Annotated in this window: 59 protein-coding genes and 1 riboswitch (2 of these 60 running past the window's edge); of the genes, 33 read left to right on the forward strand and 26 right to left on the reverse strand. The window is 67.4% G+C overall.

The window, feature by feature from the left end; genetic code table 11:
• Window positions 1–252, reverse strand: the 5' end (the start) of a protein-coding gene (locus Q9R30_RS03510) for an Lrp/AsnC family transcriptional regulator (RefSeq protein WP_311216793.1). Its footprint begins 780 nt before the window's first position; 252 of the gene's 1032 nt are visible here — the first part of the coding sequence; the start codon lies at window positions 250–252; its stop codon lies beyond the left edge, outside the window.
• Between the two features lie 138 nt (window positions 253–390).
• Here Q9R30_RS03510 and Q9R30_RS03515 point away from each other — a divergent pair, with 138 nt between their 5' ends.
• Both Q9R30_RS03515 and Q9R30_RS03520 read left to right on the forward strand, forming a co-directional pair.
• Window positions 391–1626 carry a M20 family metallopeptidase gene (locus Q9R30_RS03515; protein ID WP_311216794.1) on the forward strand — a complete coding sequence of 412 codons (1236 nt, stop codon included), beginning with the start codon at window positions 391–393 and terminating at the stop codon, window positions 1624–1626.
• 53 nt (window positions 1627–1679) lie between these two features.
• Complete coding sequence (locus Q9R30_RS03520) at window positions 1680–2969, forward strand: MFS transporter (protein ID WP_311216795.1); 1290 nt, start codon at window positions 1680–1682, stop codon at window positions 2967–2969.
• Window positions 2970–3076: 107 nt separating this feature from the next.
• Here Q9R30_RS03520 and Q9R30_RS03525 read toward each other — a convergent pair whose 3' ends face one another.
• Window positions 3077–3475 (reverse strand): cupin domain-containing protein, encoded by a 399-nt coding sequence (locus tag Q9R30_RS03525; RefSeq protein ID WP_104999236.1) that lies wholly within the window; start codon window positions 3473–3475, stop codon window positions 3077–3079.
• Window positions 3476–3820: 345 nt separating this feature from the next.
• On the opposite strand from Q9R30_RS03525, the gene Q9R30_RS03530 reads away from it, so the two are divergent.
• The 7 genes from Q9R30_RS03530 to bcp all read left to right on the forward strand — a co-directional run bounded on the left by Q9R30_RS03530 (window position 3821) and on the right by bcp (window position 11357).
• Window positions 3821–4621: a hydroxypyruvate isomerase family protein gene (locus Q9R30_RS03530; protein WP_104999237.1), complete on the forward strand. Its 801-nt coding sequence runs from the start codon at window positions 3821–3823 to the stop codon at window positions 4619–4621.
• A gap of 144 nt (window positions 4622–4765) precedes the next feature.
• Window positions 4766–5644: a 2-hydroxy-3-oxopropionate reductase gene (locus Q9R30_RS03535; protein ID WP_311216796.1), complete on the forward strand. Its 879-nt coding sequence runs from the start codon at window positions 4766–4768 to the stop codon at window positions 5642–5644.
• A 127-nt stretch (window positions 5645–5771) separates the two neighbouring features.
• Entirely contained in the window at window positions 5772–7562 is a 1791-nt protein-coding gene (gene gcl / locus Q9R30_RS03540) for a glyoxylate carboligase (protein WP_311216797.1), read from the forward strand.
• Window positions 7563–7564: 2 nt separating this feature from the next.
• Window positions 7565–8773: a glycerate kinase gene (locus tag Q9R30_RS03545; protein ID WP_311216798.1), complete on the forward strand. Its 1209-nt coding sequence runs from the start codon at window positions 7565–7567 to the stop codon at window positions 8771–8773.
• Window positions 8766–10109 (forward strand): allantoinase AllB, encoded by a 1344-nt coding sequence (allB, locus tag Q9R30_RS03550; RefSeq protein WP_104999241.1) that lies wholly within the window; start codon window positions 8766–8768, stop codon window positions 10107–10109. Before Q9R30_RS03545 ends, allB begins: the two co-directional genes overlap by 8 nt.
• 9 nt (window positions 10110–10118) lie before the next feature.
• Window positions 10119–10796, forward strand: coding sequence for a helix-turn-helix domain-containing protein (locus tag Q9R30_RS03555; protein ID WP_311216799.1), 678 nt, complete (start codon window positions 10119–10121; stop codon window positions 10794–10796).
• Window positions 10797–10877: 81 nt separating this feature from the next.
• A complete protein-coding gene (gene bcp, locus Q9R30_RS03560) occupies window positions 10878–11357 on the forward strand; it encodes a thioredoxin-dependent thiol peroxidase (RefSeq protein WP_104999243.1) in 480 nt (159 codons plus the stop codon).
• A 165-nt stretch (window positions 11358–11522) separates the two neighbouring features.
• Here bcp and Q9R30_RS03565 read toward each other — a convergent pair whose 3' ends face one another.
• The gene (locus Q9R30_RS03565; RefSeq protein ID WP_311216800.1) at window positions 11523–13019 is read right to left on the reverse strand and encodes an MFS transporter; all 1497 of its coding nucleotides are present in this window, start codon (window positions 13017–13019) and stop codon (window positions 11523–11525) included.
• A gap of 47 nt (window positions 13020–13066) precedes the next feature.
• Window positions 13067–13270: a hypothetical protein gene (locus tag Q9R30_RS03570; RefSeq protein WP_104999875.1), complete on the reverse strand. Its 204-nt coding sequence runs from the start codon at window positions 13268–13270 to the stop codon at window positions 13067–13069.
• Window positions 13271–13416: 146 nt separating this feature from the next.
• Between Q9R30_RS03570 and Q9R30_RS03575 the strand changes: the two genes are divergently transcribed.
• The gene (locus tag Q9R30_RS03575; RefSeq protein ID WP_104999244.1) at window positions 13417–13995 is read left to right on the forward strand and encodes a GNAT family N-acetyltransferase; all 579 of its coding nucleotides are present in this window, start codon (window positions 13417–13419) and stop codon (window positions 13993–13995) included.
• 191 nt (window positions 13996–14186) lie between these two features.
• On the opposite strand, the gene Q9R30_RS03580 is transcribed toward Q9R30_RS03575, so the two are convergent.
• The gene (locus Q9R30_RS03580) at window positions 14187–14513 is read right to left on the reverse strand and encodes a hypothetical protein (protein ID WP_311216801.1); all 327 of its coding nucleotides are present in this window, start codon (window positions 14511–14513) and stop codon (window positions 14187–14189) included.
• A gap of 329 nt (window positions 14514–14842) precedes the next feature.
• Between Q9R30_RS03580 and uraD the strand changes: the two genes are divergently transcribed.
• From uraD to Q9R30_RS03610, 6 genes are all read left to right on the forward strand, one after another.
• The gene (gene uraD, locus Q9R30_RS03585) at window positions 14843–15340 is read left to right on the forward strand and encodes a 2-oxo-4-hydroxy-4-carboxy-5-ureidoimidazoline decarboxylase (protein WP_311216802.1); all 498 of its coding nucleotides are present in this window, start codon (window positions 14843–14845) and stop codon (window positions 15338–15340) included.
• On the forward strand, window positions 15337–15675 hold the full coding sequence (uraH, locus tag Q9R30_RS03590) for a hydroxyisourate hydrolase (protein ID WP_104999246.1): 339 nt from the start codon (window positions 15337–15339) through the stop codon (window positions 15673–15675). Before uraD ends, uraH begins: the two co-directional genes overlap by 4 nt.
• 26 nt (window positions 15676–15701) lie before the next feature.
• Window positions 15702–16016 (forward strand): hypothetical protein, encoded by a 315-nt coding sequence (locus Q9R30_RS03595; protein ID WP_104999247.1) that lies wholly within the window; start codon window positions 15702–15704, stop codon window positions 16014–16016.
• Between the two features lie 75 nt (window positions 16017–16091).
• Window positions 16092–17762, forward strand: coding sequence for an amidophosphoribosyltransferase (gene purF / locus Q9R30_RS03600; protein WP_311216803.1), 1671 nt, complete (start codon window positions 16092–16094; stop codon window positions 17760–17762).
• On the forward strand, window positions 17759–18919 hold the full coding sequence (purM, locus tag Q9R30_RS03605; RefSeq protein WP_311216804.1) for a phosphoribosylformylglycinamidine cyclo-ligase: 1161 nt from the start codon (window positions 17759–17761) through the stop codon (window positions 18917–18919). The genes purF and purM overlap by 4 nt, the downstream gene beginning before the upstream one ends.
• A 416-nt stretch (window positions 18920–19335) precedes the next feature.
• Window positions 19336–19641: a hypothetical protein gene (locus Q9R30_RS03610; protein WP_104999250.1), complete on the forward strand. Its 306-nt coding sequence runs from the start codon at window positions 19336–19338 to the stop codon at window positions 19639–19641.
• A 535-nt stretch (window positions 19642–20176) separates the two neighbouring features.
• On the opposite strand, the gene Q9R30_RS03615 is transcribed toward Q9R30_RS03610, so the two are convergent.
• Window positions 20177–20410, reverse strand: a complete 234-nt coding sequence (locus tag Q9R30_RS03615; protein WP_009359485.1) for a DUF3073 domain-containing protein — start codon at window positions 20408–20410, stop codon at window positions 20177–20179.
• Between the two features lie 274 nt (window positions 20411–20684).
• Here Q9R30_RS03615 and Q9R30_RS03620 point away from each other — a divergent pair, with 274 nt between their 5' ends.
• Window positions 20685–21350, forward strand: a complete 666-nt coding sequence (locus tag Q9R30_RS03620) for a septum formation family protein (RefSeq protein WP_311216805.1) — start codon at window positions 20685–20687, stop codon at window positions 21348–21350.
• 47 nt (window positions 21351–21397) lie between these two features.
• Here the strand turns inward: Q9R30_RS03620 and clpB are convergent, their stop codons facing one another.
• The gene (clpB, locus tag Q9R30_RS03625) at window positions 21398–24043 is read right to left on the reverse strand and encodes an ATP-dependent chaperone ClpB (protein ID WP_104999255.1); all 2646 of its coding nucleotides are present in this window, start codon (window positions 24041–24043) and stop codon (window positions 21398–21400) included.
• Window positions 24044–24278: 235 nt separating this feature from the next.
• On the opposite strand from clpB, the gene Q9R30_RS03630 reads away from it, so the two are divergent.
• Window positions 24279–24614 (forward strand): hypothetical protein, encoded by a 336-nt coding sequence (locus tag Q9R30_RS03630; protein ID WP_311216806.1) that lies wholly within the window; start codon window positions 24279–24281, stop codon window positions 24612–24614.
• A gap of 17 nt (window positions 24615–24631) precedes the next feature.
• On the opposite strand, the gene Q9R30_RS03635 is transcribed toward Q9R30_RS03630, so the two are convergent.
• The 4 genes from Q9R30_RS03635 to Q9R30_RS03650 form a co-directional block, all read right to left on the reverse strand.
• A complete protein-coding gene (locus Q9R30_RS03635) occupies window positions 24632–25681 on the reverse strand; it encodes an ATP-binding cassette domain-containing protein (RefSeq protein ID WP_311216807.1) in 1050 nt (349 codons plus the stop codon).
• Window positions 25678–26466 (reverse strand): ABC transporter permease, encoded by a 789-nt coding sequence (locus tag Q9R30_RS03640; RefSeq protein ID WP_311216846.1) that lies wholly within the window; start codon window positions 26464–26466, stop codon window positions 25678–25680. Before Q9R30_RS03640 ends, Q9R30_RS03635 begins: the two co-directional genes overlap by 4 nt.
• An 82-nt stretch (window positions 26467–26548) precedes the next feature.
• On the reverse strand, window positions 26549–27361 hold the full coding sequence (modA, locus tag Q9R30_RS03645) for a molybdate ABC transporter substrate-binding protein (RefSeq protein ID WP_396136690.1): 813 nt from the start codon (window positions 27359–27361) through the stop codon (window positions 26549–26551).
• 2 nt (window positions 27362–27363) lie between these two features.
• Window positions 27364–27774: a molybdopterin-binding protein gene (locus Q9R30_RS03650; protein ID WP_104999258.1), complete on the reverse strand. Its 411-nt coding sequence runs from the start codon at window positions 27772–27774 to the stop codon at window positions 27364–27366.
• Window positions 27775–27892: 118 nt separating this feature from the next.
• On the opposite strand from Q9R30_RS03650, the gene Q9R30_RS03655 reads away from it, so the two are divergent.
• Both Q9R30_RS03655 and Q9R30_RS03660 read left to right on the forward strand, forming a co-directional pair.
• A complete protein-coding gene (locus tag Q9R30_RS03655; protein WP_104999259.1) occupies window positions 27893–28762 on the forward strand; it encodes a DUF4031 domain-containing protein in 870 nt (289 codons plus the stop codon).
• The gene (locus Q9R30_RS03660) at window positions 28759–29568 is read left to right on the forward strand and encodes a 2-phosphosulfolactate phosphatase (RefSeq protein WP_104999260.1); all 810 of its coding nucleotides are present in this window, start codon (window positions 28759–28761) and stop codon (window positions 29566–29568) included. Before Q9R30_RS03655 ends, Q9R30_RS03660 begins: the two co-directional genes overlap by 4 nt.
• A 34-nt stretch (window positions 29569–29602) precedes the next feature.
• Here the strand turns inward: Q9R30_RS03660 and Q9R30_RS03665 are convergent, their stop codons facing one another.
• Both Q9R30_RS03665 and Q9R30_RS03670 read right to left on the reverse strand, forming a co-directional pair.
• Window positions 29603–30004 (reverse strand): YccF domain-containing protein, encoded by a 402-nt coding sequence (locus tag Q9R30_RS03665; RefSeq protein WP_104999261.1) that lies wholly within the window; start codon window positions 30002–30004, stop codon window positions 29603–29605.
• 70 nt (window positions 30005–30074) lie between these two features.
• Window positions 30075–30689, reverse strand: coding sequence for a phosphoribosylanthranilate isomerase (locus Q9R30_RS03670; RefSeq protein WP_104999262.1), 615 nt, complete (start codon window positions 30687–30689; stop codon window positions 30075–30077).
• A gap of 103 nt (window positions 30690–30792) precedes the next feature.
• Between Q9R30_RS03670 and Q9R30_RS03675 the strand changes: the two genes are divergently transcribed.
• Window positions 30793–31368, forward strand: coding sequence for a HutD family protein (locus Q9R30_RS03675; protein WP_311216809.1), 576 nt, complete (start codon window positions 30793–30795; stop codon window positions 31366–31368).
• Here the strand turns inward: Q9R30_RS03675 and Q9R30_RS03680 are convergent.
• From Q9R30_RS03680 to Q9R30_RS03705, 6 genes are read right to left on the reverse strand one after another with little or no spacing between them, the layout of a single operon-like run.
• Window positions 31358–32662: a Gfo/Idh/MocA family oxidoreductase gene (locus Q9R30_RS03680; protein ID WP_311216810.1), complete on the reverse strand. Its 1305-nt coding sequence runs from the start codon at window positions 32660–32662 to the stop codon at window positions 31358–31360. The two genes, Q9R30_RS03675 and Q9R30_RS03680, sit on opposite strands and share 11 nt — an antisense overlap.
• Window positions 32663–32665: 3 nt before the next feature.
• The gene (locus Q9R30_RS03685; protein ID WP_311216811.1) at window positions 32666–34021 is read right to left on the reverse strand and encodes an MGH1-like glycoside hydrolase domain-containing protein; all 1356 of its coding nucleotides are present in this window, start codon (window positions 34019–34021) and stop codon (window positions 32666–32668) included.
• Window positions 34018–35106, reverse strand: a complete 1089-nt coding sequence (locus tag Q9R30_RS03690; protein WP_104999265.1) for an ABC transporter ATP-binding protein — start codon at window positions 35104–35106, stop codon at window positions 34018–34020. The genes Q9R30_RS03685 and Q9R30_RS03690 overlap by 4 nt, the downstream gene beginning before the upstream one ends.
• A 22-nt stretch (window positions 35107–35128) precedes the next feature.
• Complete coding sequence (locus Q9R30_RS03695) at window positions 35129–36013, reverse strand: carbohydrate ABC transporter permease (RefSeq protein WP_104999266.1); 885 nt, start codon at window positions 36011–36013, stop codon at window positions 35129–35131.
• Window positions 36010–36924, reverse strand: coding sequence for a carbohydrate ABC transporter permease (locus tag Q9R30_RS03700; RefSeq protein WP_199775285.1), 915 nt, complete (start codon window positions 36922–36924; stop codon window positions 36010–36012). Before Q9R30_RS03700 ends, Q9R30_RS03695 begins: the two co-directional genes overlap by 4 nt.
• A complete protein-coding gene (locus Q9R30_RS03705; protein ID WP_104999268.1) occupies window positions 36924–38252 on the reverse strand; it encodes an ABC transporter substrate-binding protein in 1329 nt (442 codons plus the stop codon). Before Q9R30_RS03705 ends, Q9R30_RS03700 begins: the two co-directional genes overlap by 1 nt.
• Window positions 38253–38374: 122 nt before the next feature.
• Here Q9R30_RS03705 and Q9R30_RS03710 point away from each other — a divergent pair, with 122 nt between their 5' ends.
• The 7 genes from Q9R30_RS03710 to Q9R30_RS03740 all read left to right on the forward strand — a co-directional run bounded on the left by Q9R30_RS03710 (window position 38375) and on the right by Q9R30_RS03740 (window position 43584).
• A complete protein-coding gene (locus Q9R30_RS03710) occupies window positions 38375–39556 on the forward strand; it encodes an ROK family protein (protein WP_311216812.1) in 1182 nt (393 codons plus the stop codon).
• Window positions 39557–39611: 55 nt separating this feature from the next.
• Entirely contained in the window at window positions 39612–40142 is a 531-nt protein-coding gene (locus Q9R30_RS03715; RefSeq protein WP_104999270.1) for a ferritin, read from the forward strand.
• Window positions 40143–40292: 150 nt separating this feature from the next.
• A riboswitch (guanidine-III (ykkC-III) riboswitch) is annotated at window positions 40293–40358 on the forward strand.
• 9 nt (window positions 40359–40367) lie between these two features.
• Window positions 40368–40691 (forward strand): multidrug efflux SMR transporter, encoded by a 324-nt coding sequence (locus tag Q9R30_RS03720; protein WP_104999271.1) that lies wholly within the window; start codon window positions 40368–40370, stop codon window positions 40689–40691.
• Window positions 40691–41029, forward strand: a complete 339-nt coding sequence (locus tag Q9R30_RS03725; protein ID WP_311216847.1) for an SMR family transporter — start codon at window positions 40691–40693, stop codon at window positions 41027–41029. The genes Q9R30_RS03720 and Q9R30_RS03725 overlap by 1 nt, the downstream gene beginning before the upstream one ends.
• Window positions 41030–41242: 213 nt before the next feature.
• Window positions 41243–41869 carry a nucleoside/nucleotide kinase family protein gene (locus tag Q9R30_RS03730; RefSeq protein ID WP_104999273.1) on the forward strand — a complete coding sequence of 209 codons (627 nt, stop codon included), beginning with the start codon at window positions 41243–41245 and terminating at the stop codon, window positions 41867–41869.
• A 61-nt stretch (window positions 41870–41930) separates the two neighbouring features.
• The gene (locus tag Q9R30_RS03735; RefSeq protein WP_104999274.1) at window positions 41931–42923 is read left to right on the forward strand and encodes an aldo/keto reductase; all 993 of its coding nucleotides are present in this window, start codon (window positions 41931–41933) and stop codon (window positions 42921–42923) included.
• 10 nt (window positions 42924–42933) lie between these two features.
• Entirely contained in the window at window positions 42934–43584 is a 651-nt protein-coding gene (locus tag Q9R30_RS03740; RefSeq protein WP_311216813.1) for an MBL fold metallo-hydrolase, read from the forward strand.
• Between the two features lie 88 nt (window positions 43585–43672).
• On the opposite strand, the gene Q9R30_RS03745 is transcribed toward Q9R30_RS03740, so the two are convergent.
• Entirely contained in the window at window positions 43673–45580 is a 1908-nt protein-coding gene (locus tag Q9R30_RS03745) for a DEAD/DEAH box helicase (RefSeq protein WP_311216814.1), read from the reverse strand.
• Window positions 45581–45969: 389 nt separating this feature from the next.
• Between Q9R30_RS03745 and Q9R30_RS03750 the strand changes: the two genes are divergently transcribed.
• Complete coding sequence (locus Q9R30_RS03750; protein WP_311216815.1) at window positions 45970–46746, forward strand: class I SAM-dependent methyltransferase; 777 nt, start codon at window positions 45970–45972, stop codon at window positions 46744–46746.
• A gap of 50 nt (window positions 46747–46796) precedes the next feature.
• Here the strand turns inward: Q9R30_RS03750 and Q9R30_RS03755 are convergent, their stop codons facing one another.
• On the reverse strand, window positions 46797–48191 hold the full coding sequence (locus tag Q9R30_RS03755; protein WP_311216816.1) for an MFS transporter: 1395 nt from the start codon (window positions 48189–48191) through the stop codon (window positions 46797–46799).
• A gap of 11 nt (window positions 48192–48202) precedes the next feature.
• On the reverse strand, window positions 48203–49522 hold the full coding sequence (locus Q9R30_RS03760; RefSeq protein ID WP_199775286.1) for an MFS transporter: 1320 nt from the start codon (window positions 49520–49522) through the stop codon (window positions 48203–48205).
• A gap of 292 nt (window positions 49523–49814) precedes the next feature.
• Here Q9R30_RS03760 and Q9R30_RS03765 point away from each other — a divergent pair, with 292 nt between their 5' ends.
• From Q9R30_RS03765 to Q9R30_RS03775, 3 genes are all read left to right on the forward strand, one after another.
• The gene (locus tag Q9R30_RS03765) at window positions 49815–50084 is read left to right on the forward strand and encodes a hypothetical protein (RefSeq protein ID WP_311216817.1); all 270 of its coding nucleotides are present in this window, start codon (window positions 49815–49817) and stop codon (window positions 50082–50084) included.
• A gap of 36 nt (window positions 50085–50120) precedes the next feature.
• Window positions 50121–51044, forward strand: a complete 924-nt coding sequence (trmB, locus tag Q9R30_RS03770) for a tRNA (guanosine(46)-N7)-methyltransferase TrmB (protein ID WP_104999280.1) — start codon at window positions 50121–50123, stop codon at window positions 51042–51044.
• 142 nt (window positions 51045–51186) lie between these two features.
• The gene (locus Q9R30_RS03775) at window positions 51187–52035 is read left to right on the forward strand and encodes a DUF1206 domain-containing protein (protein ID WP_104999281.1); all 849 of its coding nucleotides are present in this window, start codon (window positions 51187–51189) and stop codon (window positions 52033–52035) included.
• Between the two features lie 35 nt (window positions 52036–52070).
• On the opposite strand, the gene Q9R30_RS03780 is transcribed toward Q9R30_RS03775, so the two are convergent.
• Window positions 52071–52733, reverse strand: a complete 663-nt coding sequence (locus Q9R30_RS03780) for a zf-HC2 domain-containing protein (protein ID WP_311216818.1) — start codon at window positions 52731–52733, stop codon at window positions 52071–52073.
• The gene (locus tag Q9R30_RS03785; RefSeq protein ID WP_311216819.1) at window positions 52730–53230 is read right to left on the reverse strand and encodes a sigma-70 family RNA polymerase sigma factor; all 501 of its coding nucleotides are present in this window, start codon (window positions 53228–53230) and stop codon (window positions 52730–52732) included. The genes Q9R30_RS03780 and Q9R30_RS03785 overlap by 4 nt, the downstream gene beginning before the upstream one ends.
• A gap of 169 nt (window positions 53231–53399) precedes the next feature.
• On the opposite strand from Q9R30_RS03785, the gene Q9R30_RS03790 reads away from it, so the two are divergent.
• Window positions 53400–53930 (forward strand): hypothetical protein, encoded by a 531-nt coding sequence (locus Q9R30_RS03790; protein ID WP_311216820.1) that lies wholly within the window; start codon window positions 53400–53402, stop codon window positions 53928–53930.
• A gap of 9 nt (window positions 53931–53939) precedes the next feature.
• Here the strand turns inward: Q9R30_RS03790 and Q9R30_RS03795 are convergent, their stop codons facing one another.
• Entirely contained in the window at window positions 53940–54662 is a 723-nt protein-coding gene (locus Q9R30_RS03795; protein ID WP_104999285.1) for a hypothetical protein, read from the reverse strand.
• Window positions 54655–54760, reverse strand: partial view of an RNA polymerase sigma factor gene (locus Q9R30_RS03800; protein ID WP_104999286.1) — the final stretch only. Its footprint extends 473 nt past the window's final position; only the last 106 of its 579 coding nucleotides appear in the window; its start codon lies beyond the right edge, outside the window; its stop codon occupies window positions 54655–54657. Before Q9R30_RS03800 ends, Q9R30_RS03795 begins: the two co-directional genes overlap by 8 nt.

Genomic DNA, 54760 nt, shown 5'->3' on the forward strand with positions numbered 1-54760 from the left:
CGCCAGTTGCGCCGTGACGCTGTCGCGTTGGTGCATCTCGCAGTCCACCGCAACAAACGCCAGGAGCATCTGCTGGGGATCCCCCACCAGGTGGGCAGTGACCCACGCTGCCCCGCTTGATGCCAGCCGCTCCCACCGGGCCGCAAGCGTGGTGGCGTGGACGCCCAGCACCTTTGACGCATCCGCCCAGCCGAGCCGCGGAGAGGACTGCAGTACCTGGATGAGTGCCAGGTCGTCTTCGCTGAGTTCCATGGGCAGCCCCTTCATTTGCCTGCACGAATCCTGTGCATAGACCACGCCCACAGAATAATTCCAGCGCTTTCAAAGAATGTGAAGTGGGCCACTCCAGAATAGTCCACAGACCCGGAACGCCAATGCGAGGAGTGACAAGTGCCCGTAACCGAAGATGCGCAGGAACTGCAGGGGGACCTCATCCGCCTCCGCCACGACCTGCACAGGCACCCGGAAATCGGGCTCCACCTTCCGCGGACCCAGGAGAAGGTCCTCCAGGCGCTGGACGGACTTCCTTTCGAGATCACCCTGGGCAAGGACACCACCTCCGTCACCGCGGTGCTCCGCGGCGGCGGCAGCATCGATGCGTCGGGAAGCAGCACAACGGACCGGCCCGCGGTCCTCCTCCGCGCGGACATGGACGGCCTCCCGGTGCAGGAAAAGACCGGCGTCGAATTCTCATCCCGGGCGGACGGCGCCATGCACGCCTGCGGCCACGACCTGCATACCTCCATGCTCGCCGGAGCCGCCACGCTCCTCGCCGAGCGGCAGCACCAGCTCCAGGGCGACGTCGTCCTCATGTTCCAGCCCGGCGAAGAAGGCTGCGACGGAGCCAGCTACATGATCCGCGAAGGCGTCCTGGACGCCGCCGGCACCCGCGTCCAGGCGGCCTACGGGATGCACGTGTTTTCCTCCTTGGAGCCCCACGGCACCTTTTGCACAAAGCCCGGCGTGATGCTCAGCGCCTCGGACGGGCTTGAGGTCACGGTGCTCGGCGCCGGCGGCCACGGCTCGGCCCCGCACTCCGCGAAGGATCCCGTCACCGTGGCGGCCGAAATGGTCACGGCCCTCCAGGTCATGGTGACCCGGCAGTTCAACATGTTCGATCCCGTGGTGCTCTCGGTGGGGGTGCTCCATGCCGGCACCAAGCGGAACGTCATTCCCGAAACGGCGCGCATCGAGGCGACGGTCCGGACCTTCTCCGAGGAATCCCGCCTGAAGATGAAGGAGGCCGTGCCGCGCCTGCTGCAAGGAATCGCTGCCGCGCACGGGGTGGAAGTCCACGTCGACTACCAGGAGGAATACCCCCTCACCATCACCAACGAGGACGAGACCCACACGGCGGAAAAAGTCATTGCAGGGCTCTTCGGCGAGCGCCGCCTCTCCCGCTGGGCCACTCCCCTGAGCGGCTCCGAGGACTTCTCCCGGGTGCTGGCCGAGGTGCCGGGCACCTTCGTCGGCCTCAGCGCCGTCGCCCCTGGCGGCAATCCGGCCACCTCACCGTTCAACCACTCGCCTTACGCAACGTTCGACGACGGCGTGCTGGCTGACGGGGCAGCGCTGTACACCGAGCTCGCCACCTCGCGACTGGCGGCGCTTGCGGCGGCGTCCTAGCCGCCTTCACCATCCCCCACCATCCTCTTCACCACGATCCTGAGGAAGTAACCATGTCCATCGCAGTAACCAAGCAGCAGACTGGACGCGTGTCCACCGCTAAAACCATCGTCGGGACCGGCATCGGCAATGCCGTGGAATGGTACGACTGGGCCATTTACGCGACGTTCACGCCCTTCATTGCCAGCCAGCTGTTCAGCAAAGTCGACCCCGCATCTGCTGTCCTGTCCACGCTGGCGATCTTCGCCGTCGGCTTCGTGGCCCGGCCCTTCGGCGGCTTCCTCTTCGGCTGGATCGGCGACAGGGTGGGCCGAAAAACGTCCATGACGCTCGCCGTCGGACTCGCTTCATTGGGCAGCCTGATGATCGGCATCGCGCCCACGTTCGCGAGCATCGGTGCCTGGGCCTCGCTCATGCTGCTGGTGGCCCGCCTGGTCCAGGGCCTGGCGCACGGCGGCGAGCTGCCGTCGTCGCAAACCTACCTCTCGGAAATGGCACCCAAGGAGCACCGCGGGTTCTGGGCGACCCTGATCTACACCTCCGGCACCATGGGCATCCTGTTCGGAACACTGCTGGGGGCAGTCCTGAACATGACGCTGACCGCCGAGGCCATGAACGCCTGGGGCTGGCGGATTCCGTTCCTCCTGGGCGCGGCGATGGGCCTGTACGCGCTGATCATGCGCTCACGGCTGCACGAGACCGACGCCTTCGAAGGCGAGTCCGTGGCCGAAAAGCGCGCTCCCATCTGGCCGCAGATCGTCCGCCACCGCAAGCAGGCGCTGCAGGTCATCGGACTCACGGTGGGCCTCACGGTGATCTACTACATCTGGGGCGTCGTGGCGCCGAGCTACGCCACCACCGCCTTGAAGATCGACCGCGGCGAGGCGCTGTGGGCCGGCGTAATCGCCAACATCGTGTTCATCGCCGCACTGCCGGTGTGGGGCAAGCTGTCTGACCGCATCGGCCGCAAGAAAGTCCTGTGGTCCGGCGCGATCGGCTCAGCAGTCATGCATTTCCCCATGACCTGGCTGCTGAAGGACTCCGCCTGGCAGCTGGCGGTGAGCATGTCCGTGATGCTGGTCTTCATCGCCGCGAGCGCCGCCATTGTCCCGGCCGTCTACGCCGAGCTGTTCCCGACGTCGATCCGCACCGTGGGCGTCGGCGTCCCGTACTCCATCTGCGTGGCAGCCTTCGGCGGAACGGCCCCGTACCTGCAGCAGTGGCTGGGAACCACCATGGGCGTCCCGCAGGTGTTCAACGTGTACGCGGTGGTCCTCCTGGGCATCAGCGCCGCGTTCGTCTTCACCATTCCCGAGACGAAGGGCAAGGACCTGACCCACTAGGAAGCCGGGCCCTAGGAAACCGGGCCCTAGGAAACCGGGCCGCCCGCCCCGGCGCAGCACCAGTCCCCTGCCGCTCGCAAGAGCGGCAGGGGACTTTTTGTGCCGTGCTAGATCCGGGCGTGCATCCCGAAGCTGCGGGGGCGGCCGAACGAGGCCGCACCCAGGAATTCGACGGCGACGAACGGCTCGTCGCCCACCACCCATTCATCGTGCCCGGGAGGCAGCGCATAGGTGTCATGGGCGTGAATCGTTGACCGTCCGCCGTCGGCCGTTTCCACCTCCAGTTGCCCCGATATGCAATAGCCGAGGTGGTGGTGCTCGCAGTAGGGGGTCAACTCGGAGGGCCTTGCAGAGTCCGACCACCGCCAGCCCGGCGCGAGGATCAGGCGCGCCACGGAGTAGTCGTCAACGGTGACAAGGTCGAATTCCGCCTTGTCCGGGCAACGCTTCGAGTCCGGTGAATCCAGGGACTTGACTGCCAGTTCCCTGATGAAGTTTGCCGTCATGAGGTCACAGCCTAGGAGTGGTGTGGAAAACGCCCGGCGCGGACCAGGCGATGGAATGGATACCGACGAGCGGCGAAGTTGTGTCGAGACCATGTAGCGGCGTGCGCCCCTGCCCCGGCGCACACCCATCCACCGGACCATGCCGATGTATCTCTAACCGTAGCCCTGCAGCCCCTGAAGTCAATGGGAAATCTCCTTCCGGCTCCCCGGCCGGTCCGTCTTGACTCGGGCACCCATCCTTCCCTAGACTTTTCATAAAGCAGAATCTAAATTCCACAAAGCGGAAAGAAGCAATAGGCCGCCGCAAGGGAAGATAGATCAAAGCCCTCCTTGGAAGGACCTACGATGACGTACACAGTGAACTGCTCCATCCTCCTTACTGAACTGCCCCTGCTCGAGCGCCCCGCGGCAGCCAAGGCAGCCGGTTTTGATGCTGTCGAGTTCTGGTGGCCCTTCGAGTCCTCAGTCCCCTCCGACGCCCAGGTCACCGAATTCGAGAACGCCATCAAGGACGCCGGCGTCCAGCTCACCGGCCTGAACTTCAACGCCGGCAACATGCCGGGCGGGGACCGCGGCCTGGTGTCCTGGACGGGACGCGAGTCAGAGTTCAAGGACAACATCGAGGTTGTTGCCGGCATTGGCGCGCGCCTGGGCTGCAAGGCCTTCAACGCCCTTTACGGCAACCGGCAGGACGGCTCCACCCCCGAGGAGCAGGACGAACTCGCGGTCAGGAACCTGGCCGCGGCAGCGGAAGGCGTCGCCCGCATCGGCGGTACCGTCCTCTTGGAACCCGTCAGCGGCGCACCCAAATACCCGCTCCTCACCGCTGATGACGCACTCAAGGTCATTGCCCGCGTGAAGGCGGAGGCCGGCGTCGAAAACATCAAGCTCCTCGCCGACTTCTACCACCTGTCCGTCAACGGGGACGACGTCGAATCCGTCATCGAAAACCATGCCAAGGACTTCGGCCACATCCAGATTGCCGACAACCCCGGCCGCGGCGCTCCGGGCACGGGCACGCTCCCGCTGGGCCAATGGATCGCCCGCAGCCGCGAACTCGGCTACAACGGCTACATCGGACTCGAATACAAGGAACCGCAGGAAACAGCCTTCAGCTGGGCCATCCGCGAACACGCCTCCCGCTAGTCCACCCGCCCCGCCCAACTGAGTAGCGCTAAGTGTCGTTTAGAGCCCTCAAAACGACACTTAGCGCTACCTAGTTGGGCCGGGCATCCCCACCGGCACCTCCGGCACCACCACAGACTTCAGATTTCAGAAAAGAGAAACCTCATGAGCAACGTTGCAGTCATCGGACTCGGAATCATGGGCCTGCCCATGGCCATCAACCTCGTCAAGGCCGGCCACACCGTCACCGGCTTCAACCGCAGCCAGGACAAGATCGAGAAGCTGGTTTCGGAAGGCGGCAAGGGTGCCACGAGCATCGCCGACGCCGTCAGGGATGCCGACGTCGTCATCACCATGGTGCCGGACTCCCCCGATGTTGAGGGCGTGGTCAGCGGCAAGGACGGCGTCTTCGCCAACGCCAGGCAGGGCACGCTGTGGATCGACGCATCCAGCATCCGCCCGGATGTGGCCAAGCGCCTCGCGGACGAAGCCCGCGACGCCGGCATCCGCCCCCTCGACGCCCCGGTTTCCGGCGGCGAGCAGGGCGCCATCGACGCCGTCCTCTCCATCATGGTGGGCGGCGACAAGGAAGACTTCGACGACGCCCAGGATGTCCTGAACGCCGTCGGCAAGACCATCGTCCACGTGGGCCCCTCCGGCTCCGGCCAGACCGTCAAGGCTGCAAACCAGCTGATCGTCGCCGTCAACATCGAAGTCCTCGGCGAAGCCATTGCCTTCCTGGAGGCCTACGGCGTGGACACCGACGCCGCCCTCAAGGTCCTCGGCGGCGGCCTGGCCGGCTCCAAAGTCCTGGACCAGAAGGGCCAGAAGATGCTGGACCGCAACTTCGACCCCGGCTTCCGCCTCGCCCTGCACCACAAGGACCTGGGCATCGTCACCTCCGCCGCCCGCGAGGCCAACGTCGCCATCCCGCTCGGCGCCATCGCAGCACAGCTCGTCGCCGCCACCGTCAACCAGGGCGACGGCGGCCTCGACCACTCCGGACTCTTCAAGCAGGTCCTCCAGCTCAGCGGCCGCGAGTAACGCACCCGCGCCAGAGGCGCGGTAACCAGCGCAACGGGAGCACCGCTGCCGTACCTCGCGACGGCGGCTCCTCCACCACACCCAAAAACAGCCTGCAAAGGCCCCGAAGTTTCCCTAGGAGCACCCCATGAGCAAGATGCGTACCGTTGATGCAGCGGTTGCCATCCTGGAAAAGGAAGGCGCCACCGAGGCGTTCGGCCTGCCAGGCGCTGCCATCAACCCCTTCTATTCCGCCATGCGCGCCCACGGCGGCATCCGCCACACCCTGGCCCGCCACGTTGAAGGCGCCAGCCACATGGCGGACGGTTACAGCCGCGCCAAGGACGGCAATATCGGCATCTGCATCGGCACCTCAGGCCCCGCCGGCACGGACATGATCACCGGCCTCTACGCCGCCTGGGCAGACTCCATTCCGATGCTCTGCATCACCGGCCAGGCCCCCGTGGCCAAGCTGCACAAGGAAGACTTCCAGGCCGTGGACATCGAGTCCATCGCCAAGCCGGTCACCAAGATGGCCATGACCATCCTGGAGCCAGGCCAGGTTCCCGGCGCCTTCCAGAAGGCCTTCCAGCTGATGCGCTCCGGCCGCCCCGGCCCTGTGCTGCTGGACCTGCCCATCGACGTGCAGCTCGCCGAGATCGAATTCGACATCGACACCTACGAGCCCCTGCCCGTCGAAAAGCCCAGGGCCTCCCGCAAGCAGCTGGAAAAGGCCCTGGACATGCTGACCGCGGCCAAGCACCCGCTGATCGTGGCCGGCGGCGGCATCATCAACGCCGGCGCCTCCGCACAGCTGGTGGAACTGGCCGAGATCCTGGACGTCCCCGTCATCCCCACGCTGATGGGCTGGGGCACCATCCCGGACGACCACCGGCTGATGGCCGGCATGGTGGGCCTGCAGACCAGCCACCGCTACGGCAACGAGAACTACCTGCGGAGCGACTTCGTGATCGGCGTCGGGAACCGCTGGGCCAACCGCCACACCGGCGGCCTGGACACCTACACGGCGGGCCGCAAGTTTGTACACATCGACATCGAGCCCACGCAGATCGGCCGCGTGTTCTCGCCGGACCTGGGCATCGCGTCCGACGCCGGCGCGGCGCTGGGAGGGCTGGTTGAACTCGCCAGGGAGCGTAAGGCGGCAGGGTCCCTGCCGGACTACAGCGCCTGGGTTGCCGAGTGTGCGGAGCGGAGGGCCACCCTGCACCGCAAGACGCACTTCGAGAACATCCCCATCAAGCCGCAGCGCGTGTACGAGGAGATGAACAAGTCCTTCGGCCGCGACACCATCTACGTGTCCACCATCGGCCTGTCCCAGATCGCCGGCGCGCAGATGCTGCACGTGTTCGGGCCGCGCAAGTGGATCAACGCCGGCCAGGCAGGCCCGCTGGGCTGGACCGCCCCGGCGGCCCTCGGCGTGGTCCGCGGCAAGCCGGACGAGACCGTGGTGGCCCTCTCCGGCGACTACGACTTCCAGTTCATGATCGAGGAGCTGGCCGTTGGCGCGCAGTTCAACCTCCCCTACATCCACGTGGTGGTGAACAACTCCTACCTGGGCCTCATCCGCCAGTCCCAGCGCGGCTTCAGCATGGAGCAGAACGTGTCCCTGGCCTTCGAGAACATCAACAGCACCCACCTGTCCGAGGAAACCCGCGGCTATGGCGTGGACCACCTCAAGGTGGCCGAAGGCCTGGGCTGCAAGGCCGTGCGCGTGGAGGACCCCAACGACCTCGCAGCCGCCTTCGACAAGGCCAAGGCACTGATGGGCGAGTTCCAGGTTCCCGTGGTGGTGGAAGTGATCCTGGAAAAGGTCACCAACATCTCCATGGGACTGGAGATCAACGCCATCAACGAGTTCGAGGAACTGGCAGAGACCGCCGCCGACGCTCCCACCGCCATCCTGGCACTGCAGGCCTAACCATGCGGATCGTCATTGCCCCGGACAAGTTCAAAGGATCCCTGTCCGCCCCCGAAGTGTGCAGCTACCTGGAAAAGGGGCTGCGGCGAGGGGCCGGCCCGGCACGCATCGGCAACCTCGATGTGGTCCGGATTCCGGTAGCCGACGGCGGTGAGGGCACCCTCGACGCCGCCGTCGGCTCCGGCTTCGCCCGCCGCAGCGCGGTGGTGGCCGGACCAACAGGGGAACCGGTCACGGCCGAGTTCGCGGTCCGGGGCAACGAGGCAGTCATCGAGATGGCGGCTGCCTCGGGCCTGGCCCTGCTCCCCGCCGGGGCGCTGGTTGGGGGGCGGCCAGGCTCGACGGCGGCACGCACCGCCACGAGCGTGGGCACCGGCCAGCTCATCACCGCTGCCTTGGACGCCGGCTGCAGCCGCATCATCCTTGGGGTGGGCGGCAGCGCCAGCACGGACGGCGGCGCCGGAGTCCTGCAGGGCCTCGGCGCCAGGTTCCTGGACAACGAGGCCAACGAACTTCCACCCGGCGGCGCCGCCCTCGCCCGCCTGGACCGGATCGATTTCAGCGGGTTCGACCCCCGGCTGAAGGACACGCGCTTTGTGCTGGCGTCCGACGTCGACAATCCCCTGCTGGGCCCCCAGGGCGCCGCGGCGATTTTCGGCCCGCAGAAGGGCGCCACGCAACAAGACGTCGGCATGCTCGACGCCGCCCTGGCCAGGTTTGTCGAAGTCCTGGCCAGGGAAATCGGATTCCGCGCTGTTAAGGCTGCCGAGGCTCCGGGAGCCGGGGCAGCCGGCGGCGCAGGCTACACCGCCATCGCCGTCCTCGCCGCAACGCGGCGGCCAGGGATCGACGTGGTCCTGGAGTTCACGGAACTGGAGCAGCGCCTGGCCGGCGCCGACCTGGTGATCACCGGCGAAGGCAGCCTGGATGAGCAGAGCCTGCTGGGCAAGACCCCCATGGGCGTTGCCAGGGCAGCGGCGGCGCAGGGTACTCCCGTCATTGCCGTCTGCGGCCGTACCACCCTTACGGACGGCCAGGCCGCCGCCGCAGGATTCGTGGATGTCTACGCTTTGACGGCGCTCGAAACCGATGTAAACAGGTGCATAGCAGAGGCAGGGCCGTTGCTGGAGCAGCTGGGCACCCAGATCGGTGCGGTGCTGGCAACCAACGGGCCTGCCGCCGCAAGTACCAAGGAGGACCTCCGTGTCTGAAGAACGTTTTGACCTCGTCATCCGGGGGCGGCGCATCCTGACCACCGCCGGCATCGCGCCGCGCGAGGTGGGCGTCCGCAACGGGAAGATCGTGGCCCTTGAGCCGCTGGGCAACAGCCTGGCAGGCGCCGAAGTCATCGACCTTGCCGACGATGAGACGCTGCTCCCGGGCCTGGTGGACACCCACGTCCACGTCAATGAGCCCGGCCGCACCGAGTGGGAGGGCTTCGCGTCCGCCACCCGCGCCGCAGCAGCCGGCGGCGTCACCACCATCATCGACATGCCGCTGAACTCCGTTCCGCCCACCACGACGGTGGAGAACCTCAAGCTCAAGCGCGAGGTGGCCGAGGACCAGGCGTTCATCGACGTCGGGTTCTGGGGCGGCGCCATCCCCGGCAACAAGGCCGATCTCCGCCCCCTGCACGACGAGGGCGTATTCGGTTTCAAGTGCTTCCTCCTGCACTCGGGCGTGGACGAGTTCCCGCACCTGGACGCGGACGAGATGGAGGAGGACATGGCCGAGCTCAAGTCCTTCGACTCGCTCATGATCGTCCACGCCGAAGACTCGCACGCCATTGACCGCGCCCCGCACCCCGGCGGCGACCACTACTCCACCTTCCTGGCCTCGCGGCCCCGCGGCGCCGAGAACAAGGCCATTGCCGAGGTCATCGAACGGGCCCGCTGGACCGGTGCGCGTGCGCACATCCTGCACCTGTCGTCGTCGGACGCGCTGCCCATGATCGCCAGTGCAAAGCGCGACGGCGTCAAGCTCACCGTGGAGACGTGCCCGCACTACCTCACGCTCATGGCGGAGGAGATCCCGGACGGTGCCACCGCCTACAAGTGCTGCCCGCCCATCCGCGAAGCCTCCAACCGGGAGCTGCTGTGGCAGGGCCTCCTGGACGGCACCATCGACTGCATCGTCTCGGACCATTCCCCCTCCACGCTGGACCTGAAGGACCTGGAGAACGGCGACTTCGCCGTGGCCTGGGGCGGTGTCTCGTCGCTGCAGCTGGGCCTGTCCCTGATCTGGACCGAGGCGCGGCACCGCGGCATCCCGCTGGAACAGGTGGTGTCCTGGATGGCGGAGAAGCCAGCCGGCTTGGCCCGGCTGACCAACAAGGGACAGCTGGCGCTGGGCTACGACGCCGACTTCGCCGTCTTTGCGCCCGACGAGGCGTTCGTGGTGGACGTGTCCAAGCTCAAGCACAAGAACCCCATCACCCCGTACGACGGCAAGGCACTGTCCGGGGTGGTCCGCAGGACCTTCCTGCGCGGCGCCGTGGTGGACGGCCAGACCCCCACGGGCAAGCTGATCCGCCGCGGCGGAGTCTAAGGACGCGCCATGGCAGTGGAAGCACACCAGCCAAGGGCGGGGGCGCGGCACGGGTTTCCGGTGAAAGGGGCGGCAGCACACGGCGCGGCTGCACGTGGCCTGGCCCTGTGGGTAGTCCCCGCGGAAGGCACCAGCCCCGACCTCCTGGCCCGGGCCGCCCAGCTGGTCCTTGCACGGGCCCTCCAGACTGCTCCGGAGGCGGAAGTCCACTGGCCTGCCGCCGGAGCACCCATGTCAGGGTCCTCCGCTGATACGGGGGGAGCCGCAGTCGACTCCCCTCCGGCTCCCCCCGCGGCGGAGGCAGCCAACCCGGCACTTTCAAAGGACGACGGCGGCACGCGCCTGCCGCCGTCGGCCGGCCCTGTCAGCCGGGTGGCCGTGGACCTTGCGGCGGACATCGTCCTGCTGGACGGCAGCCCGGTGCCGCTGACCGGCGTCGAGTCCAAGGTGCTCAGGTACCTGGTGACCCACCTGTCCCGGCCCGTGGACAGGGAGGAACTGCAGGAGTTCCTGGAGTCGCTGCAGTTCCCCGGCGCGTCAGCCCGCGCCATCGATGTGTATGTGGGCCGGATACGCGGGAAACTCGGGAATGCGCGCCATGCCGTGGCCACCGTCCGGGGCGGCGGATACCAGTTTGTGCCCGGTCCCTGCGCCACCGTTCGCGGCCCGGCGGAATACTGCATATGACGCCGGAGTTGTATCACTCAGCGGAAACCCGCTTCACTTGATGTTTTGCCATTACCTGACAAAGACTTCCAAAGGAATGCCATGAGCCAGACTTTGACCACCAAGCTTCAGCCCGGAACCCAGGCCCCGGATTTCACCCTTCAGGACGCCCAGGGCCGCCAGACTGCCTTGGCCGACTACCGTGGCAAGAACGTCATTGTGTACTTCTACCCCAAGGCCGCCACCCCCGGCTGCACCACCGAGGCCTGCGATTTCCGTGACAGCCTGGCCTCACTGCAGGGCAAGGGCTACGAGGTCATCGGCATCTCTCCTGACGCCCCGGAGGCCCTGGCCGGCTTCACGGGCGACTTCTCCCTGACCTTCCCGCTGCTCTCCGACCCCGACCACGCCGTCGCCCTCGCCTACGGCGCCTGGGGTGAAAAGCTCGTCAACGGCGAAATCGTCGAGGGCATCGTCCGTTCCACCGTAGTGGTGGACCCCGAAGGCAATGTCACGCTTGCCCAGTACCAGGTGAAGGCCGACGGCCACGTCGCGGCCCTGAAGGAAGCCCTGGGGATCTAACGCTCTCGCACTTAATGCCGGTTTCCCCCGGACGCTCTCGCACTTAACGCGGCCTTTCCCCGGACGCTCTCGCAGTTAACGCGGCTTTCCCCCGGACGCTCTCGCAGTTAACGCGGCCTTTCCCCGGACGCTCTCGCAGTTCATTAACTGCGGGAGCGCAAGGCCTCAAAAGCCTTTGGCCGGCGCTGTCGCCTCGGCCGCTGCCGCCTGGGCATAGGACGCAGAGATCCGTCGATAGACGGGCGTCAGGAAGGCCAGTAGCGCGGCCACAACCATGATGCTCCCCGCAACCAGGAACACGAGGGCGATCCCGCGGGAGGTGCCTTCGCCCAGGAGCGGGGCCAGCTGGGCGGCGCCGTCGGCGGACCGGGCGTAGGGGATGATCCAGAACTGGGCGATCGGCGCAATGAGGAATGCCGTAACCGGCGAAGCAGCGGACTCGAACGCCATGGCAAACCCGAACACCCGGCCCTGCCGCTGCAAAGGCACTACCTGCTGGATGACCGTCTGTTCGGCCGCTTCCACAAAAGGCACCAGGACCAGGTACGCCCAGATGCCGGCGATGTAGAGCCAGGCCCACTCCCGCAGCGTGAACACCCCGCCGAGGACGCCCATCAGGACCACGGCGGCGAGGAGGGTGCGCAGCGGATTGGCCCCGAGCCCGAACTTTCCGATCAATGCCCCGCCCACCAGGATCCCGGTGAAGCCGACAGCGGAGAAGATCCCCCACAGTTCAACGGGGAACATCTCCAGGCCGTACGGGTCCATCAACGCCATGTAGACCCCGCCGATGAAATTGTTGAACGTGGAGAAGAGGATCAGCGCGAACAGCCCCGAAATGGCCAGCACTGCGGCGAGGGAGCCGCGCAGGTCGAACCCGCCGTGCGCATCCGTTGCGGCGGCACGCACCTCTTCAGGCATGCGCAGGGTGAGCAGGTGCGCGAACGCCAGCGCGGTCAGCACCAGGGCAGCACCGATGGTCCAGCCCATGCCCAGCAGTCCCACCGAGAGCCCGGAAAGCACCGAGGTGACAATGAACATCAGTCCCTGCACCATGCCCACCAGCCCGTTGGCGTTTGCCCGCCGGTCCGGCTCGATGAGGATGGTGACGGTGGTGGAGAGGGCGATGTTCCGCATGTTTTCCACCACGGCGCCAATCAGGATGACCATGACGAAAACCCAGAACCACGGCCGGGCCAGGTCCAGCAGCGACGACGTGGGGGTCAGCAGGAACATGACCCCGGACAGCACGAACATCACCAGGGTGAAGGCAGCTGCGAAGCGCATCACGGCCAGTTTGCGGTAGCGGTCCACGAAGGTGCCGAAGCTGATGCTGGACAGTGCGATCAGCAGCATGTAGGCACCGCCCACCACGCCGGTTGCTATGACGTTGCGCGTTTCCAGGTACACCCAGAAAGTCAGCGCAAACCAGAGGTAGCTGGTGGTGACGTTGGCGAGGGCGGTGTTCACCAGGATCCCGGTGAAAGTGCGGGAGCGCTGGGCCGGAGTGCGCAGGGAAGTGTCGACGGCGTCCGGATCAGTAAGGTGCGGAGCCTCCCCTACCTCCACCGGGACGGACGTGTCCGCTATGTCCCTGCTGGGTCTTTTCCCGCCGTCGTCTGCTGAAGCGGCGCGCGGCCGGACCGGTTCCTGCTCGGTCATGCGTCCCAGTGTAGTGACATCCCACACTCACGGACACGGCCAGCGAGTCAGCGCTTGTCGCGGTCGTTGAATTCAACGTCCAGTTCGTAGTGGCGGAATTCCGTTTCACGGTCCGATTCGCCGTCTATCACCATTTCGTGGTCGAGCTGGCGCTGGATGCGGCTGTCCAGGACCTGCAATTCGTTATCCGATACCTTTTGGAGGTCCTCGGGGAACTGGTCGTCCGGAGTGAGATGCAGATTATCGTTCATTGTGCCCGCCATGTCTTCTGCCGTTGCCTGGCTGCCCAGTCTAACGCTGCCCGGTCCGGGTGTCCCCCTTCTGTGGCACGGCAATGCCCTACGGAGGCCTCGAGAGTGCTGTTGCCGGAGCCCCTGCCCGGTGACAGGATTGCCGCATGGCCATCCAGGTCCGGCCCGCAACACAGTTCGAGGACGTCAAAACCATAGTTGGGCCCAAGCGGCCGGACGCCAACGTGTGCTGGTGCCTGAGCTACCGCATCCCGTCCAAACTGAACCAGGCGCTGCGCGGGACCGAGCGCGGAGAGCTGGTCAGGCAGTTGGTCGCGGAGGATCCACCGGCGGGGGTTTTGGCGTACGACGGCGGCGAGCCAGTTGGGTGGGCAGCGGTCCACCCCCGCGCGGATACCAGTTTCGCCCGCAACCGGAAGATCCCCCATGTGGACGATGCGGATGTGTGGTCGGTCTGGTGCATCAGGGTGCGGCCTGGATACCGCGGCAGGGGCATTTCGCACCATTTGCTGGCAGGGGCCGTGGACCTGGCCCGGAGTTATGGCGCCCCGGCCATCGAGGGCTATCCGGTGGACAACAGCGGCAGGAAAGTGGACCTCACCATGGCCTATGTGGGCACGCGGAAACTGTTTGAGGACGCGGGTTTCACCAAGGCCGCGGACACGGAGTCAGTCCTTAATGGCTTCCCTCGGGTGCTGATGCGCCTGGAGTTGCGGCCGAGCTAAGGGCGCCCCGGCGCGTCAGGGCTTCTTCCACCAGCTCCCGGGCCAGCCCTCGTCAATTGCCCACAGCGCCAGCAGCAGCGCATCGGCTGTCATGAGCCCAGCAATAAGGTACGCCCACCCTGTAAACCAACTCATAGCAATCTCCTGACCCGGTAAACCCCCAGCCACTCGATTGCTCATAAGTGTGGCACTTAAAGCGCCAGTACGGAACGGCCCCCGGCCGCAGTCCTGAAAAGCGTCTCCAGCCTGTGGTGCGCTTCGGTTTCCAACTTGAGCCGGCGGGTCAGCTTCTCCACCTGCTGGGACATCTCGGCGCCTAGCGGAAGCCTGTCCCCCGGCCAACTCCAGACCTCCCTCGATTCCGCCAGGGCTTCGGCCAACGCACTGGCTGCTGCCCGGACCTTCCGCCTGTGAAAGTAGACGCGCATCAAAGCGCGGCTCTTCTCCAGGCCCTTGTCCAGGGCCGCGGCGGCAGCCGAACCGACCGCCGTATGGTCTGTGATCTTGACTTGTCGCATGGGCTGCACCTTCTCCGAGCCGTTCAACCTCCCCGGCGGGTCGTCTTTGACCCTTGTCCGATGGAAGCTGCTGCCTGTCTTCGAGTGTCCCGCCCGCACCTCAATGTCCGGGCAAGCCGGTCCAAGGATTTCCGCAAGATCGGGCAACACCGTTTCTGTTGTAACCTTCTTGACACCACAGCGCGCCTGCTCTTGAATATTACGTATGCTGAAATAACAGTTCCATGATGTGGAAGCCGCGCGACAGCCAGTTGCCGGCGCCGGGAAGTCCGGCCTCCGCATAGCCGTCACCATGGATGCCAGCAGATCGCCACCTAGGAACAGCCAGCATGAAGCTTGCCGAATTCAACAGCGCGGACCCTGCCCGGGCCGCAGAAATACTGAGGCCCTGCATCGACGTCACGCGATGGGTGGATGCCGTCACGGCGGGCCGCCCGTTCACCAGCAAGGCTTCCCTGCTCACCTACGCCTCGCAGTCAGCCACCCCCTTTACCCCTGCCGAGGTGGAGTCCGCCATGGCGCACCATCCGCGCATCGGGGAACGTCCGACGGCGGCCACGACCGAGGCGTCCATGTCCCGTTCCGAGCAGGCCGGGGTGGATCCTGCAGACACGGCCCTCACGGAAGCCCTGGCCCGAGGCAACAGGGATTACGAGGAGAAGTTCGGAAGGGTCTTCCTGATCCGCGCCGCCGGCCGCACCGCCCCGGAAATCCTGCAGGCCCTGAATGAACGGCTCGCAAACTCCCCGGCCGAAGAAGACACGATCGTGGCCCAGCAGCTGCGCGAAATTGCCGTGCTCCGGCTTGAAGGACTGATCACCGAATGAGCGTCTCCCACGTCACTACGCACATCCTGGACACCGGTGCCGGACGCCCGGCCGCGGGAGTCGCCGTCGTCCTCTACCGGAACGACGGCGGCACTTGGCGCCACGTGGCAGATTCCACCACCGACGCCGACGGCCGCGCCAAGGACCTCGGTCCGGAGCGGCTGGAGGCCGGGCACTACAAGCTGAACTTCGCCACCGGGGACTACTACGCAGGCCTGCAGACAGCCACGTTCTTCCCGGAAGTGGACCTGGTGTTCGAGGTGACCGGCCCGGAGCACTACCACGTCCCCCTCCTCCTGAGCCCGTTCGCCTACTCCACCTACCGCGGCAGCTGAAGCTTCGAAAAATGTAGGCTTGATGCATGCCTTCTGAACAACCCCCTGCCGAGCAGCGCGAAGTTACCGTCCGCCGCGCGCCCAAGTATGTGCCCTTCCTCATCCTCGGCGCACTGGCGGGCATCGCGGCTGCAGCGGTGGTGGCGTATGCCGTTCCGGCGAACCCCAGCTTCGACGCCGGCGCTGTCTTTGGGTTCTTCATGGTGCTGTTCGCGGGCGGCGGCGCCATCCTTGGGGCCGTGCTGGCGCTGATCCTGGACCGCCGCAGTGTCAGGCGGCAGCAGCGGGCCGTGGTGGAAGCCGTGCCGGACTCCGAGCCGGACACGGATCCCCAGCCGTAGCCCCGGTTACAGCGCGCCCCGGTCACAAACGGGCGGCCGGAAAAGTCCTACCGCATGTCGTGAGATAATCGACCAGTGGCACGCGGCGATGGAAAACTTTCCCATGATCTTCTCCCTGGCGAAAAAGGCCCGCAGGACGCTTGTGGCGTCTTCGGAGTCTGGGCACCAGGTGAAGAGGTAGCAAAACTTACCTATTACGGGCTGTATGCACTACAGCACCGCGGTCAGGAGTCGGCTGGTATTGCCACCAGCGACGGCAAGCGGATCAACGTCTACAAGGACATGGGACTCGTCTCCCAGGTCTTCGACGAGACCACGCTGAACACCCTGACCGGGCACCTGGCGGTGGGACACTGCCGCTACTCCACCACCGGCGCAAGCCACTGGGCCAACGCGCAGCCCACCCTCGGCGCCACCAGCACCGGCACCGTCGCCCTGGCACACAACGGCAACCTGACCAACACGGCCGAGCTGAACGCCATGATCCAGGAGCGCCACGGCGACCAGCTCACCGGCGAAATGAAGCAGGGCAACACCTCGGACACCGCCCTGGTCACCGCCCTGCTGGAGGGCGAGCCGGGGAAGAGCCTCGAAGAGACGGCCATCGAGCTCCTGCCCAAGATCAAGGGCGGCTTCTGTTTCGTCTTCATGGACGAAGGCACGCTGTACGCCGCCAGGGACACCTACGGCATCCGCCCGCTGGTCCTGGGCCGGCTGGAACGCGGCTGGGTTGTGGCCTCCGAGCAGTCCGGCCTCGCCACCGTGGGCGCCAGCTTTATCCGCGAAATCGAGCCCGGTGAGTTCATCGCCATCGACGAGCAGGGCGTACGTTCCCAGCGCTTTGCAGAGGCGACGCCGGCCGGCTGCGTTTTCGAGTACGTCTACCTTGCGCGTCCGGACGCCGCCATTGCCGGCCGCTCCGTCTATGAGTCCCGCGTGGAGATGGGCCGCCAGCTGGCCCGCGAAAACACGCAGGTGGCGGACATCGTCATCCCGGTGCCGGAGTCGGGCACTCCGGCGGCCGTGGGCTACGCCGAGGAATCCGGGATTCCCTTTGCACACGGCTTCGTCAAGAACTCCTACGTGGGCCGCACGTTCATCCAGCCCTCGCAGACCCTCCGCCAGCTGGGCATCCGGCTCAAGCTCAACGCCCTCGAGTCCGTGATCCGTGGCAAGCGCGTTGTGGTGGTGGACGATTCCATCGTCCGCGGCAACACCCAGCGGGCCATTGTCCGCATGCTCCGCGAGGCCGGGGCAGCCGCCGTCCACGTCAAGATTTCGTCCCCGCCCGTGCAGTGGCCGTGCTTCTATGGCATCGACTTCGCCTCACGGGCCGAGCTGATTGCCAACGGCGCCACCATCGACGAGATCTCGCAGGCCATCGGGGCGGACTCGCTGGCCTACATCTCCGAGGACGGGATGATCGGCGCCACCCGGCAGCCGCGGGAGAGGCTCTGCACTGCCTGCTTCACCGGCAAGTACCCCATCGAGCTTCCGGGTGCGGACAAGCTGGGCAAGAACCTGCTGGAGCGGACGGACCTCGGCGGCCTCAGGCCCTCGCCGTCGGCCCTTCCGGGCGCAACAGCGGCCCTCTCCGTCGATTCCCAGGAAGATCCTGCGGAGAAGTCCGGCGCCACCGGTTGCGATCCTGGGCCGGACTCCGAGTTTGAAAACCTGCTGACCGACGCCGACCTCGTGCCGGACGCACACGCCGCCACCGGCGCTGACAAGAAAGAGTCCGTATGACTTCCGCTGCCCCCGCCCCTGGCAACACCCCCGGTAACGCCGCCGGCATCACCTACGCCTCAGCCGGCGTTGACGTTGAAGCCGGGGACCGCGCCGTCGAGCTGATGAAGGGGGCCGTCAAGGCCACCCACAACTCCTCGGTGATCGGCGGGGTGGGCGGGTTCGCCGGGCTCTACGACGTCTCCCGTCTCCTGACCTTCAAGAGGCCGCTGCTGGCCACGTCCACCGACGGCGTGGGCACCAAGGTTGCCATCGCCCAGGCCATGGACATCCACGACACCATCGGCTTCGACCTCGTCGGCATGGTGGTGGATGACATCGTCGTGGTTGGCGCTGAGCCGCTGTACATGACCGACTACATCGCCTGCGGCAAGGTGGTGCCGGAGCGCATCGCCGATATTGTCCGCGGCATCGCAGCAGCATGCTCCGTGGCCGGAACGGCCCTGGTGGGCGGTGAAACCGCCGAACACCCCGGCCTGCTGGGCGAGCACGAGTACGACGTCGCAGGCGCGGCCACCGGCGTGGTTGAAGCCGACCAGCTCCTGGGTCCGGACCGCGTGCGCGCCGGTGACGTGGTCATCGGCATGGCCTCCTCCGGCCTGCACTCCAACGGCTATTCCCTGGTCCGCCGCGTGATCAACCACGCCGGCTGGGCACTGGACCGCCAGGTCTCCGAACTGGGCCGCACCCTGGGCGAGGAACTTCTCGAGCCCACCCGCGTCTACGCTGCCGACTGCCTGGACCTGGCCCGCGCCTTCCCTGTCACGGGCTCGTCTGCCGTGCACGGCTTCAGCCACGTCACCGGCGGAGGCCTCGCCGCCAACCTGGCCCGCGTGCTCCCCCAGGGCCTCGTGGCCACCGTGGACCGCAACACCTGGGAGCTGCCTGCCATCTTCAAGCTGGTGTCCGAACTGGGCAACGTGCCGCTGGCGGACCTGGAACGCACCCTGAACCTGGGTGTGGGCATGGTGGCCATCGTGTCCGCCGAAGCCGCGGACGCTGCAGTGGCCCGCCTCAACGACCGCGGCCTGCTGTCCTGGGTCATGGGCACCGTCACCGAGGATTCGGATGCAATCCTCAAGACCGGGCCGGACTACGTCCAGGGCGCCAAGGGCGTAAACGGCGGCGCGGTTCGCCTGGTCAACGCCTACGCCTAAATACTCCATCGAGTGCTCCGTACCGGCCGCTTTGCCCCGTCAAAGCGGCAGTATAAGGAGCACTCGATTGCTTTAACCGGCGCCGGGGAATGCCCCCAAAACCGGTTATCTGAGATAAAACACTCAGTCCCCTTGACTGCTAAGCATGCTTACCTTTAGGCTTTTAAATGGAAGTGCAGCACAGAAGGTCAACGCGGGGTTTTCGAGAGCGTAATGCCCGCCCCGCCCGAGTCCGGCGGCAAGTGCCCGCTCGGTTGGACCGCCTTCCCCCGCCGATCCGGCGGATGCCAAGAAGCAACCATAAAGACGTCCGGTACCTGCGCCGTGCAGCAGCACGGCATCAGGCAGTCAACATGCCCAATTGCGGGCGGACTGCCCACAGGGGCACCGGGGCAGATATCAAGGGAGCGAAAATTATGTCAGTTCTGAAGAAAACCACCGCCGCAGCCGCTGGAAGCCTGTTCTTGCTGGGCGCCGTCGCCGGACCTTCACACGCAGCGAACAACAATACGTTGAATGACGGCCTTGTAAATGTCACGGTCGGCGACATCACTGTCGAGGATGCCGTGGACGTGAATGTTGCAGCCAGTGTCGCAGCAACCCTCTGCGATGTCGCCGACATCGGATCGGTCGCAGTTCTTGGCGAAGCAGTAGACGCCACCGGCACCGAACAGACCGTCTGCGATACCGCCACCGGCCCGGTGCGCATCGTGAATAACTAGCAGTTCAGCAGGCTGCACGGGGGACATGCCACACAGCGCATGGCGCAGCGTCCCGCAATTCCAAGCCTTGCCCAAGGGCCCCAGCCACCGGCTGGGGCCCTTCTAGGCGTCGCGCATCATGCTCCGCTATATCCTCCCGGCAGCGGCCGCCCGGAACCGCGCTCGCGCTCGCGGCTCTCGGTTCCTGGGGCCGGGCCCGCAGCAGCCCTCGCCGGGTGTGGACTCATCCTGGCCGAGGGCATGGGCCATGTTGAGCGCACCTCGCGGGGAGTCCTGGCACCCGCCTCCGCACTGGTCCTGGCGTCCGTACGGGCCGTGGGACTGGCTGGCGCGTGGCAACAGAAAGCCCGCCGCCCGCACCGTTGAGGTGCGGGCAGCGGGCCCAATAACTGAAGTCGGCATCTTGGAACCCACCAGGATCCAAGGGCCGAAAAAGAAGCGCCGCACCGGTCCCGGGACCAGGATCCATCGCTGGATCCGTTAGTGCTGCGGCGTCACAGGGCTGCCCGGTAACGGCAACAGCACCTTGCGACAACTAGCCGATCCGACGGGTGTCTACCTCGTCGTCGTCTTCTTCCAAATCATCCGCGTACTTATCCACATATGCCGAATAGTCCGGCTCAACCGGCTCATTCGCGTAATGGCTCGTGGCACGACTGCTTGGACCCGTCAGCTCACGCTGAAGTGCCGAGTAGTCAGTGTTCGGGGAGTAGTACTTGATATCCCGAGCCTGCTTGGTAGCTTTTGCCTTTTGACGGCCGCGCCCCATGGCGTGACCCCCTTTTGTACTTGGACCGGAGGTGGTCACCTTGGCTATCGGTGAGGCCCCGGAATGTTTGGTCAATTTGTCGTACACCTAGATTACATGCTTTCGACTGCCCCCGCTCGCCACGGACGGCCCCCGAAGGTGGTTTGGGTTACCATTCACGGCCCCGATCCGCAGGTTTACGGCTTTTTTCTTCGGTAGAGTCACTTGGACAACTGCTGATACAGGCCGCAGACCGGCTGCCCGCCGCGGATAGAACGCAGGAGGATCCATACCCGTGAACCACCAGGACGTCCCGCCGAAACCCTCCTCGCCCCCCACCGCCGGGCTGCCGCGCGTGCCCGCCCCTGCTGCCCGGCCGGTCCTGCACCCGCATATGGAACCGCAGGACGGTGCGGCGCCGAGATCCGGGCGGGTGAAGCGGCCGACCCTGTGGATAGCGTTCTTTGTGGCAGTCCTGCTGGCCGTTATCGGCTCGCTGGCGTGGCTCGCCCTGTGGCTGAACTCCAACCCGGACAGCAGCACTTCACGGGGCCAGGTTCCGGGGGTGGTGGAAACCACGGTCACGCCACCCGCAACGCCGCTGCCACTGCCACGCGAGGGGGTCCAGCCCGCCGACTATGCGCTGGGCGACTGCTTCAAGGACTTCGACCCCGAGTCACTGTCCTCCACCGTGGTGCCGTGCGATACCGCGCACTCCGCCCAGCTCGTGGCGTTGTTCCGCTACCCGGAGGGCGGATCCTATCCCGGTGCCGAGGCACTGAAGGCGAAGGCCCTGGAAGCGTGCCAGGCAGCAAGGCTGGGCCCGGCCGCCAACGACTACGACCTGAACTTCGAGCGCAGCTTCCCCAGCACCACCAGCTGGGAATCCGGCGACCGCAGGGTGGACTGCTATGTAGTTGCCCCCGGCGGCAACGTGATCAATGCAAGCGTGCTGCCCTAGCAGCCAGGCCGCCCGGGCAGCACGCCTGGCATCCATAGCCCCTGGCTTTAGTCCTTGCGGCGGACGGACAGGCCGCTGCCGCCCACCGGCGCGGATGGGAGTCCGGTTCCGGCCGCCGTGAGTTCCTCGAGGTCCGCTGCCGTGTCCACCAGCACCGTGTCGCCGTCGCTGATCTCGCCGGCCAGGATCGCTTTCGCCAGCCTGTCGCCGATTTCCCGCTGCACCAGGCGGCGGAGCGGCCGGGCGCCATAGGCGGGGTCGAACCCGGAGATGGCGAGCCAGGCCCGGGCACCATCCGTGACTTCGAGGGTCAGGCGGCGCTCATGGAGCCGGCGTCCGAGTTCGTCCACATGAAGCTCCACAATGCGCGCAAGCTCCTCCACGGTCAGGGCGTCGAACAGCACCACCTCGTCCAGCCGGTTCAGGAACTCCGGTTTGAAGGATGCGTTGACGGTGGCCATGACCGCATTCCGCTTGGCTTCGGCGTCCAGGGACTGGTCCACCAGGAACTGGCTGCCCAGGTTGGAAGTCAGCACCAGGATCACGTTGCGGAAGTCCACGGTGCGGCCCTGGCCATCGGTGAGCCGGCCGTCGTCGAGCACTTGCAGGAGGATATCGAAGACCTCGGGGTGGGCCTTCTCCACCTCATCCAGCAGGATCACTGAATACGGCCGACGGCGGACGGCTTCCGTCAGCTGGCCGCCCTCCTCGTAGCCCACATAACCCGGAGGCGCGCCCACAAGCCGGGCCACGGAGTGCTTCTCGCCGTACTCGGACATGTCGATGCGCACCATGGCGCGCTCGTCGTCGAACAGGAAGTCCGCCAGCGCCTTGGCCAGCTCGGTCTTGCCCACGCCGGTGGGTCCCAGGAAAAGGAACGAACCCGTGGGGCGGTTGGGATCGCTGATCCCGGCACGCGCGCGCCGGACGGCGTCAGAGACTGCCGCGACGGCCTTCGACTGGCCGATCAGCCGCTTCCCGAGCTCGGCCTCCATGTGCAGCAGCTTCTGGCTCTCGCCCTGCAGCATGCGTCCGGCGGGAATGCCTGTCCAGGCGGAGATGACCTCGGCAATATCCTCAGCCGTCACTTCCTCGGCCACCATCTGGGCAGGCTTGTCCACCACGGCGGCCTCCGCTTCAGCAGCAGCGTTCAGCTCGCGTTCGAGCGCCGGGATTTCCCCATAGAGAATCCGTGAAGCAGTCTCCAGGTCGCCCTCGCGCTGGGCCTTGTCCGCGGCCGAGCGCAGTTCGTCGAGCTTGGCCTTCAGGTCACCCACCCGGTTAAGTCCCGCCTTCTCGGCCTCCCAGCGGGCGTTAAGTGCGGAGAGCTCCTCTTCCTTGTCAGCCTTGTCGGCGCGGAGCGCCGCCAGCCGCTCCACCGAGGACGGATCCGATTCCCCGGCCAGGGCCAGCTCCTCCATGGTGAGCCGGTCCACCTGGCGCCGCAGCTGGTCTATCTCCTCCGGCGCCGAGTCGATCTCCATCCGGAGGCGGGACGCGGCCTCGTCCACCAGGTCGATGGCCTTGTCCGGCAGCTGCCGGCCCGAGATGTAGCGGTTGGACAGCGTTGCGGCGGCCACAAGGGCGGAGTCCGCGATGGACACCTTATGGTGCGCCTCGTAGCGCTCCTTGAGGCCGCGGAGGATGCCGATGGTGTCCTCCACGCTCGGCTCACCCACGTACACCTGCTGGAAGCGGCGCTCAAGGGCGGCGTCCTTCTCGATGTTTTCGCGGTACTCATCCAGCGTGGTCGCACCGATCAGCCGCAGCTCGCCGCGGGCCAGCATGGGCTTGAGCATGTTGCCGGCATCCATCGAGGAATCACCGGTGGCTCCCGCACCCACAACCGTGTGGATTTCGTCGATGAAGGTCACGACCTGGCCCTCGGAGCCCTTGATCTCCTCAAGGACCGCCTTCAGCCGCTCCTCGAACTCGCCGCGGTACTTGGCGCCCGCCACCATGGAGCCCAGGTCAAGGGAGATGAGGGTCTTGCCGCGCAGGCTTTCGGGCACGTCGCCCGCCACCATTCGCTGCGCCAGCCCTTCCACCACGGCGGTCTTGCCCACTCCCGGTTCGCCGATCAGCACAGGATTGTTCTTGGTGCGCCGGGACAGGACCTGGATGACGCGCCGAATTTCGGAATCCCGGCCAATCACGGGGTCCAGCTTGCCTGCCCGGGCCATTCCAGTAAGGTCCGTGCCGTACTTCTCAAGCGCCTGGAAGGTGTTTTCCGGGTCCGGGCTGTCCACCTTGCGGTCGCCGCGGACACCCGGCAGGGCGGCGAGCAGCGCTTCATGGGAGGCGCCGGCGTCGCGCAGCAGGCGGGCTGCGGCATCATTGCCCGCGGACAGCCCGAGCAGGAGGACCTCCGTGGAGACGAAAGTATCGCCCAGCCGGTCGGCCTCATTCTTGGCGTTCTGGATGGCCTGCAGGGCGGGGCGGGAGAGCTGGGCCTGCTGGCTGGAGCCGCCGGAGGTCGCCGGCAGGGCCTTGATGGCGCTGCTTGCCTGGACGCTGACCGAGTCCGGATCGGCACCGGTGGCGCGCAGCAGCGCCACGGCGACTCCTTCGCGCTGGTCCATCAGCGCCTTGAGCAGGTGGGCCGGCTCCACCTGGGGGTTTCCGGCCGTCGAGGCGTTCATGGCCGCAGCCGAAAGAGCCTCCTGGCTCTTGGTGGTGAATTTGACGTCCAAAGGGAGCTCCTTCCGGGGGCAGTTTTCCTAAGTTGAGTGTACTACGCTCAACTTTCATTTGGGGATTCTTTCCGGGACTGTTTGCCTACAGCGAAACAGCTCACCGACGGCGGCGTAAGGGGCAATGGGCCCTATCTGCGTCCATCCCTGCTGTTCACATCCGCCGCCGCGCACTCTACTATCGGCCTGTGGCCTGGGGCAGCGTGCCGCCGGCGCAATCAAGAGGGGACAATCCGTGAAAAAGTTCGTGGTTCTTTACGTCGCACAGCAGTCAGCCCAGGCCCAGATGGCGGAAAGCTCGCCGGAAGCCGCGCAGGAGGGCATGAAAGCCTGGATGGAATGGGCCGGGCGCGCCGGTGACGGCATCGTGGACATGGGGAGTCCGCTGGGTGCCGGAACGGAAATCACCGCTGCTGGGGCCTCTGAAGCCCCTGCAGGGGTGGCAGGTTACGGGATCATCCAGGCCGATGATCTTGCCGGTGCACAGGCGCTGCTGAACGGCCACCCCCACCTGATGATGCCCGGGGCCAGCATCCAGGTCTACGAAACTTTGGACCTGCCCGGCATGTAGGGCGGGGCACGGTCCTCCTATAACGGGTAGACCGACACCGCCGTCGCCTTCACCACGAAGTGCACCGCCAACCCGGGAACCAGGCCGAGGTCCGCCGAAGCCGCAGGAGTGATGTCCGCCGCCAGGCTTCCTGCCCTGACGCGGACGAAGTCGCCATGCGGTTCAAGATCGGTGATGGCCACCCCGAAGGAATTACGCGGGCTTCCGTGGGCATCGGTGAGGAAGACGGAAACGGACGACGGCGGGAACACGGCCACCGCCGCCTGTCCCGGGGGAATAGGGTCCTCGCTGTGTCCGGCTATGTGCTGGCCCCGGCTTGTCAGGATGCCGTCCCCGGCGAGCGTCCCGGGAACGAAATTGAGCCCTGCCAGCCCGGCCGCGAAGGCGCTGCGGGGCCGTTGCAGCACCTGCCGCGTGGGGCCCTCCTCTGTGATGCCCCCGTTTTCAAGGATCACCACCCGGTCCGCCAGCATCAGCGCGTCCAGGACATCGTGGGTGATGATGATGGCCGGCCGGTCCGCGAGGACGTGTTTGAGCAGCCGCCGGAGCAGCGGGGCCGAGTGGATGTCCAGCGCGGCCGTCGGTTCATCGAGGAGGAGGAGGCCGGGATCCGCGGCGAGCGCCCGGGCCACGGCAACGCGCTGGGCCTGCCCGCCCGAAAGCTCCCCGGGACGGCGTGCTGCAAGGCCTTCAGCTTCCACCTGTGCCAGCCACTGCAGCGCCCTGGCCCTGGCCAGCAGCTTGGACGCGCCCGCGCTGCGTGGGCCGAAGGCCACGTTGTCCGCGGCGTTGAGATGCGGGAAAAGCAGCGGTTCCTGCGCCAGCAGGGCCGTCCCCCGGCGGTGGGGCGGGGTCCACTGGTTCCGTCCGTCCCCCACATGGAACAGGGTCCGGCCGTCCAGCTCGGCCCGTCCGCTGTCCGGCCGCAGCAGCCCCGCAATGACGGAGAACAGCGTCGACTTGCCGGCGCCGTTCGGTCCCATCACTGCAACGGTTTCAGCGGGCCCAACGGAGAAGTCGACGTCGAAACCGCGCTCCGCCACGGCTGCCTGGAACGAGAACGTCACGGAACATCCCCGCCCGCCGCGGGAGCCGGCGTCGTCCGCTGTCCGGACAACCGGAGGGCGGGAGTCCTGCCCGCGGGGCGCCGGTACGCAAGTGCCACCACGGCCACTGCCACGGCCACCAGCACCAGGGATAGCGCGACGGCGGCGTCGGGGTCGGTCTCCCGCTGCAAGTAGATTTCCAGCGGCAGCGTCCGGGTGACCCCCTGCAGGCTGCCCGCGAACGTGAGGGTGGCGCCGAATTCGCCCAGGCTCCTGGCGAAGGCAAGGACCGCCCCTGATGCCAGGCCGGGCAGGACGAGCGGCAGCGTGACGCGGCGGAAGACGGTTCCGGGCGATGCGCCGAGCGTCGCTGCCACCGCCTCGTACCTGTGTCCGCCGGTGCGCAGCGCACCTTCCAGGCTGACCACCAGGAACGGCAGGGCCACGAATGTCTGGGCCAGGACCACGGCGGTGGTGGAAAACGCAATCTGCAGCCCCAGCACCTCAATCGTCCTGCCCAGGAGGCCCTGCCGGCCGAAGGTGTACAGGAGGGCGATGCCGCCCACCACGGGCGGCAGGACCAGCGGGAGCAGCACCAGCGAGCGCAGGAGCCCCAGCAGCGGGAGCGCGCCGCGGGCAAGGACCACCGCCAGCGGAACGCCGAGCACGACGCACAGGGCAGTGCTGGCCGCCGATGTCCGCAGGCTCAGCCCCAGCGCCGCAAGGGCGGACTCGGACGTGACCAGCGAAAGGAAGTTGGCCCAGTTGACCCGTGCCACCATGGCGACGAGCGGAAGGACCACCATCGTGGCGGCAAGGACTGCGAGCGCGTAGAGCCACCGGGGAATGCCCGTATACGCCTGCTGCCCGCCCGTCACGTGCAGCCCATCATCTGCTGCCCACCGGCCCAAACCCGGCGGCCGCCAGGACTTCCCCGCCTTCGGGGCCTGCCACCAGCTCCAGGAACTTTGCGGCAGCGGTCTTGTTGCGGCTGCCGGCAAGCGTTGCGATGGGGTACGTGTTCACCGCTGCGGCCGACTCCGGAAAGGGAACGCTTTCCACCTTGCCGACGGATGCCCGGAGATCGGTGACATAGACGAGTCCGGCGTCAGCCTCTCCCGAGCTGACTTTCCCCAGGACATCAGCCACCGAGTTTTCCTCGCTGACCGGGCTGAGGTCCGTCCCAGTCTGCTGTTCGACGGCGGCCGCGGCGGCCCCGCAGGGCACCTGGCGGGCGCACATCACGAGCTTCGTTCCGCTCCTGGCCAGGTCCGCGAAGGATCCGATTCCTGCCGGGTTCCCTGCCGGGACGGCGATGGCCAGGGTATTGGTGGCAAAGTCCCGCGGCTGGCCGTCCACCAGGCCGGCGTCCTGCAGCCTGGCCATGTTGCTGGTGTCCGCCGAGGCGAACACGTCCGCGGGAGCGCCCTGGCTGACCTGGGTGGCCAGGTCCGACGACCCGGCAAAGCTAAGGGTGACGACAGTTCCGGGATTCTCCTTTTCGAACCGTTCCGCGAGCTCGGTGAAACTGGCCTTAAGGGACGCCGCGGCGAAAACAGTCAGTGTTCCCCGGCTGTTTCCCTGGCCGGTGTTGTCCGAAGCGCCGCCGCCGGCGCCGCTGCCCGCACAACCGGCCAGCAGGGCCGCCAGCAGGGCCGCCAGCAGGATTGCCGCCAGCAGGGCTGCGGCCCGCCGGGCCAGCGTCACGCGGTTCCCTTTCCCTGCGGGGTTTCGATGATCACGGTGGTGGCCTTGACCACGGCCGTGGCCACGGAGCCGAGTTCCAGTCCCAGTTCCTTGACGGCCTCGCTGCTCATCAGGGACACCACGCGGAAGGGGCCGCACTGCAGCTCCACCTGGGCCATCACATTGTCAGCCTTGATGCCGGTGACGAGGCCCACGAAGCGGTTGCGGGCCGAGCTGCCTGCACGGTGCGGATCGGCCGGAAGCTGCGCCAGTTTTTGTGCGTGCCTGGCCAGTTCCAGGCCGTCAACGGCGAGCCTGCCGGCGTCGTCCTTCCGCGGCGTGAGGCTCCCGTTCTCGGTCCAGCGCCGGACGGTATCGTCACTGACGCCCAGGAAACGGGCGGCCTCGGAGACGCGGATAGTTGGCATAGAGCCACTCTAGTACGCATTTGCGGCCTAATGACAGCGACAGGACCGCATTTCAGGGTTTCTGTGCTGCCGGAAGGCGCATCCGGGACCCGCAGCGGCGCAGCACTAGACTTCGTCCATGGTCCTCTACATCGACCCGCCCCTCTGGCCCGCGCACGGAACGCACTTCTCGCACCTCATTTCCGACGAATCGCTGGCGGAACTGCACGCGTTCGCGGCGGCGGCGGGTGTCCCCGAACGGGCCTTTGACGGGGACCACTACGACGTTCCGGAGCGCCGCTTCGACGACCTCGTGGCGGCCGGGGCCGTTCCCGTCGAAGGGCGGATCCTGGTCCGCAGGCTCATTGCCAGCGGCCTGCGCATTCCTGCCCGGCAACGGAACAAGTCGCTCAAGGTCCCGCTGCTGAACCGCTGGAACTCGATCATGCCAGGCCACGACGCCCTCTTCCTGGACCTCCTGGACCGGTGGAGCGAGGACCACCGCCACTATCACGGCTGCACGCACCTGCTGGCAGTACTCGAAGCCCTCGACCTGCTCACCGATCCCGCCGACCCGCCGCGGACAGTCCTGCTGGCGGCCTGGTTCCACGACGCCGTCTACCGCGGCATAGCCGGCCAGGATGAGGAGGAGTCCGCGCGCCTGGCCGAGGAGCGCCTGCACGGCGCCGGCCTTCCGGAGGCGGAGGCGGCCGAGGTGGCACGGCTGGTCCGGCTGACATCCGACCACCGCCCGGAACAGGGGGACGACGACGGCGCCCTCCTCTGCGACGCCGACCTGTCCGTCCTGGGCGGGGATCCGGAGGAATACGCCAGGTACGTTGCTGCCGTCCGCAAGGATTACGCGCACATCGGCGACGCCGACTTCGCAGCCGGGCGCGCCGCCGTCGTGCGCCACCTGCTGGAACTGGAGCCGCTGTTCCACAGCGGCAGGGCAAGGGAACTGTGGCAGGCCGCGGCGCACCGCAATTTGAAGGGCGAACTGGCATGAACGCACCCACCTCGAATTCCCGCCACACGTTCACTGCCAGTGCCGCGCACCGGCAACTGCCCTACGCGGTCCGGGTTGAGTGGGGGCGCGACGGCGGGAGCACGGTAACGTCCGGCGCGGACCTTGCCGTGGTGGTTGACGTCCTCTCCTTCAGTACCTGCGTGAGCGTCGCCCTGGACCGGGGCGCCGCGGTTTTTCCTTTCCCGTGGAAGGACACCGGCGCGGAGGATTTCGCTGCCCGCCACCGCGCCCTGCTGGCCGGTCCCAGGGACGGGGGCGGGCTCAGCCTCTCCCCGGCGAGCCTTAGGGCCGCCGATTCCCTTGAGCGCGTGGTCCTGCCGTCACCCAACGGTTCCGCGCTCTGCCACGAACTGGCGCGCAGGGTTCCGTTGCTGGCCACCGTGTGCCTCAGGAATGCCGCAGCCACCGCGGACTGGGTGGCTGCCAACCTCCCTGAAGATGCAGTGATCGCCGTGGTTGCTGCCGGCGAACGCTGGCCGGACGGCACCCTCCGGCCCGCCGTGGAGGACCAGATTGGGGCAGGGGCGTTCATCGCAGGCCTGGTGGCTGCGGGCAAGGGCGGTTACGAGGCCGAAGACGGCAGGCACGGATACTCGCCGGAAGCTGTGGCTGCGATGGCCGTTTTCGAGGCCGCCGAACCGCGGCTCCGGGAGACGCTGCACGGCTGTTCGAGCGGCCGTGAGCTGACCGGGGCGGGCTACGGTGCCGACGTCGATGTCGCCGCGGAACTGGACGACAGCGACGCCGTAGCCATCATGGCGAACGGGGCGTTCAGCCCCCGCTGAGGTGGCACTGTTCCGCGGCGTTCCGTCTGGCGTTTTATCGGTAGGCGGATACGAACGGCTGGCTGGTGGGCACAATCTGCTTGCCCAGCGGCATCAGGGAGACCGGGATGAGCTTCAGGTTGGCGATGGCCAGCGGGATGCCAATGATGGTCACTGCCATGGCAAAGGCTGTGACCACGTGTCCGATGGCGATCCAGATGCCTGCCACCAGCAGCCAGATGACGTTGCCCAGCAGGGAGAACACGCCCGCACCGCCGGGCTTGTCCACCACCGTCCGGCCAAACGGCCAGAGCGTATACGCAGCGATCCGGAACGAGGCGATGCCCCAGGGAATGGTGACAACCAGCAGGCAGCAGATCACCCCCGCGAAGAAATAGCCCAGCGCGAGCCAGAAACCGCCGAAAACCAGCCAGATGATGTTGAGCAGTGCCTTCATCCCTCCATTGTGCCCCGGGGGCCATGGCAGCGGGATGGGGGCCTCCCCTTACGGTCCCCTGAATCAGCGGCTAGACCGGGGTAGGAACACCCTTGGCCGCCTGCACGAAGGCGCTGACCTTGGCCAGGTCCTTAACGCCGCGGGACGACTCAACACCGGAGGAAACATCGACGCCCCAGGCGTGCGCCGCCGTGGAGGCCTGCGCAACATTGGCGGCGTCCAGGCCGCCTGCCAGCAGCCATTTACGTTCCTGCAGCACGGGGAGTTTGGCCACGGACGCATAGTCCCAGGCCTCGCCGGAGCCGGGGACGGCGGCGTCGATCAGGAGCAGGTCCTCCCCCCAGTCCTCCAGGTCCTCGGCAGCGGCACCCATGGTGACGGCCCTGACCAGCTTCATGCCGGCGTCGTGCACCGTGGCGACGTCCCCGCGCGAGCGCCGGCCGTGCAGCTGGATCCACTCCAGCCCGGCGGCACGGGCGATGGCCACGGCGTCGGCAGCCGGCTCGTCACGGAACACGCCGACAGGCGTTACCCCCTTCGGCACTTCGGCCAGCAGCGCGGAGGCCTGGGACGGCGAGACCACGCGGGGACTCGCCGTGAGGACGAAACCCACTGCGTCGGCCCCTGCCTCCACCGCAGCGCGGACGGATTCCGGCGTGCTGAGACCACACACTTTGACGAACATTCCCGGCTCCTTCAGGCTGTTTTCGTGTTGTCCCCCCGCAGGAGAGTAGCAGGGAACCGGGGCTGCCGATACGGGCAAGCAGCGGGCCAACTAGGCTGGGCGGATGGAGATCATCCGCTTCGCAGACCGCAAGCCCCAGCCCTGGCGCAACGGCGGCGGGGTCACGCGCCAGATTGCCGGCCATCCCGACGCCGCCTCCCTCCAGGACGGCGGGTGGGACTGGCGGGTCAGCATCGCCGAAGTCACCAAAGCCGGGGACTTCTCATCGTTTCCTGGCATGGAGCGGGTGCTGACGGTGGTGGAGGGCGAACTCCTGCTCCTGACCGTGGACGGGGCTGAACATCCCCTGGAGAAGTACCGTGCGTTCCGGTTTCCCGGCGGGGCCGCCACTTCCTGCGCACTTCCCACGGGAGATGTCCGGAACCTCAACGTCATCACCCGGGCCGGCAGCTTCAAGGGTTTCACGTCCATCGTTGAGATTTCAAAGAAACGCGCCCACCCGCTGTTTGCCGGCCAGTTGGGGATCCTGCTGCAGGGCCAGGCCACAGCCTCCGACGGACGCCGTGAACCCGAGGCCCTGGGCCGCTACGACGCCGTGGTGGGCTCGGACAGCGCCTCCCCTGAGGTCCTGGGCCGCGGCTTCCTTGCCGTCGTGTCCATCGACCAGGTCACTGGCTAAGACTGAACGAGCCAACCTCAACCACAGCACTGCTCCGGCGGGCCTCCTCGGCGGCGAAAACGGCAGCGTGGCTGACGAGGGACTCCTCTAATCCCGACACCACCGCCGACCAGTCACCGGTGGCCAGCGCAGCCACCCAGGCCTGCACCAGGCCGCGGTCGCCGCCCTCGTGCTTTTCCCCCTGGACCCGCGGCGCGGCAGCGGGGACCGGGTGGACAGCGGTTGTCCCGGTCAGGAAATCGAAGACCGAGATGGCTTCGGCTCCCACGTCGATCTCCCCATGGCTGCCGAAGATCCGGGTGCGCCGCGGGCCGGCGGCGGTGAAGGCCGTGGCGGTGAAGGCGGCAGTTGTGCCGTTTTCGTATTCAATATTGACCACCTGGTGGTCCACGACGTCATTGTCGGAGAAATAGACGCAGCGGCCATAGGGGCCGGTTGCCAGGGCGTGCAGCAGCGACTCTGGCGTGCCGCCCGGATCCACCACGTCCGCGAAATACGCCTTGGCTGGATCAGCCTTAGCTCCGTCCACGGGCCGCCCCGCACCATAGATTTTCAGCGCGGAATAGGGGCAGCGGGGCTCCGCAGGGCAGTCTATGCAGCGCCGGGCGGCGCCCTCCGGCGCCCCTTCGGGGCGGAAATGGGCCAGCGTTCCGAACGACGACACCTTCAGTGGCCTGCTCCCGATGATGTAGGAAAGCCAGTCGACGTCGTGCGTGCACTTGGCAAGGAGGAACGGGCTCGCGCTTTCCTCCTTGCGCCAGTTCCCGCGGACGTACGAGTGCGCGAAATGCCAGAAGCCCACTGGCTCCAGGTGCTGGACGGAGATGATCCGGCCCACCGCCCCGTCCAACAGGAGCTGCCTGAGGAGCGCTGTCAGCGGGGTGTAGCGCAACACATGGCAGACAGTCGCGCCGGCGGCGCTTTCACGGCCCAGGCGTTCCAGTTCTGCGCAGCCGGCGGGGTCGACGGCGACAGGCTTCTCCAGGAGGATCGGGTAGCCGTGGGCTGCGGCTGCCGCGAAAGGACCTCCATGCTCACGGTCAGGGGTGGCGATGATGATGCCGTCGGCCGGCAGGCGGTTTTTGAGCATTGCCTGCCAGTCCTCGAACACGCCCTCCGCCGGCACATTCAACTCGGCCGCCAGGCCGTTGCGCAGCACCGGGCGCGGCTCAGCCACGCCCGCAACGACCGCCTGGCCGGTGGCAACGGCGAGCCGGGCATAGGCTGCGCCCCTCGCCCCTGCACCTGCGATGAGGAGCCGCACCGGATGCCGTTGCCCCGGCCCGGCATCCACTGGTCAGCCGTTCTCAGGATCGGCAAGCCATTCCAGCGCCACGGCCGCTGTCCACGACTGGTCCATGCTGCCCAGCGGTTCGCCGGTGAAGGGCTCGTAGTACTCACCGAAATGGCCCTCCATCAGCTGGGCGAGGGAGGCCTCCCGCAGCCGGCGGTAGCGCTTCTCGTCCCCGCGCCTGCGCAGGCAGTGGGCCAGGTACCAGTTCATCACCGGCCACACGGGTCCGCGCCAGTACTGGCGCGGCTTCAGCCCTTCATAGGTGGTGGACGTGGAAGCCGGCAGCGGGAAGGCCAGGCGGGGATCGCCCGTCCAGTCCGGCCCTTCGAAGACTTCCAGTTGCCGGTCAAGGAGGGCCTGGTCATTGGTGGAAATGAGGGGCGCGAATCCGGCCATGGTGGGCGGTCCGATCCACTCCCCCGTCAGCACATCCCGGTCGCGGGCGAGTCCGGTCCTGCCATCCACCGTCGCGTCAACGCCGTCGCGGAATTCCCTGGCCCATTCCCGCAACCGGGGCGCCTCCTCCGGCAGTCCGAACTGTTCCGCCAGCACGGCCAGGTCCTCATTGGCCGCGGCGTAGATCGCGGACATGAAGACGTCCTTGACCTGGAAGGCCATCACCCGGGGCAACCGCTCGTCGTCGAACCTCACGTCCGCCATCTGTTGCACCAGCCAAAGGTAGCGGCTGTACTCCTCGTCGCTGGGGCGCTGGCTGTGGTCCTTGACCTTCTGCGTGTCCGTGCGGACGAACGGCTCCATCTTCCCCGGGTTGACCCTGGAATACGGGCCGTCAAAGCGCGGGGAGTTGTCCATCCCGGATTCCCAGCCGTGGTAAATGGTCAGCAGGCCCGAGCCGTCCCCGCCGCGGGCCCTCCGCAGCCAGGCGTGCCAGTCGATCCATCCCGGCAGCGTCCGGCGGGTGAATTCATCCGCGAGCCTGGCATCCTCACCTCCCGCAGCCGTGGCCCGTTCCACGATGCGCCGCAGCATGGTGGCGTGCACCGGCGGCTGGCAGATGCCGCTGGACTGCACACCCTCCGGCGAGGCCCCGCGGGTCCCCCACCGTTCGATGTCGGGGAAGTAGCCGGGGACGTCGGAGAAGACGATGTGCGGGATCATCCCGCTCTTCCACTGGGCGGCCAGCAGGTAGTCGAGCTCCCGGAGGGCGCGTTCGACACTCACGGTCGAAAGTCCGGCGGCGACGAACGCGGCGTCCCAGCTCCACATGTGCGGATACAGGTTCGGTGCGGCCGTCACCATGGTGCCGAGGTCGTTGGCTGCCAGGACGTTCCTGGCGCGGCGCCCGAGCTCCTCAAGGTCCTTGATCGGATACGTGTCCCTGTCCGGCGCCTGGCTCATGCCGTGAGTCCCAGCTGCGTCTCCGTATCGAAGAACCGGATGGTTGCCTGGTCGAACCTCAGTCCAACCTTTTCCCCCGGGGAGACCCGTACCGTGGAGGCAACCTGGACCTTGATGGTCTGTCCGCCCAGGTCCACGGTCAGCAGGGTTGCATGGCCAAGCGGTTCCACCACTTCCACGGTGGCGTCGAGGGTTCCCGGGGCTCCCCGCTGCTCAATGTAGATGTTTTCCGCGCGGATCCCGACCATCACGGGAAGTCCGCCGGACCGGGCCGCGGAGCGGGCCAGGAATTCAGGCGCCTCAGTGCCTTGGCCGGCGACTTCCAGGGCGCCCTCCTGCGTCACCCGGCCCTCGAGGAAGTTCATTGGCGGCGAGCCGATGAATCCCCCGACGAAGCGGTCCGCGGGCTCCTCATAGACTGTGATGGGATGCCCAAGCTGGGCTATCTGCCCCTTCTTCATCACGGCCACCCGGTCTGAGAGGCTCATCGCCTCCACCTGGTCGTGCGTCACGTAAAGCGTGGTGGAGCCCAGCTGCTGGACAATCTTTTTCAGTTCCGCCCGGAAGTCGAGGCGCAGGAGGGCGTCCAGGTTGGACAGGGGCTCGTCCATGAGCAGGACGTCCGCATCCATAACGATGGCCCTGGCGACGGCGACGCGCTGCCGCTGCCCGCCCGAGAGCTGGGCAGGGTAGCGGTCCAGGTAGGGGGTGAGCTGGAGCAGGTCGGCCGCCCAGGCGACCTTCTTCTCGAGTTCATCCCGGGGAACCTTCTTCATGACCAGGCCGAACCCGATGTTGGTGCGGACCTTGCGGTGCGGGAACACGGCGTAGGACTGGAACACCATGGAGAGGTTCCTGTCCTGCGGGGGCAGGTACGTTACATCCCGGCCGCCGATTGAGATACTCCCTTCATCCGGGAAGTCCAGCCCCGCCACCATGCGCAGCAGGGTTGTCTTCCCGCAGCCCGAGGGCCCGAGAAGCACCATGAACTCACCCTCTGCAACCTCGAGGGACACGTTGTTCGTGGCCAGCTCGGTGCTGCCGGGGTAGGTCTTGTGGAGACCTTTGATGGAGATGTCAGCCATGGGACAGCCTCTCTGGAGAGCACTAGCGGATCGTGGAGCCCCACATGTTTGTGAGGTAGCGGCGCATGAAGAAGATGAAGATCAGTGCCGGGATCACCAGCAGGAAGCCGCCGGCGAACCGGTAAGCCAGCGGTGACTCGGCGAGGGAACTGAGGACCTGGGCCGGCAGCGTGCGCTGGTTCAGGGTGAGGATCGACGCACCCAGGACTTCGTTCCAGGACATGACGAAGGTAAAGATGGAGGCCGCGGCGATGCCGGGGATGGCCATGGGCATGACCACCTTGAGGAAGGCCTGCACGGGGGTGCAGCCGAAGATGCGGGCAGCTTCCTCGACGTCGCGCGGCACGCCCAGGAACACCGAGGACGTGATCAGGATGGTCGTGGGCAGCGCCAGTGCGGTGTGGAGCAGGACGACGGCAAGGACGCTGTCATACAGCCCCGTCTGCAGGAACAGCTGGGCGAGCGGCACCGAAAGCACCACGATGGGCAGCGCACGGGTGAAGAGCAGGAAGAGCTGGTAGGGGTCCCGGCCGGGGAAGGCGAAACGTGCCACCGCGTACCCGGCGGGAACTCCGATGATGAGGGAGAGCAGGAGGGTGAAGATGCCCACCTGGACGGAGTTGATGAGCCCGGCCAGGACGCCCGTGGACTGCAGGAACGTCTGCATGGTTTCGAGGGAGAAGTTGCTGGGAACAAAGCTCAGGGGGAACGCCTGCAGGGCCGCCCTGCTGGAGGTGGCGGACAGCGCGATCAGGTAGATGGGGAGCGCCATGAAGAGCGTGATGAGGATGCAGCCCACCTGGAGCAGCACCCGGCTGCGGCGCCGCCGTGCCAGCGGCCGGCGGTCCACTTCCGGCTGGGGCCGCGATTCCGGAGCCGTTGCCTGGTTGGTGGTGGCGTGGCTCATCGGGCTGCCTCCGATTGGTCTCGCAGGAGCTTGAGGTAGCCGACTGCGGTCACCATGGACACTGCCATGACCACCAGGGCCAGGGCCGAGGCCACGTTGGCGTCCTGCAGTCCGGTGTACCACCGGTAGGTCTCGCCGACCACCAGCGGGAAGTTCTGGCCGGTGAGGGCCAGCGCCACGGCGAAGGTCTGGAACGCGAGGATTGTCCTCAGGATCAGGGCCGTCTGGAGGCTGGGACGCAGCAGCGGGAGGGTCACGTGCCAGAGCCGGTCCCAGAAGCCCGCGCCGAAGACGCCGGCGGCCTCCTCGTAGTCCTTGGGGATGGACTGCAGCCCTGCCACCACGATGACGAACACCAGGGACGTGGCGCGCCAGACCTCGGCGATCAGCACGGCCATGAACATCGAGGCGTAGTTGTCGTAGGCGAGCCAGGAGACCGGTTCAAGGCCCACGGAAGCCAGCACGGAGTTGAGGTATCCGCGGTCCGTGAAGACGGTCAACCACACCAGGCCGGCGGCAAGGTCGCTGACGGCCAGGGGTATGGCCCAGATGTAGAAGTACACCGACGAGCCCCGCGGTTTGGCCCGGATGAGCAGGGCCATGGCAAGCGCCAGGACGAACTGGATCGGAATCATCACCACGATAAGGAGCAGCGTGTTGCCCACGGATGACCAGAAGTACGGATCCTGCGCCATCCGGGTGAAGTTCGCCGTCGTAAGCCCTTCGGGGCCGCCGAACGCCTGAAGGATGCCGCTCACCATCGGCCAGCCGAAGAGCAGTGTCATGAAGACGATGGACGGGGCGATGAGCAGCATCGCTGCCGAGGTGCCGCTCCTGCGCGACGGCCGGCCCCGCGGCGCTGAGGGCCGGGGCCGGGGCTTGGCGTCCGCCGGAGCGCCGGGGGCAGCCATCAGGAGACCTTACATGGGGTCTGTTTGGGATCCGGCGCCCAGCAGGGGACGTTGAGGCTGTCCATGATCTTCGCGAGTTCCGCACCCTGCCGGTCCAGCGTCGCCTTCACGTCTGCGTTGTTCAGGCAGATTTCCTGGAAGCAGTTCTTGAAGAGCTGGGAAACCTGGGGGTCTTTGTCTCCCAGGCCGACCGGCGGCAGTGCGAGCAGCGCATCGGAGGCCTCCTGCTGGGCCTTGACTGCCTTTGCCTCAAGGGCGACGCCGCCGGGAAGGTCGCCGCCGACTTCCGTCTTGACAACGGGGAAGAAGGAATTGGATTTCAGTGTCTCAATCTGCGCCTCGGGCTTGGACAGGGCCTTGATGAGTTCGAAGGCCTTGTCCTTCTCGGGTGAACCTTGGGGCACTGCCATGCCGCCGACGATCAGCAGGTAGCCCTTGCCCTTCGGACCGGACGGCGCCGGCACCATCAGCCATTCGTCGGGCTTGTCCTTGACCGCGGTGATGAGTCGGGCCACATGGTCCCAAGCGACCATGACCTCACCGTTGGCCAGGGGCTCCTGCATGAAGTCGTAGTTCGCGGAGGCGGGGTTGGTGTTAGCCCAAAGCTCCCGCATATAGGTCCAGGCCGTGACGGCATCCGGGTTGCGGAAGGTGGTGATTTGTCCGCCGGTGAAGCTGGGGAGGAGGAAACCCTGGTAGAAGCGGTGGTGGAGGCCTTTGGGCCCCGCCGGAATGCCGAAGACCGGCCGGCCGTTCGCTGCTTTGGCGGCCTGCGCCCATGCCAGGTACTGATCGTAGGTGAGCTTGTTGACGTCGGCTCCCGACGGCAGCCACTCAAGCGCCTTCTTGTTGATCGCCAGCACATATGTCGCCTGGATCCACGGAATGTACCGGGGAACGTCCGTGCCGAGCTTGGACAGCTCCTTCAGATCGTCTGAGTATCCTGCCGAGGACAGGTCGTTCATCAGGGAGCTGAGGTCCTCCAACTGTGAGGCAAAGGGAACAAGGTCGCCGTGCAGGCCTCCGGCAATTCCCACCTCCACCTTTCCGGCCGAAAGCTGGGACTTCAGGGTGGTGTTGAAGACGCCGGTGTCAACGGGGTTGTAGGCCACCTGGATATCCCCGGCAAACTTTTTGAGCGTGGCTTCGTACTTTTGCCGCTCCTCCACCGGGGAGAACTGGGTGGAGAGGAAGTTGACCGAGCCGGCCCCTCCGCTTCCGCTGGTATTCACACCGCAGGCCGCGAGGAGGGGGCCTGTGGCCAGGGCCAGCAGGCCTCCCTTCAACAAGGTCCGCCGGCTGACGTCGAAGTGAGCGAGATCGGACATGGGAGCCTCCTGCTTAAAGGGCAGATAGTATTTTTGTCTGATGGTCGATCATAATTGTGTGATCCAGACCACGTCAACGCCCCGGCTGCAGGCCAGCCTGGTCCACTTCAGAGGGAGCGAGCATGACCCAGCAGAGGACGCTCGTCGGGGGCTCGGGCCAACCTCCGGTGGGGCTTGCCACAAGTGCCGGCCATGTTCTCCAGCTGCTGCGCTCGAACGCGGCAGGTTACAGCCGCGCGGAACTGTTGGACATCACGGGCATGGCGCGGTCCACCCTCTATGAACGGCTCGACGCGCTTTTCGCCGCGGGCCTGGTTTATGAATCCACCCCAATACATGCCCAGCGCGGCAGGCCGCCGCGCGCCCTTCGCTTCGATGACCGCAACAAGCTGGTCCTCGGCATCGATATCGGCCACACCCACGCGGGGATCCACCTCCTGTCCCTAAGCCGCGAAATCGTGGCCTCCGCCCTGCTGCCCATCGATATCGTGCAATCCCAGGAGGACGTGGCCGGCCAGGTCATCAAGGAGTCCCTCCGTCTGCTCGACGGGCGGCAGCCCGTGGGAGCGGGAGTGGGACTGCCCGCTCCCGTAGACCCGCTCCACCGGCTGGGGCTGGAGCGGACCGTCCTTGCCCACTGGGACCTCCAGCGCCTGCAGGAGGTGATGGAGTCAAGGCTGGACTGCCCGGTCCTGCTGGAAAATGACGTCCGCTCGATGGCCGTAGGGGAGGTCCGGGAGCCGCTCGAATCCCTCGTGGCTGTCAAAGTCAGCACCGGCGTCGGCTCCGGCATTATTGTCGGCGGCGCACTGGTGCGTGGCGCCCACGGCGCCGCCGGGGACATCGGGCACGTCCGCGTCCCCGAGGCCGCGGGCCGGCGCTGCCGCTGCGGCAGGGACGGCTGCCTCGCCGCCGTGGCCTCGGGGCGGGCGCTGCTCGCCGATCCGAAGCTCTCCGGCTATGGGACGCTGCGGCAGCTTGTGGACGCCTGTGGCAGCGACCCCGCCGTTCGCTCCGCCGTCGCGGAAGCCGGAAGGGTGCTGGGACGTGCGCTCGCCGCGACCGTGGGCACGCTGAACCCGGGGCGCATCGCCATTGGCGGGCTCGTCGGAGTGCTCCCGGACTTCCTGCGTGCCTGCCGCCGGCAGATCCTGGACGACGCCTTCGAGCCCTCCCTGGTGGACCTGGAGATTGTGCCGGCGGACAGCAGGACCGCCACGGCCATTGGCCTGTGCAGGCTGGTGGAGGAGAGCCTTTACGCGCCGGAGCGTGTTGAACAGTTGCTGGTGCAGCGGGCTGGCTGAGAAGTGAAGCCTTCCCATACTGGCCACGCCCAGCGGCCGTCCCTAGACTCGGGCTATGACCACTTCAAACTTCAATGCCCTCCTGTCCACCCAGATCGGCAATGAGTTCGCTGCCTCCCAGCAGTACATTGCCGTGGCCACCTGGTTCGCCAACCAGGACCTCCCCCAACTGGCCAGATACTTCTACCGCCAGTCCGTGGAAGAGCGGAACCACGCCATGATGATGGTGCAGTACATGCTGGACCGGGACATTACCTTCACCATCCCCGGCGTTCCGGCCGTCCGCAACGACTTCGCCTCCGTCACGGAGCCACTGGCCCTTGCCCTGCAGCAGGAAAAGGAAGTCACCAAGAACATCGAGGACCTGTTCCGGGCCGCCCGGGGCGAAAATGACGCCCTGGGCGAGCAGTTTATGCTCTGGTTCCTCAAGGAGCAGGTGGAGGAAGTAGCCTCCATGACCACGCTCCTGAACATCGCCGAGCGCGCGGACAACCTGTTCGACATCGAGAACTTCATCGCCCGGGAAACCATCGGCGACGGCGGCCGCGACGCCGCAGCGCCCGAGGCCGCCGGCGGCGCGCTCTAACCCTCCCTGCCCGGCCCAACTAGGTAGCGCTAAGTGTCGTTTTGGAGGCTCATAACGACACTTAGCGCTACCTAGTTGGGGTGGAAGAGGCAGTGGTGAGGTTCGCCACCACCGGTGGCCCGCCGTCGTCGCGCGTTGCTACGCTGGAAAGCAAGGCTCTGCAACCGAGCCTCCGGACGACGGTTCAGTACCCGGCACACGACAAGACTGGCCAAAGGATCCCCCATGTCGTGGCTGATACTCATTCTTTCCGGCGCCCTCGAGGCCGTCTGGGCGGCAGCCTTGCACCGCGCCTTCCAGGCTGCCGGACGCCGCCGCATTGCGCCGGCTGCACTCTTCCTGGTGTCCGCCGCGGCAAGCACCGGCGGCCTGGCACTCGCCATGCAGTCCATTCCCACCGGCACGGCCTACGCCGTGTGGGTAGGCGTCGGCGTGGTGCTGACCTCCGCCTACGCGATCGCCAGCAGGGTCGAGCGCCCGACGGCGGCGCGCCTCCTCCTGCTGTCCGGCATCGCAGTGTGCGTGGTGGGCTTGAAGGTGGTGGCGTGATGCTGCAGCACAGGGTTCCCTGGCTGGTGCTGCTGGCCTCGGCGGTCCTGGAAGCCGTGTGGGCCACGGCCCTTGGCCTGTCCTACGGCTTCAGCAGACCGCTCCCCACCATGGTTTTCGCCGTTACGGCAACGTTCAGCATGCTGGGACTGGGCTGGGCCATCCGGCACATCCCCTTGGGCACCGCCTACGCCGTGTGGGTGGGGGTAGGCGCCGCGCTGACCGTCGGCTGGGCAATGGCCACCGGCGCGGAAGCCTTCAGCGTGCTCAAAGTGGCTTTTATCGCGGGGATCGTGGGCTCCGTCGCCGGCCTGAAGGCTTTGCCGCAGGACCGGTAGAACCGCGCAGCACCAGTCCCTGGACCGCAACAGCTACGATTCGGGCGACTGGTTCCACATCCTGGACCAGACGGGCGGCACCAACGGCTTCGGCCGCGGACTGCCGCCAAAGGCCTGTTCCACCTGGGTGACGCCGGCCTGTGCAGCAGAGGGGCGGCGTTCCAGGCTCAGCGACTGTCCTGTCCTGTCCCCCGGGCAGTCTAGGCTTTTGCCATGGACTCCCCCGAGATCACCCAGGCCATGGACGCCCTCCGGCGCCGGCTGGTTCCCGGGACGCGCATCATCCTGGGCATCGCCGGAGCGCCCGGCTCGGGCAAGTCCACCTTCGCGGAATGGATCCGGCGGCAGTTCGGTCCAGGGCAGGCCGTGGTGGTGCCCATGGACGGCTTCCACCTGGGCAACGCCATTATTGACGGCACGCCGCTCCGGCAGCGCAAGGGGGCCATGGACACGTTCGACGCCGGCGGGTACCTTTCACTGCTGCGCCGCCTGGCCCGGCGCGACGAGCCGGTGGTTTACGCGCCGGAGTTCCGGCGCACCCTGGATGAACCCGTGGCAGCCTCCATTGCGGTGCCGGCGGAGGTGCCGCTGGTCATCACGGAAGGCAACTACCTGCTGATGGAGCAGGAGCCTTGGAAAGACATCCGAGCCCAGCTGGACGAGGTGTGGTTCGTGGACACGCCGCCAGCGCTGCGGCTGGGCCGGCTCGTGGCGAGGCATGTCTCCTTCGGGATGGACCGGCAAGCGGCGGAAGCGTGGGCAGCCGGTCCTGACGAAGCCAACGCCGTACTGATCCAAGCCACCCGGCGGTCTGCGGACCGGGTGATTCCCTGGGATTAGGCCCTGCCCAGCGACTGTGAAGATTTTGAGCCTGCACAAGAGGAAACGAACAGGAGAACCCATGGCATCCACAGTTGGACTCGGCGACGGCCTCAGCGTCAGCCCCCTCGGCTTCGGCGGAATGGCGCTCACGCCGGTCTACGGGGAGGTGGACCCGGAGGACGCTCTCCGGACGCTGCATCACGCCGTCGACTCCGGTGTCAGCTTCATTGACACCGCGGACATCTATGGCGGGGGCAGCAACGAGGAACTGATCGCGCGGCTGCTGAAGGAGCGGCGGAACGAGGTCCAGCTGGCCACTAAATTCGGTTTGGTGGGGACGCCGGCGGACGGCTACACGGACATCCGGGGGGACGCCGCCTACATCCGCCAGGCCGTGGACCGCAGCCTGCAACGGCTGGGAACCGACCGGATTGACCTCTACTACATGCACCGCCGTGACCTCCGCGTTCCGATTGTGGAAACCGTGGAGGCCATGGCGGAGCTTGTGCAGCAGGGCAAGGTCAAGCACCTGGGGCTGTCCGAAGTGACGGCCCAGGAGTTGGAGGAAGCCTCCGCCGTCCACCCCATTGCGGCGGTCCAGAGTGAATGGTCCATCTGGAGCCGCGACGTGGAACGCAACGTTGTTCCTGCCGCGGCCGCCCTGGGAGTGGGTTTTGTGCCGTATTCGCCGCTGGGCCGGGGATTCCTCACCGGCACCGTGGACGCCTCGAGCCTGGGCGAAAAGGACTTCCGACGCCGGATCCCCCGTTTCGCCCTGGATGCTGCAAGCGCCAACCAGGCAGTGGTGGACACCGTCCGGTCTGTGGCTGGCGAACTGGACGCAACACCTGCCCAGGTTGCCCTGGCCTGGCTGTTCGCCCAGGGCAGGCGGCTGGGCCTGCCGGTCGTCCCCATCCCCGGCACGCGCAAGCGCCACCGGATCGACGAAAACCTAGGCGCCCTCGCGTTGGACCTCACCCCTGCCCAGCTGGACGCGCTCGGTGAAGCCTCGGACGCCGTCGTCGGCTCCCGCTCAGCGGACCCCAACTGGGTGTCCGAGGGCCGTGAATAGACTCAAGCCCATGGACTCACTTCTGTACGACCTGCCAGCCCTGACCATCCGCGGCATTTCCGTCAGCGAAATGGACAACAACGTGTACCTGCTGACCGCCAAAGGCAGCGGCGAGCAGGTGCTGATCGACGCCGCGGATGACCTTCCCGCCATCCGGCAGCTCCTGCAGGATGCGGCTGGGGACACGCCCGCACCGGCGCGGCTGGCCGTAGTCGCCACCACGCACCAGCACTGGGACCACGTCCGGGCGCTGAAGGAGCTGGTGGCCGCCACCGGGGCGTCCACCGTTGCCGGAACGGACGACGCCGATGCGCTGCCTGTCCCAGTGGACCGGCGCCTTGGGCAGGGGGACACCGTTGCCGTGGACGGCATTTCGCTCACCGCGGTCCACCTGCGTGGACACACACCGGGCTCGATTGCCTTTGTGTATGAAGACCCCGAGGGGCCAACGCACATTTTCTCCGGCGACTCGCTGTTCCCCGGCGGCGTGGGCAACACCCAGAAGGATCCGGAGCGGTTCAGCCTGCTGCTGTCCGACGTAACCGAGCGGCTGTTCGGCATCTACCCGGACACCGCCGTCGTGCATCCGGGACACGGCAAGCCGACAACCCTGGGCGCTGAGCGGCCGCACCTCGAGGAGTGGCGCGCCCGCGGCTGGTAAGAACCCGCCGTTTTCCGCTACCGAATCTGACGGCCGCTCCCGGGATCCCGGGAGCGGCCGTCCGAATGGGGCGCGAAAGTCCGAAAGGTTAGCGGCTGCGGCGCTCGTTGGACGCCGGAGCCGACGCGCGGCGGGGACCGCTGCGGGCGGGACGGCCGGAGCCGCCGCCGTTGCTCGAACCGTAGGACCCGCCGGACGTGCCGCCGGTGTTGGAGGACCAGACGGCTTTGTTGCCGCCGCTGGCCGCACCCGCACCCGCACCAGCGGAGCGTGAACCGCCGCGGGTACCTGCACCCGCACCGGCTGCCGCGCGCTGACCGGTTGCCGGGCGTCCACTGCGCTGGCCGCCCGAGGCAGCCGGACGTCCTGAGCTGGCCGGGCGGCCCGTGCCGCCGCGGGGGGCTTCGCTGCGGGTTACCCGCGACTCTGCACGGCCGTCCGAACCGCGGCCGGCCGATGCACGGCCACCTGCTGCGGGGACGTCGTTGCGGTGCGTGGAAGCGGTGACGCGGCCACGGTTGTTGCGCCGTGCCGCCGCTGCCGCAATGGCGCGGTCCTCGTTCTGCTCAGCCACCCGATCGAATGCTGCGCGGGCTTCGGTACGGCCTTCGAAGGCAACGGCCCGGCGCTCGGCGCGGGGAACATCGGTGCGGACAGGCTCGGCCGAAACCTTGCCCCGGCCGCCGCGGCCGCCCCGGCCGCCCGTGGTGGGTGCGGCCTGGCGGCGTGCGCGCTTGCGCTCGGCGTTGGCACCCGTGGAGGTGCCGCCGCCCTGCTGCGCGGCCTTCTTGGCCAGCAGTGCAGCGCGGGTTCGCGGGTCGATCTTTTCTGCCATCTCACCCACGAGTTCGGCAACGAGCGGTGAGTTGGCGGTGACCCGTTCGAAGTTGACCTCGACGCCGGCGGCCTTCATCAGCTTCTTCACGTCGCTCTGCTGCTCCGGGAGGGTCAGCGTGACAACGGTGCCGTCGGAACCGGCGCGGGCGGTGCGGCCTGAACGGTGCAGGTACGCCTTGTGCTCGGTGGGCGGGTCAACGTGGATGACCAGTTCGACGTCGTCCACGTGAACACCGCGGGCGGCGACGTCGGTGGCCACCAGGACGCGGACGTCACCGTTGGAGAACTCGGCGAGGTTGCGGTCACGGGCGTTCTGCGACAGGTTGCCATGCAGGTCGACGGCCGGGATCCCGGCGTCGGTCAGGGTCTTGGCCAGCTTGCGGGCGTGGTGCTTGGTCCGCATGAAGAGGACGCGGCGGCCGGCACCTGAGGCGAGCTCAACGATCAGCTGCTTCTTGACGGTCTGGTCGTTGACCACCAGGACGTGGTGCTCCATGGTGGTGACCGCGGCCTGGGGGTCGTCCACGGAGTGAGTCAGCGGATTGGACAGGTAGCGCTGGACGATCTTGTCCACGCCGTTGTCCAGGGTGGCGGAGAACAGCAGGCGCTGGCCTTGGCTGGGGGTCATGTCCATGAGCTTCTTCACCACGGGCAGGAAGCCAAGGTCGGCCATGTGGTCCGCCTCGTCCAGCACGGTGATTTCCACGGCCTCGAGAGTGAGGATGCGCTGGCGGATCAGGTCCTCCAGGCGGCCGGGGCAGGCGATGACAATGTCGACGCCGGCACGCAGCGCCTTTTCCTGCCGCGCCTGGGAGATGCCGCCGTAGATCACGGTGGTGTTCAGGCCGGCAGCCTTGGCCAGCGGCTCGATGGTGGCGTTGATCTGGGTTGCCAGTTCACGGGTGGGAGCAAGGACCAGGCCCATCGGGCGGCCGGGCTTGCGGAAGTACGGTGCTTCGCGCTCGGCGAGGCGGGCCACCAGCGGGATGGCGAAGGCGATGGTCTTGCCGGAACCGGTGCGGCCGCGGCCCAGGACGTCGCGTCCTGCAAGGGTGTCAGGGAGGGTCTTCACCTGGATGGGGAACGGGGTTTCGATTCCCTGGGCGGTGAGGGTGTCGGCAAGGGCTTTGGGCGTGCCGAGGGCAGCAAATGTAGTCAAAGTCAAAGGTCTTTCAGGCGGTATCCATGCGGATATCGGCCCCCGATGCCGGTTGGCTCAAGGGTTCGCCGAAGAAAATTCAGGTGATCAACCAGCCTGCTGCCGCTTATGCAAAGCGGCGGCCGGGACCAAATGGAATGCGTTCATCGACGCAGGATGTGCCTCTCACATGAAAAAAGCCCAGCCCCTGGATGAAGGGGGACCTTCACACAGGAAAACCTGGGCATCACTGCACATCAAGTTCCACCAGTCTAGCATCCCGGGCCCGCTCCCCTTCTCCGCCCCTCCCAACTAGGTAGCGCCAAGTGTCGTTTTGACCCATGAAAACGACACTTGGCGCTACCTAGTTGGGCGTTGCCTTGGGGGCGGGGCCGGGGCAGGCTTGAGGCATGAGTGAACACGCCGCCCGCGGGAACGACGCGCAGCATCCTGAACCGCAGCAGAAGACGCACGACGCCGGGCCTGGCCTTTCCGACGGAACGCTCACCGAAGGCGTGGCCATACACGCCGGAGCCGACGCCGCGGCCATCTGGGACGACCGATACCGCAGCAAACCCCGGATGTGGAGCGGCAAGCCCAACCCCCAGCTGGTGCGGGAAGCCGGCGGCCTCCGTCCCGGTAAAGCGCTGGACCTTGGCTGCGGCGAAGGAGCTGACGCCATCTGGCTTGCCCAGCAGGGGTGGACAGTCACCGCCATCGACGTCTCCGCGGTGGCCCTGGACCGGGCACGGTCCCATGAAAAGGCCGCGCTGGCACGGGAAAGCGTCCATGCCGCGGAGGGCACCATCGGAAGCCGGATCACCTGGCAACAAGCGGACCTTGACCAGTGGGAGCCCGGGGACTCCTTCGACCTGGTTACGTCGCAGTTCCTGCACTCGGAGGAGCTCGCCTGGCAGGGCCCGCTCCGCACCGCCGCAGCGGCGGTCAAGCGCGGCGGCACGCTGCTGGTGGTGGGGCACCACCCGGACAGGCTCCCGCCGTGGGGCGGCGGGCACAACCACCGGGGGATGTTCTATACCTGCGATGAGCTCGTCCAGGAACTGGGGCTTGACGGTCCCGAATGGCAACTGGAGGTCCAGACCAGCCGGGAGCGGCCGGTCACCGGGCCTGACGGACGGCACGCAACGATCGCCGACGTCGTCCTGCGGGCCACCCGGCTGCCCTGACCCCGCGCCCCGGGAATCCGGCGGCCGGCCCGGGTGCCCCGTTGGGCGCGCTACGTGCGCGGACGGCCGGTGATCCGGGGCGCGACGGCGGCCGCGGCGGCGGCGAGCACCGCGGCGAGGCCGAAGACCCCGGCGAAGGATTCCGCCGTCGTCGTAAATGCCGCGAACACGATGCCCGTGGTGGCGAGGGCAAGCGCCCCGCCCAGCGAGTCCGCGATGGACATGGCGGAGCTGTTGAAGCCCTCATTTTCCTTGCTGGACAGCGCCAAGGTCATCACACTGAGCCGCGGATACAGCAGCCCCATGCCTCCGCCGGCAAAAATCCAGCCGGCAATGACGACGGCGGGCGGCCAATGGAACGCGGTGGTGGCCAAGGCGAGGATCACCGCGCCGAGGACCATCAGGGCACCAATGCTCACGGCACCGCGGTGGGACAGCCTGCTGCCCAGGCGTCCCTGGACGGCCGCAGCGCCTGCCCACGCCAGCGCCCCGCCGGTGAGGGTAAGGCCGGCGAAGGTGGGCGGAAAGGCATACTGCTCGATCAGCAGGTACGGCAGGTAAACCTCGGCCCCGAAGAACGCAGCCGAGGCGAGCCCGCGCACCAGGATCACGCTGGGCAGGCCGCGGCGGGCGGCAAGGGTGCCCCGCGGAACCAGCGGGCGGACGGCCAGCAGGGCAATCACGACGGCGGCAACCGCCACGAGTGCCGGCGCGGCGGGAACACCGGGGATCCGGATTTCCCGTGACAGGTTGAGCCCCAGCACAGCGAGCGCCGCCAGGGTTGCCCAGGCCAACCGGCCCGGCGCCCAGGGTGGCCGCAGATGCGGCGCCCCGGCCGGTTCAGGCTCCAGTCCCCGGAGCACGGGCGCGACCATGAGCAGCGCTGGGATGACCAGCCCCACCACGCCCAGGAAGACCCAGTGCCAGCTGAAGACCTGCGCCACGATCCCGGCCGCAAAAGGCCCCACCAGTGACGGGATCACCCACGCCGCGGAGAACGCCGCAAAGATCTTGGGGTGCAGGGTGCCGGGATAGATGCGCGCCACCAGCACATACAGCGCCACTGTCAGGGCTCCCCCGCCCAGGCCCTGCACCAGGCGGCCTGCAACCAGCACGGGCATGGACACGGCGGTTCCGGCAATCAGCAGGCCCAGCACAAACAAGGCCACGGAGGCGTAGAGCGGGGCTGTGGGGCCGCGCCGGTCGGACCAGTTTCCGGCGGCAACCATGCCGATCACGCCTGTTGCCAGGGGCCCGGCAAACGCGAGCGCATAGAGTCCTGCGCCGTCGAGTTCGCGGCTGACCAGGGGCATGATGGTGGTGACGGCGAGGGATTCGAATGCGGCCAGGAACACCAGGGCACACGTGCCAACCGTCACCCAGAGGTACGTCCCCCGGAGGATGCCCGCCGCGGGACTGGTCGTTGGAACAACGGAATCCTGCACGGTGACCGCCCTTAACTGACGAACCGGTCGCGGCCGGCGCGGTACCCGAAGATCCCCGCCAGCAGCCCCACCACCAGGAACAGGACCCCGGCTGCTGTGAAGGACCCTGTAGCCTGGTGCAGCTGGCCCACCATCAGCGTGCCGGTGGAGCCCAGCCCGTAGCCCACGCCCTGCATCATTCCGGACAGGTGTGCGGCGGTGTGCCCGTCCCGGGTCCGCAGCATGATCATGGTCAGCGCCGCGGCGGTGAGGCTGCCCTGGCCCAGTCCCAACAGGCCCGCCCACGCCCAGACCAGCTCCAGGGGGCCGAAGATGCTGAGCGCGAAGCCCGCCCCGGTCATGAGGGCCACGGCGGCGTTGATGGCACGCTGGTCCTTCAGCCTGGCGGCGAGTGCGGGCGCGAACAGCGAACCGAGCATCTGCAGCACAATGGACATCGAGACGATCAGCCCCGCCGTTGCCCCGTCCACGCCCCGTTCCCGGAGGATCGGCGCCAGCCAGGCGAAGACGCTGAAGGACATCATGGCCTGCAGCACCATGAAGATGGTCACCTGCCAGGCCACGGCGGAGCGCCACACGTTCACGCCGTCCCTGACGGCCTGGTGCCGGATGCGCGGCTGTCGGAGGGCCACCGGGAGGAACAAGAGAAGGACGACGGCGGCAGGCACCGCCCAGGACCACAGCGCCAGGGTCCACTCCCCCGTTGCCGTGTAGACCGGGTAGGTGAAGCCTGCCCCCAACGCCGCCGAAGCGCAGATGGCTGTGGTGTAGAGCCCGCCCATCAGGCCCAGCCGGTGCGGGAAGTCGCGCTTGACCAGCCCGGGCAACAGCACGTTGCACAGGGCGATGGCCGCCCCGCAGGCCGCTGTCCCTGCCAGGAGAGCCGGCAGGTGGCCGGCGTCCTGCCCGGTTGCCGGCAGGCCCAGTTCAGCGGGGCGCAGCAACAGCCCTGCCGTAAGCACCGCCATGGCGCCGAGGAGCACGCGCTCGGCGCCGAACCGCCTTGCCAGTACCGGGGCCAGGGGCGCGAACACGCCCAGCAGCGTGACGGGCACGGTGGTCAGCACCACCACGGCCCAGCCGGGCAGGGCTGCCTGGGCCATTACCTCGGGAAGGACTGCGGAGAAGCTGGAAAAGACTGTCCGCAGGTTCAGTCCGATCAGGACCAGGCACAGCCCCAGGTATACGAGCTGCCGGCGGCTGCCAACCTGGGTGGGCCCGGGCGCGGGCGTCTCGTCAACTTCTGCGTCCACCAGCGTCCCTGGCTGCCCCTTCACCCCAGGGTCACCTGCCCGGCGGTTCCATGCCTTGGCATTGGTCGCTTCCCTCATCAGCCCATTCTTGCAGGGTGGGCTGGCTGCCCGGGTTATCCACATATGGACCGCGGCACCTTCCGGCGGTTCCGGCGCCACGCCTACGTTGTAACTTGCAGCAGCCGCAGGTTGCTCAGCGATCAGCGCAAACGGCAGGAGGATGATGGGCATTCAGCCACCGAATGAACCACGTGGGCACGGGATGGCGCAGGCCGGGGAAACTCCGGCGGAGAGCAGGGCACCCCTGGTCCACGGCAACGTGCGCAAAGCAAACGCCAGCCTGATATTGGCCGGCCTTTCCCTTGCCAGCATGACGATCACAGCTCCGCTGGCCATATTTGCCATGCTTGCCACATATCCGTCCAACGGCCCGTCAGAGACGCCCTGGCTGGTGCCTTTAGCGTTCTTTAGCCTGCCCCTCCTTTTTTCGCTGCCGTCACTGGCACTGTCCATCCCCATCGTGTACGGCCAACCGCACTCACCGCCCGGGCGGGGGCGGGCCGCCGTTGCACTGTGCATCGGCGGCTTAGTGGTTGCCCTGGCCGCGGGTCCTGCACTGGACCAGTTGGGGAACCTGTGAGCAGCACACGGTCCGTGCGCCGCTATTCTGGAAGGGATGAGCGAATCCCCGGAAAACCCCCAGCAGCCGCATGTCCCCAGGCCCGTCACGCCCGGGACGCAGGCTTCCTTTGGCACGTACGGCGGCCGGCCGGTCAGCTTCGTCCGCCGCGGCACGCGCCTGCAGGGCCGCCGGCAGGCGGCCTGGGAGGAGCATGCGGAACGGTGGGCGGTGGACGTCCCCCGCCACGTTGCGAACACCTCGGTCCACCCCGACTACACATTCGACGCCGAAGCCGAGTTTGGCCGCAAGGCTCCCCTCATTGTGGAGATCGGCTCGGGCCTGGGCGACGCCGTGTGCCACGCCGCCGAGCAGAACCCGGACACCGACTTCCTGGCAGTTGAGGTCTACACCCCGGGCCTGGCCAACACCATCATCAAGATCAACAGCCGCGGCCTCAGCAACGTCCGGGTGGTGGAGGCCAACGCCCCCGAAGTCCTGGCCACGATGCTCCCGGCGGGCTCCGTCAGCGAACTGTGGGTCTTCTTTCCCGATCCGTGGCACAAGTCCCGGCACCACAAGCGCCGCCTCATCCAGCCCGAATTTGCCGGCCTCGCAGCCCGTGCCCTGAAACCGGGAGGCCTGTGGCGGATCGCCACCGACTGGTCCAACTACGCCGTCCACGTCCGGGATGTCCTGGCGGGTTCACAAGACTTTGAAAACCTGCACACCGGCGAGCGCCGCGGCCCGGAAAGTCCCCTCACACAGGTGTGGCAGTCGGGCGTCGAGTCCGTGGTGGGCGGTGCGCCGGTCAGGGAGGGCCGCGCCCCCGTCAGCACCGAGCACACCGGCCCCAACGAAGGAATTGACGAAACCGGCGGCTGGGCGCCCCGTTTCGAAGGACGGATCCGGACCAGCTTCGAGGCCAAGGCCCACGAGGCCGGGCGGCTGATCTTCGACCTCTGCTACCGCCGGCTCTAGGACCGTCCTGCAGGGCCGCAGCCGGCGTCCGGCCATGCTGAAGCCGGCCACTCCCGCCGGCCGCCGGGGGCGGCCACTGTTCCGCACCGCCTCCGCGTGGCACGATTGCCCTGTGTGCAGGGGGCGCACGCCAGCTGAGCACATGCACAAAGGAACAGCCATCAAAAAGGAAATGAAGCAGGCCGTTGACGCGGCGGAAAACGTCACCAACTCGCGGACGCTGGAACTGCTGGCGAGGGCAGGCTTCGCGGCGAGCGGCATCCTGCACCTGCTGGTCGGCGCAATCGCCATCAGGTTGGCATCTGGAGGTACCGGAAATGCTGATTTCAGCGGCGCGGTGGCCGAGCTCGCCACCCAGCCCGCAGGGCCGTTCCTCCTGTGGGCAAGCTTCGCTGCCTGCGCCGGCCTGGCACTATGGCAAACCAGCGATGCCATCTTTGACTACAACCGCCTGCCCACCAAGGAAAAAGCCGGAAAGAAGGCCAAGGCCGGCGTCCAGGCGCTCGTCTTCACCGGACTCGCCTTGACGCTCATGTCCTTCGCCATGGGAACAGGGTCCGGCGGGGACAACCAAAAAAGCGCCGCAGACCTCACCCTGACCTTGATGAGGGCTCCCGGAGGTGTGGCCCTGCTGGTCCTGCTGGGCGCCGCCATCGCCGTCACCGGAGTCATCTACGGTATCCGCGGCCTGAGGAAATCCTTCGAAAAGCACCTGGTCATGCCGGCTTCCCCGTCAGCCCGGACTGCAGTTACGGTGCTTGGCGTCACGGGGTACGTGGCCAAGGGCACGGTGCTGCTGCTGGCAGGCCTGCTGATCGCGGTGGCCACCCTCCAGGCCCATCCGGAAGACTCCACGGGACTCGACGGCGGGCTCCGCGCCCTCCGTGACCAGCCCTTCGGCGTCTACCTCCTGGCCGCTGTGGGGGCGGGCCTGATCTGTTACGGCGTCTTCATGGTAGTTCGCGCCAAGCTGGGCAAATTGAACAACTAGCCTGTTTGACGGCGGGGGCCCCCAGGGCCGGCACGTCAGGGGACGGTGATCACGGCCACGGCGCGTTCGGTGGCATCGCGCAGTTCAACGCTTGCGATGCTCCCCAGCTGGAGCGGCGTGGCCCCGGTGACCTTGACCCTGCCGCTGGGAGTCGCCGTCCAGGCGCACGCCCGGTCCTCGCCGCCGTCGCGGTCCCGTACCCACAGGGACAGCGTCCCCTCGGCCGGGAGGCTGCTGCCGTTCACGGCAAGCTCTGTTCCCCAGGTCTTCCGGGCGAGGTCCACCCTGAACTGGAGGCCGCCGCCCGACTGCACCGAGTAGGTGGCGTCCGGCTGCGGGGGCCGGACCAGGAGCGGACCGCCCGCCAGGCCCAAGGCAAGGCACGCGGCGGCTGCGGCGGCTGCCAGCGCCGTCCACCGCCGTCGTAATGTCCGACGGCGGTGCGCCAGTTTGCGCAGCAGCGGCACCGGATCTGGGAACGGCGCCGGATCAGGCTGTCTCCGCGGCTCAGCCGTGAGCGCCGCGGCGTCCGGCACGGGGAGGGCGTCGAGCAGCATGGGAACCTTCTCCAGGCCCGCAAGTTCATCGCGGCACTTCCCGCACTCCTGCAGGTGGGCCTCGAACGTTTCGAGGTCCTTGGCGTCCAGGCCGCCCAGGAGGTAGGCGCCCAGCAGCTGGTGCGGTTCCGCGGTGTTCACCGTTCCACCCCCATCTCGTCCAGGATGGTGCGCAAGGCCCGCACGGCATAATAGGCGCGCGATTTGACCGTTCCGCTGGGGATGTTGAGCTGGACGGCGGCCTCGTTCACGGTGAAGCGCCGGTAGTGCAGGGCCACCAGGACGTCCCGGTGTTCCTTGCTCAGCCGGACCAGGGCCTCTTCCACCAGCACGCGGTTGAGGAGCTCGTCCACTTTCTCCATGACTGCTGCGGGCTCGGTAACGTCGCCTTCCAGCATTTCCGCGGGGCGGCGCTGCGCCCTGCGGTAGTTGTCGATCATGATGTTCCGGGCCGTCCGGTACAGGTAGCTGCGCAGGCTCCCGGTGATCTCAGGCGTTTGCTGCCAGACGCGCAGCACGGTTTCCTGGACCACGTCCTCGGCGAGCTGCGGATCCCGGGAAACGCCCAGCACAAAGCGGCGCAGGGCAGGGCCGTGGTCGCGGTAGATGGACTTCACCACGTCCTCATCAAGCGGCACGCCGTCCCTCCTGCCGGGGTTCACCCACAGTTCTTTTATACGCCCGTAAAGACGCCGTGGTCCGGCGGAAGGTTCAATGCGCGGCGGGCGTGAACCAAACCCCGTCCCGGTGCGTCGTAAGGATTAGCGTCCGGTGATCCGACGCCGGGCCCAGCCAAGGAGCAACCCCATGAAACGCAACGTGGGCGCAGGCCTCGCCGCCCTGGCCCTTTCCGCGGCGCTGGCCGCCTGCGGCGGCAGCACCGGAACCGCACCGGCCACCACCGGTCCGGCGGCCACCAGTTCGGCAGCCACGGCGGGTCCGCCCGCCGCTTCTGCAAGCGCCAGTGCCGCCGTCGAGCTCAAGACAGCCTCCTCAACCGCGGGGGCCATCGTTGTGGATGCCAAGGGCATGAGCGTCTACTTCTTCACGAAGGATGTCAAGGACTCCGGAACCAGCGCCTGCACGGACGCCTGCCTTGCAGCCTGGCCGCCGGTCACCACCACGTCGGAACGGCCGTCCGCGGACGGCGTCAGCGGGGCGCTGGGCACCATCGCGACGCCGGACGGGAAGAAGCAGGTAACACTGGCGGGACTGCCGCTGTACTACTTCGCCAAGGACGCCAAGCCCGGCGACATCCTGGGCCAGGGCGTCAACAACGTCTGGTACCTGGCCAGCCCGTCAGGCGCCATGGTCAAGGCAAGCGGAGCAGCCTACTGAAAAGCGGGTTTAGGGCACCGGGACCGTGGGCAGTGTTCCGGGCAGCGTAATGTCCGACGGCCCGGGGACGGGGACCGGGGGGCGGCCGAGGCCTTCCGCAAGGTCGTCCGGAACGGCGGCGGGCAGCGTGCCCGATGCCGGTAGGTCGGCGGCGTTGCCCGGAGAGGCCTGGCCGGGGGCGGTTTCCGGTACTCCGGGCCCGTCGGAAGGCACAGCCGGGAGTCCGCCGGCCGGCACCGGATCCGGGCCGGGGGCTGGGACGGCCGGGGCAGTTGCCGGGCCGGCTGGATTCGCCGGGAGGGGCGCGGCGGGTTCGTCGGCCTGGTTGCCGGCAGGTGCTCCCCCGGAGCCGGTCATGAATGAGGTGATGCTGTGGCCCAGTTGGGTGAAGGACTCGCGGATCCCCTGGTCCGACGCCGCCGCAACAGCGCCGCCGGCACTCAGCGAGAGCGCCACGGACAGCGTGGTGAGCGCGACGCGCCGCTTGGCCCTGCGGCGTGCCGCCAGCTCGTCCGCGCGAGGGACGTCATCAAGGGTTGCGGCCGGTTGAGGGGCAGCAGCCACGGCCGGCATCATCAGCGCAGCGACCGCGGCGGAGGGCGCGGGAGTGGCGTCCGCGAGCGCACGAAGCTCCAGCAGCGCAGGGCGGAGCCGGGCGTCGTCGTCCATGCCTGCCTCGAGGAGCAGCTGGTTTACGAACGAGTCGCTGCGGGATGCTGCGGTGTCACTCATGATTGCCCTGGTTTCGTTGAAGCGTCTGTGCCTTGAGGTTGTGCAGGGCCCTGCGCTGGAGCTGCTTGACGGCTCCGGTGCTCTTGCCCATGATGCCG

Source organism: Arthrobacter sp. AB6 (assembly GCF_031844545.1).
Classification (GTDB): Bacteria; Actinomycetota; Actinomycetes; order Actinomycetales; family Micrococcaceae; genus Arthrobacter.

Bases quoted from the DNA above. Each gene is read 5' to 3' on its own strand.
- Q9R30_RS03520 (WP_311216795.1), top strand. From the start codon at position 1,680: ATGTCCATCGCAGTAACCAAGCAGCAGACTGGACGCGTGTCCACCGCT.
- Q9R30_RS03525 (WP_104999236.1), bottom strand. From the start codon at position 3,475: ATGACGGCAAACTTCATCAGGGAACTGGCAGTCAAGTCCCTGGATTCA.
- Q9R30_RS03530 (WP_104999237.1), top strand. From the start codon at position 3,821: ATGACGTACACAGTGAACTGCTCCATCCTCCTTACTGAACTGCCCCTG.
- Q9R30_RS03535 (WP_311216796.1), top strand. From the start codon at position 4,766: ATGAGCAACGTTGCAGTCATCGGACTCGGAATCATGGGCCTGCCCATG.
- gcl (WP_311216797.1), top strand. From the start codon at position 5,772: ATGAGCAAGATGCGTACCGTTGATGCAGCGGTTGCCATCCTGGAAAAG.
- Q9R30_RS03545 (WP_311216798.1), top strand. From the start codon at position 7,565: ATGCGGATCGTCATTGCCCCGGACAAGTTCAAAGGATCCCTGTCCGCC.
- Q9R30_RS03555 (WP_311216799.1), top strand. From the start codon at position 10,119: ATGGCAGTGGAAGCACACCAGCCAAGGGCGGGGGCGCGGCACGGGTTT.
- bcp (WP_104999243.1), top strand. From the start codon at position 10,878: ATGAGCCAGACTTTGACCACCAAGCTTCAGCCCGGAACCCAGGCCCCG.
- Q9R30_RS03565 (WP_311216800.1), bottom strand. From the start codon at position 13,019: ATGACCGAGCAGGAACCGGTCCGGCCGCGCGCCGCTTCAGCAGACGAC.
- Q9R30_RS03570 (WP_104999875.1), bottom strand. From the start codon at position 13,270: ATGAACGATAATCTGCATCTCACTCCGGACGACCAGTTCCCCGAGGAC.
- Q9R30_RS03575 (WP_104999244.1), top strand. From the start codon at position 13,417: ATGGCCATCCAGGTCCGGCCCGCAACACAGTTCGAGGACGTCAAAACC.
- Q9R30_RS03580 (WP_311216801.1), bottom strand. From the start codon at position 14,513: ATGCGACAAGTCAAGATCACAGACCATACGGCGGTCGGTTCGGCTGCC.
- uraD (WP_311216802.1), top strand. From the start codon at position 14,843: ATGAAGCTTGCCGAATTCAACAGCGCGGACCCTGCCCGGGCCGCAGAA.
- uraH (WP_104999246.1), top strand. From the start codon at position 15,337: ATGAGCGTCTCCCACGTCACTACGCACATCCTGGACACCGGTGCCGGA.
- Q9R30_RS03595 (WP_104999247.1), top strand. From the start codon at position 15,702: ATGCCTTCTGAACAACCCCCTGCCGAGCAGCGCGAAGTTACCGTCCGC.
- purM (WP_311216804.1), top strand. From the start codon at position 17,759: ATGACTTCCGCTGCCCCCGCCCCTGGCAACACCCCCGGTAACGCCGCC.
- Q9R30_RS03610 (WP_104999250.1), top strand. From the start codon at position 19,336: ATGTCAGTTCTGAAGAAAACCACCGCCGCAGCCGCTGGAAGCCTGTTC.
- Q9R30_RS03615 (WP_009359485.1), bottom strand. From the start codon at position 20,410: ATGGGGCGCGGCCGTCAAAAGGCAAAAGCTACCAAGCAGGCTCGGGAT.
- Q9R30_RS03640 (WP_311216846.1), bottom strand. From the start codon at position 26,466: ATGGTGGTCCTTCCGCTCGTCGCCATGGTGGCACGGGTCAACTGGGCC.
- Q9R30_RS03650 (WP_104999258.1), bottom strand. From the start codon at position 27,774: ATGCCAACTATCCGCGTCTCCGAGGCCGCCCGTTTCCTGGGCGTCAGT.
- Q9R30_RS03655 (WP_104999259.1), top strand. From the start codon at position 27,893: ATGGTCCTCTACATCGACCCGCCCCTCTGGCCCGCGCACGGAACGCAC.
- Q9R30_RS03660 (WP_104999260.1), top strand. From the start codon at position 28,759: ATGAACGCACCCACCTCGAATTCCCGCCACACGTTCACTGCCAGTGCC.
- Q9R30_RS03665 (WP_104999261.1), bottom strand. From the start codon at position 30,004: ATGAAGGCACTGCTCAACATCATCTGGCTGGTTTTCGGCGGTTTCTGG.
- Q9R30_RS03670 (WP_104999262.1), bottom strand. From the start codon at position 30,689: ATGTTCGTCAAAGTGTGTGGTCTCAGCACGCCGGAATCCGTCCGCGCT.
- Q9R30_RS03675 (WP_311216809.1), top strand. From the start codon at position 30,793: ATGGAGATCATCCGCTTCGCAGACCGCAAGCCCCAGCCCTGGCGCAAC.
- Q9R30_RS03685 (WP_311216811.1), bottom strand. From the start codon at position 34,021: ATGAGCCAGGCGCCGGACAGGGACACGTATCCGATCAAGGACCTTGAG.
- Q9R30_RS03690 (WP_104999265.1), bottom strand. From the start codon at position 35,106: ATGGCTGACATCTCCATCAAAGGTCTCCACAAGACCTACCCCGGCAGC.
- Q9R30_RS03695 (WP_104999266.1), bottom strand. From the start codon at position 36,013: ATGAGCCACGCCACCACCAACCAGGCAACGGCTCCGGAATCGCGGCCC.
- Q9R30_RS03700 (WP_199775285.1), bottom strand. From the start codon at position 36,924: ATGGCTGCCCCCGGCGCTCCGGCGGACGCCAAGCCCCGGCCCCGGCCC.
- Q9R30_RS03705 (WP_104999268.1), bottom strand. From the start codon at position 38,252: ATGTCCGATCTCGCTCACTTCGACGTCAGCCGGCGGACCTTGTTGAAG.
- Q9R30_RS03710 (WP_311216812.1), top strand. From the start codon at position 38,375: ATGACCCAGCAGAGGACGCTCGTCGGGGGCTCGGGCCAACCTCCGGTG.
- Q9R30_RS03715 (WP_104999270.1), top strand. From the start codon at position 39,612: ATGACCACTTCAAACTTCAATGCCCTCCTGTCCACCCAGATCGGCAAT.
- Q9R30_RS03720 (WP_104999271.1), top strand. From the start codon at position 40,368: ATGTCGTGGCTGATACTCATTCTTTCCGGCGCCCTCGAGGCCGTCTGG.
- Q9R30_RS03725 (WP_311216847.1), top strand. From the start codon at position 40,691: ATGCTGCAGCACAGGGTTCCCTGGCTGGTGCTGCTGGCCTCGGCGGTC.
- Q9R30_RS03730 (WP_104999273.1), top strand. From the start codon at position 41,243: ATGGACTCCCCCGAGATCACCCAGGCCATGGACGCCCTCCGGCGCCGG.
- Q9R30_RS03735 (WP_104999274.1), top strand. From the start codon at position 41,931: ATGGCATCCACAGTTGGACTCGGCGACGGCCTCAGCGTCAGCCCCCTC.
- Q9R30_RS03740 (WP_311216813.1), top strand. From the start codon at position 42,934: ATGGACTCACTTCTGTACGACCTGCCAGCCCTGACCATCCGCGGCATT.
- Q9R30_RS03750 (WP_311216815.1), top strand. From the start codon at position 45,970: ATGAGTGAACACGCCGCCCGCGGGAACGACGCGCAGCATCCTGAACCG.
- Q9R30_RS03760 (WP_199775286.1), bottom strand. From the start codon at position 49,522: ATGAGGGAAGCGACCAATGCCAAGGCATGGAACCGCCGGGCAGGTGAC.
- Q9R30_RS03765 (WP_311216817.1), top strand. From the start codon at position 49,815: ATGACGATCACAGCTCCGCTGGCCATATTTGCCATGCTTGCCACATAT.
- trmB (WP_104999280.1), top strand. From the start codon at position 50,121: ATGAGCGAATCCCCGGAAAACCCCCAGCAGCCGCATGTCCCCAGGCCC.
- Q9R30_RS03775 (WP_104999281.1), top strand. From the start codon at position 51,187: ATGCACAAAGGAACAGCCATCAAAAAGGAAATGAAGCAGGCCGTTGAC.
- Q9R30_RS03790 (WP_311216820.1), top strand. From the start codon at position 53,400: ATGAAACGCAACGTGGGCGCAGGCCTCGCCGCCCTGGCCCTTTCCGCG.
- Q9R30_RS03795 (WP_104999285.1), bottom strand. From the start codon at position 54,662: ATGAGTGACACCGCAGCATCCCGCAGCGACTCGTTCGTAAACCAGCTG.